Source organism: Domibacillus tundrae, from assembly GCF_000970675.1.
GTDB lineage: Bacteria > Bacillota > Bacilli > Bacillales > Domibacillaceae > Domibacillus > Domibacillus tundrae.
The window spans coordinates 1-54,848 of record NZ_LAJA01000016.1 but is presented as its reverse complement, the minus strand read 5'-3'; the positions used below and the strand labels follow the sequence as shown (position 1 = coordinate 54,848).

General features: G+C 45.1%; 69 protein-coding genes, 1 rRNA gene and 2 other annotated features. Of the genes, 69 read left to right on the top strand and 1 reads right to left on the bottom strand.

The genetic code is table 11. From position 1 onward, the window contains the following. The first annotated feature begins 65 nt into the window (after positions 1-65). The 69 genes from rrf to VQ00_RS13395 all read left to right on the top strand — a co-directional run bounded on the left by rrf (position 66) and on the right by VQ00_RS13395 (position 53,852). Positions 66-181: ribosomal RNA gene (gene rrf, locus VQ00_RS13740) — 5S ribosomal RNA — on the top strand. Between the two features lie 124 nt (positions 182-305). Continuing rightward, the gene (locus VQ00_RS13735) at positions 306-767 is read left to right on the top strand and encodes a CtsR family transcriptional regulator (protein WP_046180718.1); all 462 of its coding nucleotides are present in this window, start codon (positions 306-308) and stop codon (positions 765-767) included. Between the two features lie 5 nt (positions 768-772). After that, on the top strand, positions 773-1,315 hold the full coding sequence (gene mcsA, locus VQ00_RS13730; protein WP_309143155.1) for a protein-arginine kinase activator protein McsA: 543 nt from the start codon (positions 773-775) through the stop codon (positions 1,313-1,315). Continuing rightward, positions 1,315-2,370 carry a protein-arginine kinase McsB gene (gene mcsB / locus VQ00_RS13725; RefSeq protein ID WP_046180716.1) on the top strand — a complete coding sequence of 352 codons (1,056 nt, stop codon included), beginning with the start codon at positions 1,315-1,317 and terminating at the stop codon, positions 2,368-2,370. Before mcsA ends, mcsB begins: the two co-directional genes overlap by 1 nt. A gap of 18 nt (positions 2,371-2,388) precedes the next feature. Beyond that, positions 2,389-4,827 (top strand): ATP-dependent protease ATP-binding subunit ClpC, encoded by a 2,439-nt coding sequence (gene clpC / locus VQ00_RS13720; RefSeq protein WP_046180715.1) that lies wholly within the window; start codon positions 2,389-2,391, stop codon positions 4,825-4,827. 65 nt (positions 4,828-4,892) lie between these two features. Continuing rightward, complete coding sequence (gene radA / locus VQ00_RS13715) at positions 4,893-6,263, top strand: DNA repair protein RadA (RefSeq protein WP_046180719.1); 1,371 nt, start codon at positions 4,893-4,895, stop codon at positions 6,261-6,263. 90 nt (positions 6,264-6,353) lie between these two features. Beyond that, positions 6,354-7,436 (top strand): PIN/TRAM domain-containing protein, encoded by a 1,083-nt coding sequence (locus VQ00_RS13710; RefSeq protein WP_046180714.1) that lies wholly within the window; start codon positions 6,354-6,356, stop codon positions 7,434-7,436. 23 nt (positions 7,437-7,459) lie between these two features. Further along, positions 7,460-8,155, top strand: a complete 696-nt coding sequence (ispD, locus tag VQ00_RS13705; RefSeq protein ID WP_046180713.1) for a 2-C-methyl-D-erythritol 4-phosphate cytidylyltransferase — start codon at positions 7,460-7,462, stop codon at positions 8,153-8,155. A gap of 5 nt (positions 8,156-8,160) precedes the next feature. Next, entirely contained in the window at positions 8,161-8,643 is a 483-nt protein-coding gene (gene ispF / locus VQ00_RS13700) for a 2-C-methyl-D-erythritol 2,4-cyclodiphosphate synthase (RefSeq protein ID WP_046180712.1), read from the top strand. A 23-nt stretch (positions 8,644-8,666) separates the two neighbouring features. Then, positions 8,667-10,127: a glutamate--tRNA ligase gene (gene gltX, locus VQ00_RS13695; protein ID WP_046180711.1), complete on the top strand. Its 1,461-nt coding sequence runs from the start codon at positions 8,667-8,669 to the stop codon at positions 10,125-10,127. 32 nt (positions 10,128-10,159) lie between these two features. After that, positions 10,160-10,383: a binding site (T-box leader), on the top strand. Between the two features lie 20 nt (positions 10,384-10,403). After that, positions 10,404-11,096 carry a serine O-acetyltransferase gene (cysE, locus tag VQ00_RS13690; protein WP_256519998.1) on the top strand — a complete coding sequence of 231 codons (693 nt, stop codon included), beginning with the start codon at positions 10,404-10,406 and terminating at the stop codon, positions 11,094-11,096. Next, positions 11,086-12,483 (top strand): cysteine--tRNA ligase, encoded by a 1,398-nt coding sequence (gene cysS / locus VQ00_RS13685; RefSeq protein WP_046180709.1) that lies wholly within the window; start codon positions 11,086-11,088, stop codon positions 12,481-12,483. The genes cysE and cysS overlap by 11 nt, the downstream gene beginning before the upstream one ends. Further along, complete coding sequence (locus VQ00_RS13680) at positions 12,483-12,896, top strand: Mini-ribonuclease 3 (protein ID WP_281175935.1); 414 nt, start codon at positions 12,483-12,485, stop codon at positions 12,894-12,896. The genes cysS and VQ00_RS13680 overlap by 1 nt, the downstream gene beginning before the upstream one ends. Beyond that, a complete protein-coding gene (gene rlmB / locus VQ00_RS13675; RefSeq protein ID WP_046180707.1) occupies positions 12,893-13,648 on the top strand; it encodes a 23S rRNA (guanosine(2251)-2'-O)-methyltransferase RlmB in 756 nt (251 codons plus the stop codon). The genes VQ00_RS13680 and rlmB overlap by 4 nt, the downstream gene beginning before the upstream one ends. A 2-nt stretch (positions 13,649-13,650) precedes the next feature. Beyond that, positions 13,651-14,160: an NYN domain-containing protein gene (locus tag VQ00_RS13670; protein WP_046180706.1), complete on the top strand. Its 510-nt coding sequence runs from the start codon at positions 13,651-13,653 to the stop codon at positions 14,158-14,160. 72 nt (positions 14,161-14,232) lie between these two features. Continuing rightward, positions 14,233-14,880 (top strand): RNA polymerase sporulation sigma factor SigH, encoded by a 648-nt coding sequence (gene sigH / locus VQ00_RS13665; protein ID WP_082091575.1) that lies wholly within the window; start codon positions 14,233-14,235, stop codon positions 14,878-14,880. 62 nt (positions 14,881-14,942) lie between these two features. After that, on the top strand, positions 14,943-15,089 hold the full coding sequence (rpmG, locus tag VQ00_RS13660; RefSeq protein WP_046180704.1) for a 50S ribosomal protein L33: 147 nt from the start codon (positions 14,943-14,945) through the stop codon (positions 15,087-15,089). Between the two features lie 32 nt (positions 15,090-15,121). Further along, a complete protein-coding gene (gene secE / locus VQ00_RS13655; protein WP_046180703.1) occupies positions 15,122-15,307 on the top strand; it encodes a preprotein translocase subunit SecE in 186 nt (61 codons plus the stop codon). A 348-nt stretch (positions 15,308-15,655) separates the two neighbouring features. Then, positions 15,656-16,192 carry a transcription termination/antitermination protein NusG gene (gene nusG, locus VQ00_RS13645; RefSeq protein WP_046180701.1) on the top strand — a complete coding sequence of 179 codons (537 nt, stop codon included), beginning with the start codon at positions 15,656-15,658 and terminating at the stop codon, positions 16,190-16,192. A gap of 165 nt (positions 16,193-16,357) precedes the next feature. Beyond that, positions 16,358-16,783: a 50S ribosomal protein L11 gene (rplK, locus tag VQ00_RS13640; protein ID WP_046180700.1), complete on the top strand. Its 426-nt coding sequence runs from the start codon at positions 16,358-16,360 to the stop codon at positions 16,781-16,783. A 108-nt stretch (positions 16,784-16,891) separates the two neighbouring features. After that, the gene (gene rplA, locus VQ00_RS13635) at positions 16,892-17,596 is read left to right on the top strand and encodes a 50S ribosomal protein L1 (RefSeq protein WP_046180699.1); all 705 of its coding nucleotides are present in this window, start codon (positions 16,892-16,894) and stop codon (positions 17,594-17,596) included. Between the two features lie 94 nt (positions 17,597-17,690). Next, positions 17,691-17,832, top strand: a sequence feature (ribosomal protein L10 leader region). A gap of 101 nt (positions 17,833-17,933) precedes the next feature. Continuing rightward, a complete protein-coding gene (rplJ, locus tag VQ00_RS13630) occupies positions 17,934-18,434 on the top strand; it encodes a 50S ribosomal protein L10 (protein ID WP_046180698.1) in 501 nt (166 codons plus the stop codon). Between the two features lie 73 nt (positions 18,435-18,507). Then, the gene (gene rplL, locus VQ00_RS13625; RefSeq protein ID WP_046180697.1) at positions 18,508-18,870 is read left to right on the top strand and encodes a 50S ribosomal protein L7/L12; all 363 of its coding nucleotides are present in this window, start codon (positions 18,508-18,510) and stop codon (positions 18,868-18,870) included. A gap of 73 nt (positions 18,871-18,943) precedes the next feature. After that, positions 18,944-19,543, top strand: coding sequence for a class I SAM-dependent methyltransferase (locus tag VQ00_RS13620; RefSeq protein ID WP_046180696.1), 600 nt, complete (start codon positions 18,944-18,946; stop codon positions 19,541-19,543). A gap of 241 nt (positions 19,544-19,784) precedes the next feature. After that, on the top strand, positions 19,785-23,339 hold the full coding sequence (rpoB, locus tag VQ00_RS13615) for a DNA-directed RNA polymerase subunit beta (protein ID WP_046180695.1): 3,555 nt from the start codon (positions 19,785-19,787) through the stop codon (positions 23,337-23,339). Positions 23,340-23,435: 96 nt separating this feature from the next. Then, complete coding sequence (gene rpoC / locus VQ00_RS13610) at positions 23,436-27,026, top strand: DNA-directed RNA polymerase subunit beta' (RefSeq protein ID WP_046180694.1); 3,591 nt, start codon at positions 23,436-23,438, stop codon at positions 27,024-27,026. Positions 27,027-27,285: 259 nt separating this feature from the next. After that, positions 27,286-27,708 (top strand): 30S ribosomal protein S12, encoded by a 423-nt coding sequence (rpsL, locus tag VQ00_RS13605; protein ID WP_046180693.1) that lies wholly within the window; start codon positions 27,286-27,288, stop codon positions 27,706-27,708. A 38-nt stretch (positions 27,709-27,746) separates the two neighbouring features. Continuing rightward, a complete protein-coding gene (rpsG, locus tag VQ00_RS13600; RefSeq protein WP_046180692.1) occupies positions 27,747-28,217 on the top strand; it encodes a 30S ribosomal protein S7 in 471 nt (156 codons plus the stop codon). Positions 28,218-28,262: 45 nt separating this feature from the next. Next, entirely contained in the window at positions 28,263-30,341 is a 2,079-nt protein-coding gene (gene fusA, locus VQ00_RS13595) for an elongation factor G (protein WP_046180691.1), read from the top strand. 128 nt (positions 30,342-30,469) lie between these two features. Further along, complete coding sequence (gene tuf / locus VQ00_RS13590; protein ID WP_046180690.1) at positions 30,470-31,657, top strand: elongation factor Tu; 1,188 nt, start codon at positions 30,470-30,472, stop codon at positions 31,655-31,657. Between the two features lie 235 nt (positions 31,658-31,892). Then, complete coding sequence (gene rpsJ / locus VQ00_RS13585; protein ID WP_018395154.1) at positions 31,893-32,201, top strand: 30S ribosomal protein S10; 309 nt, start codon at positions 31,893-31,895, stop codon at positions 32,199-32,201. A 39-nt stretch (positions 32,202-32,240) separates the two neighbouring features. After that, positions 32,241-32,873 (top strand): 50S ribosomal protein L3, encoded by a 633-nt coding sequence (gene rplC / locus VQ00_RS13580; protein ID WP_046180689.1) that lies wholly within the window; start codon positions 32,241-32,243, stop codon positions 32,871-32,873. Between the two features lie 30 nt (positions 32,874-32,903). Then, a complete protein-coding gene (gene rplD / locus VQ00_RS13575) occupies positions 32,904-33,527 on the top strand; it encodes a 50S ribosomal protein L4 (protein WP_046180688.1) in 624 nt (207 codons plus the stop codon). Further along, the gene (gene rplW, locus VQ00_RS13570; protein WP_046180687.1) at positions 33,527-33,811 is read left to right on the top strand and encodes a 50S ribosomal protein L23; all 285 of its coding nucleotides are present in this window, start codon (positions 33,527-33,529) and stop codon (positions 33,809-33,811) included. Before rplD ends, rplW begins: the two co-directional genes overlap by 1 nt. 33 nt (positions 33,812-33,844) lie before the next feature. Continuing rightward, a complete protein-coding gene (rplB, locus tag VQ00_RS13565) occupies positions 33,845-34,675 on the top strand; it encodes a 50S ribosomal protein L2 (protein WP_046180686.1) in 831 nt (276 codons plus the stop codon). A 60-nt stretch (positions 34,676-34,735) separates the two neighbouring features. Next, the gene (gene rpsS / locus VQ00_RS13560; protein WP_018395159.1) at positions 34,736-35,014 is read left to right on the top strand and encodes a 30S ribosomal protein S19; all 279 of its coding nucleotides are present in this window, start codon (positions 34,736-34,738) and stop codon (positions 35,012-35,014) included. A 19-nt stretch (positions 35,015-35,033) separates the two neighbouring features. Continuing rightward, on the top strand, positions 35,034-35,375 hold the full coding sequence (gene rplV, locus VQ00_RS13555; protein WP_045851857.1) for a 50S ribosomal protein L22: 342 nt from the start codon (positions 35,034-35,036) through the stop codon (positions 35,373-35,375). A gap of 3 nt (positions 35,376-35,378) precedes the next feature. Continuing rightward, positions 35,379-36,035 carry a 30S ribosomal protein S3 gene (gene rpsC, locus VQ00_RS13550; RefSeq protein ID WP_046180685.1) on the top strand — a complete coding sequence of 219 codons (657 nt, stop codon included), beginning with the start codon at positions 35,379-35,381 and terminating at the stop codon, positions 36,033-36,035. A 1-nt stretch (position 36,036) separates the two neighbouring features. Then, on the top strand, positions 36,037-36,471 hold the full coding sequence (rplP, locus tag VQ00_RS13545; protein ID WP_046180684.1) for a 50S ribosomal protein L16: 435 nt from the start codon (positions 36,037-36,039) through the stop codon (positions 36,469-36,471). Further along, positions 36,461-36,658, top strand: a complete 198-nt coding sequence (gene rpmC, locus VQ00_RS13540; protein WP_045851860.1) for a 50S ribosomal protein L29 — start codon at positions 36,461-36,463, stop codon at positions 36,656-36,658. The genes rplP and rpmC overlap by 11 nt, the downstream gene beginning before the upstream one ends. Positions 36,659-36,677: 19 nt before the next feature. Then, a complete protein-coding gene (rpsQ, locus tag VQ00_RS13535; RefSeq protein ID WP_045851861.1) occupies positions 36,678-36,941 on the top strand; it encodes a 30S ribosomal protein S17 in 264 nt (87 codons plus the stop codon). Between the two features lie 44 nt (positions 36,942-36,985). Beyond that, complete coding sequence (gene rplN / locus VQ00_RS13530) at positions 36,986-37,354, top strand: 50S ribosomal protein L14 (protein ID WP_046180683.1); 369 nt, start codon at positions 36,986-36,988, stop codon at positions 37,352-37,354. Between the two features lie 42 nt (positions 37,355-37,396). Continuing rightward, positions 37,397-37,708 (top strand): 50S ribosomal protein L24, encoded by a 312-nt coding sequence (rplX, locus tag VQ00_RS13525; RefSeq protein ID WP_046180682.1) that lies wholly within the window; start codon positions 37,397-37,399, stop codon positions 37,706-37,708. 26 nt (positions 37,709-37,734) lie between these two features. Continuing rightward, positions 37,735-38,274: a 50S ribosomal protein L5 gene (rplE, locus tag VQ00_RS13520; protein WP_046180681.1), complete on the top strand. Its 540-nt coding sequence runs from the start codon at positions 37,735-37,737 to the stop codon at positions 38,272-38,274. A gap of 24 nt (positions 38,275-38,298) precedes the next feature. Next, the gene (locus VQ00_RS13515) at positions 38,299-38,484 is read left to right on the top strand and encodes a type Z 30S ribosomal protein S14 (protein ID WP_046180680.1); all 186 of its coding nucleotides are present in this window, start codon (positions 38,299-38,301) and stop codon (positions 38,482-38,484) included. A 30-nt stretch (positions 38,485-38,514) separates the two neighbouring features. After that, entirely contained in the window at positions 38,515-38,910 is a 396-nt protein-coding gene (gene rpsH, locus VQ00_RS13510) for a 30S ribosomal protein S8 (protein ID WP_046180679.1), read from the top strand. Positions 38,911-38,940: 30 nt separating this feature from the next. Continuing rightward, positions 38,941-39,477, top strand: a complete 537-nt coding sequence (gene rplF, locus VQ00_RS13505; RefSeq protein WP_046180678.1) for a 50S ribosomal protein L6 — start codon at positions 38,941-38,943, stop codon at positions 39,475-39,477. 34 nt (positions 39,478-39,511) lie between these two features. Continuing rightward, positions 39,512-39,874, top strand: coding sequence for a 50S ribosomal protein L18 (gene rplR / locus VQ00_RS13500; RefSeq protein ID WP_046180677.1), 363 nt, complete (start codon positions 39,512-39,514; stop codon positions 39,872-39,874). A 20-nt stretch (positions 39,875-39,894) separates the two neighbouring features. Then, positions 39,895-40,395, top strand: a complete 501-nt coding sequence (gene rpsE, locus VQ00_RS13495; protein WP_046180676.1) for a 30S ribosomal protein S5 — start codon at positions 39,895-39,897, stop codon at positions 40,393-40,395. Positions 40,396-40,408: 13 nt separating this feature from the next. After that, positions 40,409-40,591, top strand: a complete 183-nt coding sequence (gene rpmD, locus VQ00_RS13490; RefSeq protein WP_046180675.1) for a 50S ribosomal protein L30 — start codon at positions 40,409-40,411, stop codon at positions 40,589-40,591. 32 nt (positions 40,592-40,623) lie between these two features. After that, positions 40,624-41,064, top strand: coding sequence for a 50S ribosomal protein L15 (rplO, locus tag VQ00_RS13485; RefSeq protein WP_046180674.1), 441 nt, complete (start codon positions 40,624-40,626; stop codon positions 41,062-41,064). Then, entirely contained in the window at positions 41,064-42,365 is a 1,302-nt protein-coding gene (gene secY, locus VQ00_RS13480) for a preprotein translocase subunit SecY (RefSeq protein WP_046180673.1), read from the top strand. Before rplO ends, secY begins: the two co-directional genes overlap by 1 nt. Before the next feature lie 53 nt (positions 42,366-42,418). After that, complete coding sequence (locus VQ00_RS13475) at positions 42,419-43,072, top strand: adenylate kinase (protein ID WP_046180672.1); 654 nt, start codon at positions 42,419-42,421, stop codon at positions 43,070-43,072. Continuing rightward, entirely contained in the window at positions 43,072-43,818 is a 747-nt protein-coding gene (map, locus tag VQ00_RS13470; RefSeq protein ID WP_046180671.1) for a type I methionyl aminopeptidase, read from the top strand. The genes VQ00_RS13475 and map overlap by 1 nt, the downstream gene beginning before the upstream one ends. A gap of 42 nt (positions 43,819-43,860) precedes the next feature. After that, positions 43,861-44,079, top strand: coding sequence for a translation initiation factor IF-1 (gene infA / locus VQ00_RS13465; protein ID WP_046180670.1), 219 nt, complete (start codon positions 43,861-43,863; stop codon positions 44,077-44,079). Positions 44,080-44,117: 38 nt separating this feature from the next. Then, positions 44,118-44,231, top strand: a complete 114-nt coding sequence (gene rpmJ, locus VQ00_RS13460) for a 50S ribosomal protein L36 (RefSeq protein WP_000868344.1) — start codon at positions 44,118-44,120, stop codon at positions 44,229-44,231. Between the two features lie 23 nt (positions 44,232-44,254). Further along, positions 44,255-44,620, top strand: a complete 366-nt coding sequence (gene rpsM, locus VQ00_RS13455; RefSeq protein WP_046180669.1) for a 30S ribosomal protein S13 — start codon at positions 44,255-44,257, stop codon at positions 44,618-44,620. 25 nt (positions 44,621-44,645) lie between these two features. Next, entirely contained in the window at positions 44,646-45,035 is a 390-nt protein-coding gene (gene rpsK, locus VQ00_RS13450; protein ID WP_046180668.1) for a 30S ribosomal protein S11, read from the top strand. A 152-nt stretch (positions 45,036-45,187) separates the two neighbouring features. Next, positions 45,188-46,132, top strand: coding sequence for a DNA-directed RNA polymerase subunit alpha (locus VQ00_RS13445; RefSeq protein ID WP_046180667.1), 945 nt, complete (start codon positions 45,188-45,190; stop codon positions 46,130-46,132). A 35-nt stretch (positions 46,133-46,167) separates the two neighbouring features. Then, positions 46,168-46,560: a 50S ribosomal protein L17 gene (gene rplQ, locus VQ00_RS13440; protein ID WP_046180666.1), complete on the top strand. Its 393-nt coding sequence runs from the start codon at positions 46,168-46,170 to the stop codon at positions 46,558-46,560. 331 nt (positions 46,561-46,891) lie between these two features. Then, positions 46,892-47,731, top strand: coding sequence for an energy-coupling factor ABC transporter ATP-binding protein (locus VQ00_RS13435; RefSeq protein WP_046180665.1), 840 nt, complete (start codon positions 46,892-46,894; stop codon positions 47,729-47,731). Next, positions 47,707-48,570 (top strand): energy-coupling factor ABC transporter ATP-binding protein, encoded by an 864-nt coding sequence (locus tag VQ00_RS13430; protein WP_046180664.1) that lies wholly within the window; start codon positions 47,707-47,709, stop codon positions 48,568-48,570. The genes VQ00_RS13435 and VQ00_RS13430 overlap by 25 nt, the downstream gene beginning before the upstream one ends. Then, positions 48,567-49,364, top strand: coding sequence for an energy-coupling factor transporter transmembrane component T family protein (locus VQ00_RS13425; protein ID WP_046180663.1), 798 nt, complete (start codon positions 48,567-48,569; stop codon positions 49,362-49,364). The genes VQ00_RS13430 and VQ00_RS13425 overlap by 4 nt, the downstream gene beginning before the upstream one ends. A gap of 13 nt (positions 49,365-49,377) precedes the next feature. Next, the gene (gene truA / locus VQ00_RS13420; protein ID WP_046180662.1) at positions 49,378-50,118 is read left to right on the top strand and encodes a tRNA pseudouridine(38-40) synthase TruA; all 741 of its coding nucleotides are present in this window, start codon (positions 49,378-49,380) and stop codon (positions 50,116-50,118) included. Positions 50,119-50,358: 240 nt separating this feature from the next. Beyond that, on the top strand, positions 50,359-50,796 hold the full coding sequence (rplM, locus tag VQ00_RS13415; RefSeq protein ID WP_046180661.1) for a 50S ribosomal protein L13: 438 nt from the start codon (positions 50,359-50,361) through the stop codon (positions 50,794-50,796). A gap of 28 nt (positions 50,797-50,824) precedes the next feature. Continuing rightward, on the top strand, positions 50,825-51,217 hold the full coding sequence (gene rpsI / locus VQ00_RS13410; RefSeq protein WP_046180660.1) for a 30S ribosomal protein S9: 393 nt from the start codon (positions 50,825-50,827) through the stop codon (positions 51,215-51,217). A 96-nt stretch (positions 51,218-51,313) separates the two neighbouring features. Further along, positions 51,314-51,994: an N-acetylmuramoyl-L-alanine amidase CwlD gene (gene cwlD, locus VQ00_RS13405; protein ID WP_046180659.1), complete on the top strand. Its 681-nt coding sequence runs from the start codon at positions 51,314-51,316 to the stop codon at positions 51,992-51,994. 77 nt (positions 51,995-52,071) lie between these two features. Beyond that, positions 52,072-53,133, top strand: coding sequence for a P-loop NTPase (locus VQ00_RS13400; RefSeq protein ID WP_046180658.1), 1,062 nt, complete (start codon positions 52,072-52,074; stop codon positions 53,131-53,133). 116 nt (positions 53,134-53,249) lie between these two features. Then, the gene (locus VQ00_RS13395; RefSeq protein WP_046180657.1) at positions 53,250-53,852 is read left to right on the top strand and encodes a KinB-signaling pathway activation protein; all 603 of its coding nucleotides are present in this window, start codon (positions 53,250-53,252) and stop codon (positions 53,850-53,852) included. A 21-nt stretch (positions 53,853-53,873) separates the two neighbouring features. Here VQ00_RS13395 and VQ00_RS13390 read toward each other — a convergent pair whose 3' ends face one another. After that, positions 53,874-54,557 carry a polysaccharide deacetylase family protein gene (locus VQ00_RS13390; RefSeq protein ID WP_046180656.1) on the bottom strand — a complete coding sequence of 228 codons (684 nt, stop codon included), beginning with the start codon at positions 54,555-54,557 and terminating at the stop codon, positions 53,874-53,876. Between the last annotated feature and the right edge of the window lie 291 nt (positions 54,558-54,848).

Genomic DNA, 54,848 nt, shown 5'->3' with positions numbered 1-54,848 from the left:
TTTTATGCCCATACAATGAATGCTTCTATCCAGTTTTGAAAGAACACTTCTTTCGAACTTCATAGTCAGGTGGCTACAGCGAAGAGGTCACACCCGTTCCCATCCCGAACACGGCAGTTAAGCTCTTCAGCGCCGATGGTAGTTGGGGGTTTCCCCCTGTGAGAGCAGGACGCCGCCTGGCACGACAGGACAACTTGAATATTCAAGTTGTCTTTTTTGTGTTTAAAAGCAAAATCATTGCAATGAATACATACTTTCCTTTATAATTATCGTCAAATATAGTCAAGGTCAAGGTGGGGAAACCAATGAGAAACGTTTCTGATATTATTGAACAGTATTTGAAACAAGTACTCGAACTTAATGGAAGCGAAATCGTGGAAATTAAACGAAGCGAAATCGCTGATAAATTTCAATGTGTCCCTTCTCAAATCAATTATGTCATTAATACCCGCTTTACTATTGAACGTGGATATGTAGTTGAAAGCAAAAGGGGCGGCGGTGGCTACATCCGGATTATTAAAGTGACGGTCCATGAACAAAGTGACTTACTCGATCAGTTGCTGGCACTTGTAGGCACAAGGCTTTCACAAGCCAGCGCGGAAAATTTTGTTTATCGCCTTCTTGAAGAAGAGGTAATTTCTACTCGTGAAGCGAAGTTAATGGTAGGAGTAATGGAACGTTCTGTGCTCAATACTGAATTGCCTGAACGGGATGACTTGAGGGCGAGAATGATGAAGTCGTTTTTAGTATCACTTAAATATGTGTAAAGCAGGTGAGCAAGTTGATATGTCAAGAATGCCATGAGCGGCCGGCGGCCCTTCATTTCACCAAAACGGTGAATGGAAAAATGACGGAAGTTTACTTGTGCGAACATTGTGCACATGAAAAAGGAGAGCACTTATTTAGTGGTCATCCAGCTTTTTCTTTGAACAACTTACTAGGTGGATTATTTAATCCTGAGCCTCATTTTGCTACAAACCCTCCATTTCAGGAACAAGAAACGCATTGCGAAAAATGTCATATGACATTTCAGCAGTTTTTGCAAAGTGGCAAGTTTGGCTGTGCTCAATGTTACAAATCATTTGATTCAAAACTGGCATCTATTTTAAAACGTCTCCATGGTGGCAATACTGTCCATCAAGGAAAGATTCCGGCACGTATGGGCGGCGCTCTTCATTTACAAAAAGAGCTGCAGGAATTACGTGAAAAGCTTCAGGAAATGGTGACAAGCGAACATTTTGAACAAGCGGCAAATGTTCGCGATCAAATTCGTGCTCTAGAAAAGAAACAGCTGGATGAAGGAGGCGTTCAGTAATGTCTCTTGAGCGGTTTATAAATCAACAAACGAGTGCATGGATGAGCGGGACGGGTCCTGATTCGGATGTCGTGCTCAGTACTCGTGTGAGGCTGGCTCGCAATTTAAATAACGTTATGTTTCCAACAATCTTGCCGGTAGAAGAAGCGAAAGCAGTGGTGACGCAAATGGTTGAAGCTGCTGCTGATAAATTATCTCTTGAGCTTTTAAAAATGGAAGATTTATCTTCGCTTCAAAAAAGAGTCCTTGTGGAAAAGCATTTAATAAGCCCCTTTTTAGCGGAAACATCTTTTTACGGTGCAGCGCTTATTTCGGAACAAGAAGACGTGAGTATTATGGTGAATGAAGAAGACCACTTGCGTATTCAGTGTATGGCTTCAGGTTTGCAGTTACATGAGACGCTGGATAAGGCAAATCGGATCGACGATGTGATTGAACAACAAGTACAATATGCATTTGATGAAAAAAAAGGTTATTTAACGGCGTGCCCGACAAACGTTGGGACAGGGCTTCGCGCATCGGTGATGATCCACTTACCCGGTTTAGTGCTGACGCGTCAGATGAACCGGATTATCCCGGCAATTAGCCAATTGGGACTTGTTGTTAGAGGGATTTATGGGGAAGGCAGCGAAGCTTTAGGGAACATCTTTCAAATTTCAAACCAGCTGACACTTGGCAAATCTGAAGAAGATATTATTAATGATCTTGATAGTATCGTCCATGAGTTAATGTCTCGTGAGCAATCTGCTCGTGATGCATTAATGCAGACGTCCCCTACTCAGCTGGAAGACCGTATTTTTCGGTCGTATGGAATTTTGTCCAACAGCCGTGTTATCGAAACAAGTGAAGCATTTCAATGTTTGTCAAATGTTAGATTAGGGATTGATTTGGGGTATATTACTCATATATCAAAAAGCATTTTAAATGAGTTAATGTTTTTAACACAGCCGGGCTTTTTGCAGCAGTATGCAGGAGGGCCACTTAAGGCGGAAGATCGGGATATTCGCCGGGCAGCGTTAATTCGTGAACGGCTTGAATTGGAAGAAACGAATTGAGATAAGGGGGAAATGGATATGATGTTTGGACGTTTTACAGAGAGAGCACAAAAGGTATTGGCACTGGCGCAGGAAGAAGCAATTCGTCTCGGCCATAATAACATTGGAACAGAGCACATCTTACTCGGCCTCGTTCGTGAAGGCGAAGGAATCGCCGCCAAAGCACTGTATGGTTTAGGTCTTAGCGCAGAAAAGATCCAGGAAGAAGTGGAAGAACTGATTGGAAAAGGCGACGGTGCTTCTAAAACCGTTCATTATACACCGCGTGCGAAAAAAGTCATTGAGCTTTCAATGGATGAAGCGCGGAAATTAGGTCACTCTTATGTAGGTACAGAGCACATCTTGCTTGGTCTTATTCGTGAAGGCGAAGGTGTGGCGGCGCGGGTACTTGGCAATCTCGGTGTCAGTTTGAACAAAGCGCGCCAGCAAGTGCTGCAGCTGCTTGGAAGTAGTGAATCTGGCGGAAGCCAAGGAGGTCAGGCTTCGAATGTCAGCACACCGACACTCGATGGTCTTGCCCGTGATTTAACGGTCATTGCTCGTGAGGGAAGCCTTGATCCGGTCATTGGCCGCAGCAAAGAAATTCAGCGTGTCATTGAAGTATTAAGCCGCCGCACAAAAAACAATCCTGTTTTAATCGGTGAGCCGGGGGTCGGTAAAACAGCGATTGCTGAAGGTCTGGCCCAACAGATTATTAACAATGAAGTACCGGAAACACTTCGCAACAAACGAGTGATGACACTTGATATGGGAACAGTTGTAGCGGGAACGAAATATCGCGGTGAATTTGAAGACCGTCTTAAAAAAGTAATGGATGAAATTCGCCAGGCAGGCAACATTATTTTGTTCATTGATGAACTGCACACATTGATTGGTGCTGGTGGAGCAGAAGGCGCAATTGATGCGTCAAATATTTTAAAACCATCGCTTGCACGCGGGGAGCTTCAATGCATCGGGGCAACAACGCTCGATGAATATCGGAAATACATTGAAAAAGATGCCGCGCTGGAGCGCCGGTTCCAGCCGATTCAAGTGGATGAACCAACGCTTGACGAATCTATTCAAATTTTAAAAGGGCTGCGTGACCGCTACGAGGCGCATCACCGTGTAGCGATTTTAGACGAAGCGATTGAAGCAGCTGTTAAAATGTCTGACCGTTATATTTCTGACCGGTTTCTGCCGGATAAAGCGATCGATTTAATTGATGAAGCTGGCTCAAAAGTCCGTCTTCGCTCGTTTACAACACCGCCGAACTTAAAAGAGCTGGAAGTGAAGCTTGAAGCATTAAAGAATGAAAAAGATTCTGCGGTTCAAAGCCAGGAATTTGAAAAAGCAGCGTCGTTGCGTGATTCAGAGCAAAAACTTCGTGAAGAACTTGAGCAAACAAAAAATAGCTGGAAAGAAAAACAAGGCACAGAAAACAGTGAAGTGACAATGGAAGATATCGCGATGGTGGTCTCAAGCTGGACCGGAATTCCGGTCTCGAAGCTTGCGCAAACGGAAACCGACCGCTTGCTAAACTTGGAAGAAATTCTTCATTCCCGTCTAATTGGCCAAGAAGAAGCGGTCACGTCCATTTCAAAGGCAGTCCGCCGCGCACGTGCCGGACTCAAAGATCCAAAACGTCCAATTGGTTCCTTTATTTTCCTTGGACCTACAGGCGTCGGGAAAACGGAACTCGCTAAAGCGCTCGCTGAATCAATGTTTGGCGATGAAGATGCGATGATCCGTATTGATATGTCTGAGTATATGGAGAAACATTCAACGTCACGTTTAGTCGGCTCGCCTCCGGGTTATGTAGGATACGAAGAAGGCGGTCAGCTGACGGAGAAAATCCGCCGCAAGCCTTATTCAGTGGTGCTGCTTGATGAGATTGAAAAAGCACACCCGGATGTATTCAACATTTTGCTTCAAGTGCTTGAAGACGGCCGCTTAACAGATTCCAAAGGCCGGACCGTTGATTTCCGCAATACGGTGGTCATTATGACATCAAATGTTGGCGCGCAATCGCTGCAAAAAAATAAATATGTTGGCTTTAATATTCAAGACGCAACGCAGGATCATAAAGATATGAAAGGAAAAGTGATGGAGGAATTGAAACGCGCATTCCGCCCAGAATTCCTGAACCGTATCGATGAAATTATTGTGTTCCATGCGCTTGAAAAGAAACATTTAAAAGAAATCGTTACGCTTATGACAGATCAACTGACGTCACGCTTGAAAGAGCAGGACATCAATGTCGAGCTGACAAATAAAGCGAAAGAAAAGATTGCGGATGAGGGGTACGATCCGGAATACGGTGCACGTCCACTTCGCCGGGCGCTTCAAAAGCAAGTAGAAGACCGGTTATCAGAAGAATTGCTAAAGGGCAATGTGTTAACCGGGCAGCAAGTTGTCGTTGATATAGATGAGAAAGGTGAATTTATCGTTCGCACAGCAGCTGGCTCAGCTTCGTAATGTAAGACAAATGGTTCAGCGGGTCTATTATGGACCCGCTGTTTTTTATGGAAAGGAGCAGGAATTTGGCTAAAGCAAAAACGAAATTTGTCTGTGGGTCTTGTGGATATGAATCACCTAAATGGATGGGGAAATGCCCAGGCTGCGGTGAGTGGAATCAAATGGTCGAAGAAACAGAAATCACGGGGAAGCCGAAGCGGACCTTTATGCATTCAGACACTGTCATGTCCAAGCCATCCCGGCTGATTGACGTAGAAACGTCCCAGGAGCCGCGGGTGGAAACGGACTTAAAAGAATTAAACCGAGTACTGGGCGGCGGTGTTGTACCCGGCTCACTTGTTTTAATTGGCGGTGATCCGGGTATTGGAAAATCCACTCTTCTTTTGCAAGTTTCTTCTCAGCTTTCCTCAAAAGGAAGCAACGTGTTGTATATATCCGGTGAGGAGTCGGTAAAGCAAACAAAAATGCGGGCGTCCCGTATGGATATTAATGATAAGAGTTTATACATTTATGCGGAAACAAACTTACAGCTTATTCATTCAGCGATTGAGAACATGAAGCCGGAATTTGTTATCATTGATTCGATTCAAACCGTCCATCATCCGGAAGTAACGTCTGCACCGGGGAGTGTATCGCAAGTGCGTGAATGTACGGCCGAATTAATGCGCATCGCGAAAATGAATAACATTGCCATTTTCATTGTCGGGCACGTTACCAAAGAGGGAGCTATTGCCGGACCTCGTCTGTTGGAGCATATGGTCGACACAGTCCTTTATTTTGAAGGGGAGCGCCATCATACGTATCGTATTTTGCGGGCGGTGAAAAACCGGTTCGGCTCGACAAATGAAATGGGTATTTTTGAAATGAAAGAAGCCGGTCTTGAAGAAGTAGCGAATCCATCCGAAATTTTTTTAGAAGAACGGACGAAGGGCACATCTGGTTCAACAGTTGTAGCCTCTATGGAAGGAACACGGCCAGTGCTCGTGGAAATACAAGCGCTCATTTCGCCAACCGTATTCGGCAATCCGCGGCGGATGGCAACGGGCATTGATCATAACCGGGTGACGCTTATTATGGCGGTGCTTGAAAAGCGGGTGGGTCTTCTACTGCAAAATCAAGATGCTTATTTAAAGGTGGCAGGCGGTGTAAAACTTGATGAACCAGCGATTGACTTAGCTGTGGCGGTAAGTATTGCCTCCAGTTTTCGTGATGAGCCGACGGGTGCGTCCGACTGTTTAATCGGTGAAGTTGGCCTGACTGGTGAAGTGCGGCGCGTTTCACGGATTGAGCAGCGCGTGAATGAAGCAGCAAAACTTGGGTTTACCCGCATTATTGTCCCAGCCAATAATATCGGCGGCTGGATAGCACCCGCAGGCATAGAAATCATTGGTGTTTCAACGGTGAATGAAGCGCTAAAAACTGTGTTTGGCAAATAGAAACTGAAACAAAACGTATTCGAGTCTCGTATTAATAGCGCGAGACTCGAAACGTGTTTATAATAAAAAGAATAGGGAGGTGAAACAAACATGTTGAAGCGTCTTGTACAAGGTGGGTTCATTATTTTAGGCGGTACGCTTGGCGTATTTCTTCTTTCGGACTTATTCCTTTATCTTCATTTTGATTATCCATTTATTAATAACCCATATGTAACAGCGCTTTTAGGGGCACTCCTTTTCTACTTGCTTACCTTTTGGGCAGTAGACTACATCGTGGAGTTTATTAAGTGGATTGAAGATCGGATTGTAAATGCGCCGCTGACGGATATCGTCACAGGCGGCCTTGGTTTGTTGATCGGTCTTCTTGTAGCTATGCTGGTGGGCATCCCGCTCTCACAGCTCCAGCTGCCAATTGTCAATACAGTCGTTCCCATTCTGCTGACCATTGGCCTTGGATATCTGGGCTTTCAATTCGGGTTTAAGCGCCGGGATGAGCTGACGTCTCTTTTTTCATCCAGCAAAGCATCAAAGCGGAAAGAAGTTCAGACAGAAGAAGTATTGCCTGCGCTGCCAGCCAAGTCGTTTAAAATCTTGGATACAAGCGTCATTATTGACGGACGGATTGCTGATATTTGTGAGACAGGCTTTTTAGATGGAACGATTATCATCCCGCAATTTGTTCTAGAAGAATTACAGCATATCGCTGATTCTTCTGATACACTGAAGAGAACGAAAGGGCGCCGCGGCCTTGATATTTTAAACCGCATGCAAAAAGACGTCCCGATTGATGTGGAAATGACGGAAAAAGATTACGAAGACGTTCATGAAGTGGATTCAAAGCTTGTGAAGCTGGCAAAAGATATTGGCGGCATCGTCGTGACGAATGATTTTAATTTAAACAAAGTGTGTGAATTTCAAAAAGTGCAGGTGCTCAATATAAACGACCTTGCGAACGCGGTAAAACCGGTCGTGATTCCGGGAGAAGAAATGCACGTACTGGTCATTAAAGATGGAAAAGAGCAGCGTCAGGGCATTGCGTATCTTGATGATGGAACGATGATCGTCGTAGAAGACGGCCGTGATTTTATCGGCAAACAAATTGACGTAATTGTTACAAGTGTTCTGCAGACATCTGCCGGGCGAATGATTTTTGCCAAACCGAAGCATGCATGATGAGAAAGGAAAGGTTTAAACGAATGGACTATTATGTCGTGATCCCGGCAGCTGGAAAAGGAAAGCGCATGAAAGCAGGCATGAACAAAGTGCTGCTTGAGCTTGAAGGACGGCCGCTTATTATTCATACGCTCGCTGTGTTTGAACTGGACACTTCCTGCAAAGGAATCGTGTTGTCCGTTCATCCGGATGAACGGCTGGAATTTAAGCAGCTTTTGACTGCGCACCGAATTACAAAAGTATACGCATTCGCTGACGGCGGCAAGGAGCGTCAGCACAGTGTCTACAGCGGCTTAAAAGCGCTCCCGCCGGAATCAGACATCGTCCTCGTTCATGATGGGGCAAGGCCGTTTATTACAAAAGAAACGATCACCATGCTCGTCGACAGTGCCCAAAACACCGGGGCCGCTATCGCGGCTGTTCCGGTGAAAGATACGATTAAAAAAGCAGAAAGCGGCACAGTGTCTAAGACGGTGGACCGGGCGAGCCTCTGGTCTGTACAGACACCGCAAGCTTTTCAAAAAGAAGTTCTGCTTGCCGCACAGCGAAAAGCGGAAGAAGAAGAATTTTTAGGAACAGACGAATCATCGCTTGTTGAAAGGACAGGTTATCCTGTACAAATTGTTGAAAGCAATTATGACAATATTAAATTGACGACGCCGGAGGATTTATATTTTGCCCGGGCGATCATAGCGAAAAGAAACGAAAGTCAGGTGTGAATAAAATGTTTCGAATTGGACAAGGATTTGATGTACACCAGCTGACAGAAGGGCGGCCGCTTATTATTGGCGGTGTAACGATTCCTCATGAAAAAGGATTGCTCGGCCACTCGGATGCAGATGTACTCCTTCATACTGTAGCGGATGCCTGTCTCGGCGCGATTGGCGAAGGTGATATCGGCCGTCACTTTCCGGATACAGACGAAGCGTTCAAAGACGCGGATTCCGCAAAGCTGCTTGAGCATGTCTGGAAGCTCGTAAAAGAAAAAGGCTATGAGCTCGGTAATATTGACTGTACGATCATTGCCCAAAAGCCGAAAATGGCGCCTTACATTGGCTCGATGCAGGAACGGATTGCCGAGCTGCTTGAAGCACACACAGACCAAGTGAATGTAAAAGCAACAACGACCGAAAAACTTGGATTCCCGGGACGGGGCGAAGGTATTGCTTCGCAGGCCACTGTCCTATTGGTGAAAAAACAAAGGTAAAAAAGCATCGGAGGAAAAAAGCTATGACAAATAACGTGCGTGTTCGTTACGCGCCGAGCCCGACTGGTCATTTACATATCGGGAACGCGCGGACGGCGCTTTTTAATTATTTATATGCCCGTAATCTTGGGGGAACATTCATTATCCGTATTGAAGATACGGATCAAAAGAGGAATATTGAAGGCGGCGAAAAAAGCCAGCTGGACTATTTAAAATGGCTTGGTGTTGATTGGGATGAAGGCCCGGATGTTGGCGGCGATTATGGACCATACCGCCAATCGGAGCGTAACGATTTATATAAAAAATATTACGAACAGCTTTTAAAAGAAGGCAAAGCGTATAAATGCTACTGCACAGCGGAAGAGCTTGAAGCAGAGCGTGAGGCACAGCAGGAACGGAACGAAATTGCCGGCTACTCCGGAAAATGTCGTCATTTAACGAAAGAAGAGCAAGCTGCATTAGAAGCGGAAGGACGTCGTCCAAGCATCCGTTTCCTCGTTCCGTCAAGTGAAACCATTTCCTTTAACGATGTGGTCAAAGGGAACGTATCATTTGACTCTGATGGCATCGGCGGTGATTTTGTCATTGTAAAGCAGGATGGGATCCCGACGTATAACTTCGCAGTAGCGGTGGACGATCATTTAATGAAAATGACACATGTTCTTCGCGGCGATGATCACATTTCCAATACACCAAAGCAGCTGCTTATTTATAAAGCGCTTGGCTTTGAACCGCCAGTATTCGGCCATATGACGTTGATTGTCAATGAAAGCCGGAAGAAATTAAGCAAGCGTGACGAGTCGATTATTCAATTTATCGAACAATATAAAGAACTCGGTTATTTACCGGAAGCACTCTTGAATTTCATTACGCTGCTCGGCTGGTCGCCGAAAGAAGAAGAGGAAATTTACACGAAAGAGCAGTTTATCGAACAGTTTGACGCGGACCGCCTATCAAAATCGCCGGCATTCTTTGATAAACAAAAGCTTCTTTGGATGAACAATCAGTACATGAAAGAGCAGTCGGTAGAACGCGTCGTTGAGCTTGCCCGCCCGCACCTTTTAAAAGCAGGCTTGATTGAAGAAATCCTTTCTCCTGAGCAGGAAGAATGGGTAACAAACTTAATTACGCTATACCAGGAAAAAATGAGCTATGGTGCGGAAATTGTCGAATTGTCTACGCTGTTCTTTAAAGAAGATGTTTCTTATGAAGGCGAAGCGAAAGATGTTCTGGCAGAAGAGGAAGTACCGGAAGTTCTTCAGTCTTTTGCAGACAAAGCGGCTGTCCTTGAACCGTTTGAAGCAGACGGTGTGAAGAAAGCAATGAAGGACGTGCAAAAAGAGACTGGTCATAAAGGGAAAAAACTATTTATGCCGATTCGAGCTGCGGTCACCGGGCAAACGCACGGACCGGATCTTCCAAAAGCGATCGAACTGCTGGGCCGGGAAAAAGTACTGCAAAGACTAAATGCCGTTCTTGATTAAACGGCTGTTCGGTATATAATAGAGTATATATACAAAAAACGTTGAAGAGGAAAAGTAAGCGGGCAGATGCCTTTCAGAGAGAACCGCCACGGCTGCAAGCGGTTCAGGCCTCTCTGTCCGCAGAAGTGCCCCTCTGAGTCTGCGGCTGAACAAAAGTAAGCGGCAGCGGGTACATCCCGTTATCAATTTGGAGTTGGGAAAATGGCGCTGCCGTTTTTCAAACAGAGTGGAACCGCGTGTACAAAACGTCTCTGTCTTTCAGAGGCGTTTTTTTATATGTCTAAAAAAGGGTTTGAGAGGAGTGGCAAGGCAATGTTTAAGGTGTTAAAGCAAGATATTGATACAATTTTTGAGCAGGATCCGGCAGCGAGAAGCTACCTGGAAGTGATTTTAACGTATTCAGGCCTCCACGCTATTTGGTCGCACCGGCTTGCGCACGGATTTTACAAACGGAAATTTTATTTTATTGCCCGGGTCATTTCACAGATCAGCCGCTTTTTTACGGGCATCGAAATTCATCCCGGCGCCCGGATTGGCCGCGGTCTTTTTATTGACCATGGCATGGGTGTCGTTATTGGTGAAACATGTGAGATCGGTGATAATGTGACGCTGTATCAAGGGGTCACGCTTGGCGGAACTGGTAAAGAAAAAGGGAAACGCCACCCGACTGTTCTTGACGGGGCATTAATTGCAACGGGTGCTAAAGTACTTGGTTCAATTACCGTTGGAGAATGTGCTCGAATTGGCGCCGGATCAGTTGTTCTAAAAGATGTCCCGCCGAATTCAACGGTCGTTGGCATTCCGGGAAGAATCGTCGTACAAAATGGAAAAAAGGTGGAGCCAACCGTGAAAGACTTGAACCACAGCAACATGCCCGATCCGGTAGCCGACCGCTTGAAAAGCCTGGAAGCAGAAATTGTTCGATTAAAAGAAGAAATCAAGAGAGGGGAACACACAAATGTCCGTTAAATTGTACAATACGCTGACGCGCAGTAAAGAAGAATTTGTCCCAATTGAAAAGGGAAAAGTAAAAATGTATGTGTGTGGGCCAACCGTTTACAATTACATTCATATCGGCAATGCGCGGCCGGCGATCGTGTTTGATACGGTACGCCGCCACCTTCAATACCGGGGATATGACGTCACGTACGTATCGAATTTTACGGATGTCGATGACAAGCTGATCCGGGCAGCAAATGAACTTGGAGAAGAAGTTCCCACTGTTGCAGAACGATTCATCAATGCGTATTTTGAAGACACGCATGCGCTCGGCTGCCAAAAAGCGGACGTACATCCGCGCGTGACAGAAAATATTGAGCTGATCGTTGATTTTATTTCAGAACTGGTCAACAAAGGATTCGCATATGAGTCCGGCGGGGATGTTTATTACCGGACGCGTAAATTTAACGGCTACGGAAAGCTGTCCCACCAATCGGTTGACGAATTGAAAGTCGGCGCCCGCATTGGCGCCGGAGAAAAGAAAGATGATGCGCTCGATTTTGTTTTATGGAAAGCGGCAAAAGAAGGAGAGATTTCATGGAACAGCCCATGGGGGAAAGGACGCCCGGGCTGGCACATTGAATGCTCCGCGATGGCACGCAAATATCTTGGTGACTCTATCGATATTCATGCCGGCGGCCAGGATCTCACATTCCCGCATCATGAAAATGAAATCGCCCAATCAGAAGCACTGACAGGCAAGCCATTCGCCCGTTACTGGCTGCATAATGGATACATTAACATCGACAACGAAAAAATGTCGAAATCACTCGGCAACTTTGTCCTTGTACATGACATTATTAAAGAAATTGACCCGCAGGTGCTTCGTTTCTTCATGCTTTCTGTTCACTATCGCAATCCGGTTAATTACAACAAAGAATTACTCGACAGTGCGGCTGCGTCGCTTGACCGGCTGAAAATTGCCTATAAAAACTTGAAGCACCGGAAAGAATCAAGCACCAATTTAACAGAATATGACGATCAGTGGCTTCAAAAAACAGCGGCACATCATACCCGCTTTTTGCAGGAGATGGATGATGACTTTAATACGGCCAATGCTATTTCTGTTCTGTTCGATTTATCGAAAGACGCCAATGTGTATTTACTCCAATCGCATACGTCAGCTGTCGTTATTGATGCTTTTTTGTCGAAATTTGAAGATATGTTTTTTGTGCTCGGTTTGCAGGTGCAGCAGGAAGAATTGCTTGATGAGGAAATTGAAGCATTGATTGAACAGCGGAACGAGGCACGTAAAAATCGGGACTTTGCCCGCGCAGACAGCATTCGCGATCAGCTTAAAGACTTAAATATTATCCTTGAAGATACGGCGCAGGGAATTCGGTGGAGACGCGGATGATGAAACAATTAGCAGAACCGTTAAAAGACGCAAGACAGCTGAATGGGCTTGCACTTGCGTATATGGGAGATGCTGTATACGAAGTATATATACGCAAATTTTTGCTGGAATCAGGCCGGGTAAAACCGAATGACCTGCATCGGGCTTCGACAAAATTCGTATCAGCGAAAGCGCAGGCAGCTCAGCTTCACCGCTTGCGCGAAAATAATTTTTTAACCGAAGAAGAAGTAACGGTGGCAAAACGCGGCCGTAATGCAAAATCAGGTCATATTCCTAAAAACACCGATGTACTGACATACAATCACAGCACTGCGTTTGAAGCGGTCATCGGTTTTTTGTTTTTGACCGGTCAGCTTGAACGGATGGAAATTATCATATACGACATCTTAGAGAACGGAGGGACCAAAGGATGACACAGGAACAGGAACAGGAATGGATTGGGGGCCGAAACCCCGTCATGGAAGCGCTGCGTGCCGGTCGAGATATTAATAAGCTATGGGTGCAGGAAGGTGCGCAAAAAGGGTCGATTCAGCAAATTTTAACGAAAGCAAAAGAGCTGGGCATTCCGGTACAAGTTGTGCCAAAGCGGAAAATTGAGCAAATGGTGCCGGAAAATCATCAAGGGGTTGCAGCTTCAGTGGCGGCGTATCAATACGCAGAATTGGATGACTTGTTTGTAAAAGCGGAAGAAAGCGGCGAACTGCCATTTTTTCTTCTGCTGGATGAACTGGAAGATCCGCATAATCTCGGTTCGATTATGCGGACAGCTGATGCTGTGGGTGCGCACGGTATTATTATTCCGAAACGCCGGTCGGTCAGTTTAACCGCAACAGCTGCAAAAGCGTCTACGGGCGCAATTGAATACGTCCCGGTTGTGCGCGTGACAAATCTTGCCCGCACGATAGAAGAATTAAAAGAGCGGGGTGTTTGGATTGCTGGAACAGATGCCTCGGGGGCCGATGATTATCGCCGTTTTGATGGAACGATGCCGCTTTGTCTCGTTATTGGCAGCGAAGGCCGCGGTGTAAGCCGTCTCGTCAAAGAAAAATGTGATTTTCTCATTCAGCTGCCAATGAGTGGTCACGTTACGTCACTAAATGCTTCAGTGGCGGCGGCCTTGCTCATGTACGAGGTATACCGGAAGCGTCATCCGCTGGGGGACTGACGATGGATATTCTCCTCATCGACGGCTATAACATGATCGGTGCGTGGCCTGAGCTTCGCCAGTTGAAAGACACAGACTTTGCCGGCGCCCGTGACCGCCTTGTCACACTAATGGCAGAATATCAGGGCGTGCATGGCTGCCGGGTTATCATTGTGTTCGATGCGCATTTTGTTAAAGGAACGGAAAAAAAATACCGGGATGCCAAAGTGGAGGTCATTTTCACGCGCGAAAATGAAACGGCGGATGAACGAATCGAAAAAATGGCGATTGAATTAAATAACGTGCGTGATCAAGTGACGGTAGCCACATCTGACTTTACAGAGCAATGGGCTGTGTTCGGACAAGGGGCTCTTCGAGTCTCAGCGCGGGAACTTTTAACAGAGCTGTCGATCACACAAAAAGCGATTCGGAAAAACCTCGGTGAGATCAGTCATGTCAAGCCGCAGGCAAGAATTCCGCTCAGCAAGGAAACCGCAGAAACATTTGAGAAGTGGCGCAGAGGAAAAAAATGAAAGATTGACGAAGAAAAAAATGGTACTGTATACTAATCCTAGCGAAGATTGCCAGGCGGAGGGATGTGTAGCATGAACCGTTCGATAACTGCAGAGATGGATATGCTTATTCTTAGTGACGAACAAATAGTAGAGCTTGTGCACAACGGAAACAGTGAAGCCCTCGATTTTGTCATTCATAAATATAGGAATTTTGTCAGGGCAAAAGCCCGTTCTTATTTTTTAATTGGAGCCGATAAAGAAGATATTGTGCAAGAAGGCATGATCGGGTTGTATAAAGCCGTCCGCGATTTTAAAGGGGACAAGCTCAGCTCGTTCCGGGCTTTTGCAGAACTGTGCATTACCCGGCAGATTATTACCGCTATTAAAACGGCGACCCGCCAGAAACATATCCCGCTTAATTCCTACGTATCGCTCGATAAGCCGATTTATGATGAAGAATCAGACCGGACGCTTATGGACGTGCTCACGGGAACAAAAGTGAGCGACCCGCAGGAATTAATTATTAACCGCGAGCAATTTTCAAGCATTGAAGGAAAGGTGAACGAGCTTTTAAGCGATTTAGAGCGGCAAGTGCTCGCTCTTTACCTCGATGGCCGTTCGTACCAGGAAATTTCAGAAGAGTTGAACCGTCATGTGAAATCAATCGATAATGCCCTGCAGCGAGTAAAGCGAAAGCTGGAACGGTATTTGGAGTTTAAAGAAATTACCATCCAATGAAACTTGACGAAAGACCGCTTTCAATGATACGTTTTAAGAATTGAAATGGTAAGGTGATGAACATGGCGAAAAAAGTGCCGCTTGCGTGTTCTGTATGCGGATCACGCAATTACTCGACGACGGTGAATACAACCGGCGGCGAGCGCCTTGAAATAAAAAAATTTTGCGGTGTCTGCAATCAGCATACTGGGCATAAACAGACGAAATGACACCGGCGCATTTCTTTTGGAGGTTTCAGCAAATGTCACGCATTACGCAGTTTTTCCGTAACGTGCGCTCTGAAATGGCCAAGGTCAGCTGGCCGAAACGAAAAGAGCTTACGACATATACGATTACCGTCATTTCGACAGTAATTTTTCTTGCTCTTTTTTTCTCGGTCGTCGATCTTGGTATTTCAACGCTCGTCCGCTGGGTTTTAGAAATGTAACAGCTGTCTGAAAAATTACTTGAATACACAGTGTTTTTTCCGTGGTATAATGGATAATATGATTAAGAGGCTAGGAACGCCGCATCTTGCGGCAGTGCCTTTATGACCCGCATCATGCGGACCTGAAAAGCCCGTTTAACGGGTTTTTTCATTTGGTTTGAAAAATGTCTAGCTCCAGGTGCCATCAGCTCGAGGGCCCACACGATGTGGGTCACAAAGACGTTGCGGCACGATGCCGCGATCTTAGTCTTTGCTCTAAGACAGCTCGTCTTATGCTTGTCGCTGATAAACGGGCGCCTTGCGCTTTTCATTTAAATGAAAAGGAGGGAAGGACACAAGTCCCTTTCTATGGAAAAAAATTGGTATGTCGTTCACACGTATTCAGGATATGAGAATAAAGTAAAAGCAAATTTAGAAAAACGCGTTGAGTCGATGGCGATGCAGGATAAAATTTTTCGCGTCATCGTACCAGAAGAAGAAGAGCGCGATATAAAAAACGGGAAAGAAAAAATTACGAAACGTAAAGTGTTTCCCGGTTACGTGCTTGTTGAAATCGTCATGACGGACGATTCGTGGTATGTTGTCCGGAACACACCGGGTGTCACAGGCTTTGTAGGCTCATCCGGCCATGGTTCTAAACCGACCCCGCTTCTTCCGGATGAAGTAACATCCATCCTAAAACAAATGGGGATGGAAGAGCGCCGTCATGAAGCGGATTACGAGCTTGGCGAAACCGTCATCGTTAAAGACGGTCCATTTGCAGACTTTGAAGGCACTGTAGAAGAAATTGATCAGGATAAAGGCAAGCTGAAAGTGCTCGTCAATATGTTTGGCCGTGAAACGCCAGTAGAACTTGATTTTGATCAAGTGAATAAAATATCCTGAAAAACAGGTTGAAATCTTGCGTGAAAAGTGGTACTATTTTTTAGGTCAGTATGTATTGTACTGCCTAAGACTCATTTTATAATCATCTTTATTTAAATAAAGATAGACAGAGTGGGAGGGGCAAAGCCCCATGTACCACATCACGGACTTAAGGAGGTGTGTCTCGTGGCTAAAAAAGTAATTAAAGTTGTAAAACTGCAAATTCCTGCAGGTAAAGCAAACCCTGCGCCGCCGGTTGGTCCGGCACTCGGTCAAGCTGGTGTTAACATCATGGGATTCTGTAAAGAATTCAATGCGCGCACAGCAGATCAAGCAGGATTGATCATTCCGGTTGAAATCTCGGTTTTTGAAGACCGTTCATTTACATTCATCACAAAAACTCCGCCTGCAGCTGTTCTTTTGAAAAAAGCAGCTGGTATCGAATCAGGATCTGGAGAACCGAACCGCAATAAAGTTGCAACGGTTAAACGTGATAAAGTGCGTGAAATTGCTGAAACAAAAATGCCTGACTTAAATGCAGCTGACGTTGAATCGGCTATGCGTATGGTTGAAGGTACTGCCCGCAGCATGGGTATTGTGATCGAAGACTGATCAGTTGTCTGTTTTTTGGAGGTTGCGAGTGAAGTAGCGATACTTCATCCGCAGCCTTTATTCGTGGGAGGTAAATTCCGCTAAAACCACATAAGGAGGAAATAAAACATGGCTAAACAAGGTAAAAAGTTTCAAGATGCGACGAAACTCGTTGATCGCACGAAACAATATTCAGTAGAAGAAGCAATTGAACTTGTAAAACAAACAAGTACAGTGAAATTTGATGCAACAGTTGAGGCGGCATTCCGTCTTGGTGTTGACCCGAAAAAAGCGGATCAACAAATCCGCGGTGCGCTTGTTCTTCCAAATGGAACAGGTAAAACACAACGCGTTCTTGTATTTGCAAAAGGCGAAAAAGCAAAAGAAGCGGAAGCTGCGGGTGCAGACCACGTAGGCGACAGCGACTTCATCACTAAAATCCAACAAGGCTGGTTTGAATTTGATGTGATCGTGGCAACACCTGACATGATGGGTGAAGTTGGTAAATTAGGTCGTGTTCTCGGACCAAAAGGCTTGATGCCGAACCCGAAAACAGGAACAGTTACATTCGACGTTACAAAAGCCATTCAAGAAATCAAAGCAGGTAAAGTGGAATACCGTGTAGATAAAGCCGGTAACGTTCACGTACCAGTTGGTAAAGTTTCATTCGAAAGCAGCAAGCTGATCGAAAACTTTACAGCGATTTTTGATACAATGATGAAAGTAAAGCCTTCTGCAGCAAAAGGCATTTACATGAAAAACATTGCTATTACGTCAACAATGGGTCCTGGCGTAAAAGTAGATGCTTCATCTTTCGTAACAGTTAAAAACTAAGTTGACAACATAAAGATTTTCTGTTAAAGTAAAATTCGTTGAGCTTACGAAGGTGAGTAACAAGAGTTTTTAAGCTCTTGAACAACTTATTAACCACATATGTACATTTGTACCGTAGACAGCAGGGGCTCACGCTTAATCATCCTGCCGAGGACTTGCGAAATAGATTGCGCGGCGTTTCGTCCGCTTTTCTTGCCTCCATGTCTTTCGGGATATGGAGGCTTTTATGTTTCCTGGGGGGCCGCTGCAGGACGCGGCATAGTTAACCCTCGATCCTTTAACGGTATTAAATGATGAGCGAGTTCCGCTCGTACAAATTCTACAGGAGGTGTAGCAGATGAGCAGCGTTATCGAGAAAAAGCAAGCACTTGTTGGTGAAATCGCCGACAAACTAAAAAACAGCCCATCGACAGTTATCGTTGACTACCGCGGACTTTCCGTGGCACAAGTAACGGAACTTCGTAAGCAGCTTCGTGAAGCAGGCGTTGAGTTCAAAGTATACAAAAATACAATGACTCGCCGTGCAGCTGAGCAGGCAGGCATTGAAGGACTTCAAGAGTTCCTTACAGGTCCAAACGCAATCGCGTTCGGTGCTGAGGATGTTGTCGCTCCAGCGAAGATCTTGAATGAATTCGCGAAGAAAAACGAAGCGCTTGAAATCAAAGCGGGTGTTCTTGAAGGCAACTTCGTATCTGTTGAGGAAGTTAAAGCACTTGCAGAACTTCCATCACGCGAAGGACTTCTTTCGATGGTACTCAGCGTTCTTCAAGCGCCAATCCGCAACTTCGCTCTTGCAGCGAAAGCAGTGGCCGACCAAAAAGAAGAACAAGGCGCGTAATAGTAAGACAAGCCGCGTAGCGGTTTAACGAATAAAAAAACATTTTTAAAACACACTAAGGAGGAAACACAAAATGTCTAAAGAGCAAATCATTGAAGCAATCAAAGAAATGTCCGTTCTTGAATTGAACGACCTTGTAAAAGCAATCGAAGAAGAATTCGGCGTAACAGCAGCAGCACCAGTTGCAGCAGCAGGTGCTGGCGGCGGCGAAGCAGCAGCAGAACAAACTGAATTCGACCTTATCCTTAATGGAGCAGGCGACCAAAAAATCAAAGTTATCAAAGCAGTTCGCGAAATCACAGGCCTTGGCTTGAAAGAAGCGAAAGAGCTAGTTGACAACACACCAAAAGCGCTTAAAGAAGGTATCGCGAAAGAAGAAGCTGAAGAGCTGAAAGCGAAACTTGAAGAAGTTGGCGCTTCTGTAGAAGTGAAGTAATTCTTTGATACAATGACACAAAAGTCCGCTGGTTTTGCAGCGGGCTTTTGTTTATTGAAAGGGGAAATAGATCGTGGGAGACCATTATTTTTCCAAAAACCCTAACAGCGAGCATCGTCCGCAGCACTTCACATTTGCATTGCGTGGCAAATCATATACATTTGAAACAGATGCCGGTGTTTTCTCGAAATCAGAAGTGGACTTTGGTTCAAGGCTGCTTATTGAAACATTTGAATGGCCGGAAGTAGATGGACCAATATTGGATGCTGGCTGCGGTTATGGTCCAATCGGTCTTTCGATCGCATCCGAACAGCCGGATCGAATCATTCATATGATTGATGTGAATGACAGGGCACTGACGCTGGCGCGTGAAAATGCAAAGCGAAATAATGTTGACAATGTGCTCATTTACGAAAGTGATCGTCTGCAAAATGTGTCGGAAGAAGGTTTTGCGGCAGTGCTGACAAACCCGCCGATCCGCGCGGGCAAGCAAGTTGTTTTTGATATAGTACAAACCGGCTTTGCAAAACTTTCAGAAGGCGGCGAACTATGGGTTGTTATTCAGAAAAAACAGGGAGCGCCATCTGTCATAAAAGAAATCGAACGGCTGGCCGGTTCATGTGAAGTTGCAGCGAAAGCTAAAGGCTATTTTATTTTGCGTGCGAAAAAATAATTGACCCTAAAAAAACCGTATGCTATTATTGTAAAATGCCAATATAATATTTGTGCCCGTTTGTCAATGAGAATATTTTTTTGCCGAAATGGGAACAATGACAACAAAATAGGGCCAATCGTGATAAAAATAAGGTTTTCTTTGACAAAACCTTTTTCTTTTTGTCTTGTTGAGTATGAAAATACTCCGCTTAAAGATAAATTATAGGCAATAATAACGCTTGATTTGAGGGGTGAATCAGTTGACAGGTCAACTAGTTCAGTATGGACGACACCGCCAGCGCAGAAGCTATGCGCGCATTAGTGAAGTATTAGAGTTACCGAATTTGATTGAAATTCAAACAGCCTCCTATCAATGGTTTCTTGATGAGGGTCTGCGTGAAATGTTCCAGGACATTTCTCCGATTGAAGATTTCACAGGTAATCTGGCACTGGAATTTATTGATTACAGTTTGGCAGAACCAAAATATCCCGTGGATGAGTCGAAAGAGCGTGATGTTACATACTCTGCGCCGCTCCGTGTGAAAGTCCGTCTTTTAAACAAAGAAACGGGCGAAGTGAAAGATCAAGAAGTTTTCATGGGTGATTTCCCGCTTATGACTGAAACAGGAACATTCATTATTAACGGTGCAGAGCGCGTTATCGTTTCTCAGCTCGTTCGTTCTCCAAGTGTGTATTACAACGGAAAATTGGACAAAAATGGAAAGCGCGGCTTCACTGCGACTGTTATTCCAAACCGTGGTGCGTGGCTCGAATACGAAACAGATGCCAAAGATATCGTATATGTCCGTATCGACCGGACGCGTAAATTACCGATTACGGTTTTATTGCGTGCGCTCGGGTTTGGCACTGATCAAGAAATCATCGACTTGCTTGGTGATAACGAATATTTGCGCAATACGCTTGAAAAAGATAATACAGAAACAACGGAAAAAGCGCTGATTGAAATTTATGAGCGTCTTCGCCCGGGTGAACCGCCGACAGTTGACAACGCGAAAAGTCTTTTGGTTTCCCGTTTCTTTGACCCGAAACGGTACGATCTTGCCAGTGTAGGCCGTTATAAAATGAACAAAAAGCTTCACACGAAAAATCGTTTATTCGGACAGCGTCTGGCTGAACCGCTGGCAGATCCGGAAACAGGTGAAATTATTGCAGAAGCAGGTACGGTGCTAGACCGCCGCACACTCGATAAAGTCATTCCGCATCTTGAAAAGGGTGCTTCATTTAAATCATACCGTCAAACAGGCGGCGTGATTGAAGATGACATGACCGTTCAAACGATTAAAGTATACGCACCAAACAGCGAAGAAGAGCAGGTAATTAATCTTATCGGCAACGGCTTCCCAGAAATGAACGTGAAGAACATCACACCGGCAGATATTATCGCGTCAATAGGCTATTTCTTCAATCTTCTTTACGGGGTAGGCGACACAGACGATATTGATCATCTCGGCAACCGTCGTCTTCGTTCAGTTGGAGAACTTTTGCAAAACCAATTCCGTATTGGGTTGTCTCGTATGGAACGGGTTGTTCGCGAGCGTATGTCGATTCAAGACACGCAAACGATCACACCGCAGCAGCTTATTAACATCCGTCCGGTGATTGCATCAATTAAAGAGTTCTTTGGAAGCTCTCAGCTTTCGCAGTTTATGGATCAGACGAATCCGCTTGGCGAATTAACGCATAAACGCCGTCTGTCCGCACTCGGACCGGGTGGTTTAACACGTGAGCGCGCGGGCTTTGAAGTGCGTGACGTTCATTACTCCCACTATGGCCGTATGTGTCCGATTGAAACTCCTGAGGGACCAAACATCGGGCTGATCAACTCCTTGTCATCGTTTGCGAAAGTAAACCGTTTCGGCTTTATTGAAACACCGTATCGCCGTGTCGATCCGGATACAGGCTGTGTAACGACGCGCATCGATTATTTGACAGCCGATGAAGAAGATAACTACGTTGTCGCACAGGCGAATGTACCCCTGAACGATGACGGATCATTTGCGGAAGAAGAAGTCGTTGCCCGTTTCCGTGGTGAAAATACCGTGGTTAAACGTGAGCGTGTGGATTATATGGACGTATCGCCGAAACAGGTTGTATCGGCTGCGACAGCATGTATCCCATTCTTAGAAAACGATGACTCCAACCGTGCCCTCATGGGAGCGAACATGCAGCGTCAGGCTGTGCCGTTAATGCAGCCGGAAGCGCCAATTGTCGGAACAGGTATGGAATATGTATCTGCAAAGGACTCTGGGGCTGCTGTTATTTGCAAACACGAAGGAATTGTTGAACGAGTAGAAGCCCGCCAAATTTTTGTCCGCCGTATTCAAGAAGTAGATGGACAGGAAGTAAAAGGCGACCTTGATAAATATAAATTGCAAAAGTTTATTCGTTCTAACCAAGGAACGTGCTATAACCAGCGTCCAATCGTTGCAGTGGGCAACCGTGTGACAAAAGGCGAGATTTTAGCAGATGGCCCGTCAATGGAGCTCGGCGAACTTGCCCTTGGCCGTAACGTCCTTGTTGGGTTCATGACATGGGACGGCTACAACTATGAAGATGCAATTATTATGAGTGAGCGTCTTGTGAAAGATGACGTGTATACATCGATTCATATTGAAGAATACGAGTCAGAATCACGTGATACAAAGCTCGGACCGGAAGAAATTACGCGTGATATTCCAAACGTCGGTGAAGATGCACTTCGCAATCTTGATGATCGTGGGATTATTCGTGTCGGTGCTGAAGTAAAAGACGGTGATTTGCTTGTAGGGAAAGTAACGCCTAAAGGTGTAACAGAACTAACAGCAGAAGAACGTCTGCTTCATGCGATCTTCGGTGAAAAAGCACGCGAAGTTCGTGATACGTCATTACGTGTTCCTCACGGCGGAACCGGAATTGTCCTTGATGTAAAAGTCTTCAACCGTGAAGATGGAGACGAACTGCCGCCGGGTGTGAATCAGCTCGTACGTGTTTACATTGTTCAGAAGCGGAAGATTTCTGAAGGGGATAAAATGGCTGGTCGTCATGGTAATAAAGGGGTAATCTCCCGTATTTTGCCAGAGGAAGACATGCCGTTCCTGCCAGATGGCACACCGGTTGATATTATGCTTAACCCACTTGGCGTACCATCCCGTATGAACATCGGACAGGTGCTTGAGCTTCACTTAGGTATGGCTGCACGCTATCTTGGCATTCACGTTGCATCACCGGTATTTGATGGTGCATCCGAGGATGATGTGTGGGAAACAATTGAAGAAGCCGGCATGAGCCGTGATGCGAAAACTGTCTTGTATGATGGCCGCAGCGGCGAGCCATTCGACAACCGCGTATCTGTTGGAATCATGTACATGATCAAACTTGCGCATATGGTTGATGATAAACTTCACGCGCGTTCTACAGGTCCATACTCACTCGTTACGCAGCAGCCACTTGGCGGTAAAGCTCAGTTTGGCGGACAGCGTTTCGGTGAGATGGAAGTATGGGCACTTGAAGCATACGGTGCTGCTTATACGCTGCAGGAAATCTTAACTGTTAAATCCGATGACATTGTCGGTCGTGTAAAAACATACGAAGCAATCGTTAAAGGTGAAAATGTTCCAGAACCAGGTGTCCCTGAATCATTCAAAGTATTGATTAAAGAGCTTCAAAGCCTTGGTCTTGACGTGAAAATGATGTCAGGCGACGATAAGGAAATTGAATTGCGTGATCTTGAAGACGAAGAGGATGTGCAGCAGGCCGATACATTAAACATCGCTCCTGAAGCCGCTGGAATAGAACCAATCGGATCAAAAGACTGAACCATATTTACAAATAGCATTTCGTCCAAAAAGCGCTCTTAGCGCTTTTTGGGCGCTTTCAAGGAAATCGGTAAAAAGAAAAGGGAGGTAGGCCCCTTGCTGGATGTCAATAATTTTGAGTATATGAAGATTGGTCTTGCTTCACCTGATAAGATTCGTTCTTGGTCTTATGGAGAAGTCAAAAAACCTGAAACAATTAATTACCGTACACTCAAGCCAGAAAAAGACGGCTTGTTCTGCGAACGGATTTTTGGCCCTACGAAAGATTGGGAGTGCCATTGTGGCAAATATAAACGTGTCCGCTATAAAGGTGTCGTCTGTGACCGCTGTGGCGTTGAAGTAACAAAAGCGAAAGTACGCCGTGAACGTATGGGCCACATTGAGCTGGCAGCACCAGTTTCGCATATTTGGTATTTCAAAGGAATCCCAAGCCGCATGGGTCTCGTTTTGGACATGTCTCCGCGTGCTTTAGAAGAAATCATTTATTTCGCTTCATACGTGGTTACGGAGTCAGGTGATACAGCACTTGAGAAGAAGCAGCTTCTTTCTGAAAAAGAATTCCGCACGTACCGCGATAAATACGGTAATAAATTCCAGGCGGCTATGGGAGCAGAAGCGATCAAAAAGCTTCTCCAAGATATTGACCTTGATAAAGAAACAGAACAGCTAAAAGAAGAATTAAAATCAGCACAGGGACAGCGTCGGACACGTGCGATTAAACGTCTTGAAGTGATCGAAGCATTCCGTCATTCGGGCAACCATCCGGACTGGATGGTTTTAGATGTGCTGCCGGTCATTCCGCCAGAACTTCGCCCGATGGTACAGCTGGACGGCGGTCGTTTTGCAACATCTGATTTGAATGATTTGTATCGCCGTGTGATTAACCGGAACAACCGTTTAAAACGTCTTTTAGACCTTGGTGCCCCAAGCATTATCGTTCAAAATGAAAAACGGATGCTGCAAGAAGCCGTTGATGCATTGATTGATAACGGACGTCGCGGCCGCCCTGTTACAGGTCCGGGTAACCGTCCATTGAAATCACTTTCGCATATGCTGAAAGGAAAACAAGGCCGTTTCCGTCAAAACTTGCTCGGAAAACGGGTCGATTATTCTGGTCGTTCTGTAATCGTCGTCGGTCCAAACTTAAAAATGTATCAATGCGGTCTTCCAAAAGAAATGGCGCTTGAGCTTTTTAAGCCGTTCGTGATGAAAGAACTCGTTGAACGTGGTCTTGCACACAACATTAAAAGTGCAAAGCGTAAAATTGAGCGCGTGCAGTCCGATGTATGGGATGTACTTGAAGAAGTCATCCGTGAGCATCCTGTTTTATTGAACCGGGCACCGACGCTTCACCGTCTCGGTATCCAGGCATTTGAACCAACATTGGTTGAAGGACGCGCAATTCGTCTTCACCCGCTCGTATGTACAGCATACAATGCGGACTTTGATGGTGACCAAATGGCCGTTCACGTGCCGCTTTCTGCTGAAGCGCAAGCGGAAGCCCGCATGCTGATGCTGGCTGCACAAAACATTTTGAATCCGAAAGACGGAAAGCCAGTTGTTACACCGTCACAGGATATGGTTCTTGGAAACTATTACTTAACGCTTGAGCGTGAAGATTCAATAGGAGAAGGGGCTATCTTTAAAGATACAAATGAGGCGATTTTGGCTTATCAAAACGGATATGTTCACTTACACACACGTGTAGCAGTGGCGGCATCATCCCTTGAAAACCAAACATTCACAGAAAAACAAAATAAGCAGCTTCTTATCACAACGGTTGGCAAATTGATCTTTAATGAAATTTTGCCGGATACATTCCCGTACATCAACGAACCGACAAGCAGCAACCTTGAAGTGAAAACGCCAGAGAAATATTTTGTTGATGCGGGTGTGAACGTGCCTGAGCATATTGCTAAGCAGGAAGTTATCGAGCCGTTTAAAAAGAAAATTCTCGGTAACATTATCGCGGAAGTGTTTAAACGCTTTAAGATTACTGAAACATCTAAAATGCTTGACCGTATGAAAGACCTTGGCTTTAGACACTCGACAAAAGCGGGTATTACAGTAGGGGTTGCGGACATCGTCGTTTTAAGTGAAAAAGAAGGAATCCTAAAAGAAGCACAAGCAAAAGTGGACAATGTTATGAAGCAGTTCCGCCGCGGTTTAATTACCGAAGAAGAACGCTACGACCGTGTCATTTCTGTTTGGAGTGCGGCGAAAGATGTTATTCAAGGTAAATTGATGGCGTCTCTTGATAAACGCAACCCAATCTTTATGATGAGTGATTCAGGAGCCCGTGGTAATGCTTCCAACTTTACACAGCTTGCCGGTATGCGCGGACTCATGGCCAACCCGGCTGGGCGTATTATCGAACTTCCGATCAAGTCATCGTTCCGTGAAGGTCTGACGGTACTCGAGTACTTTATTTCAACACACGGTGCGCGTAAAGGTCTTGCCGATACGGCTCTGAAAACAGCCGATTCTGGTTACTTAACACGTCGTCTTGTTGACGTAGCGCAAGATGTCATCGTCCGCGAAGATGATTGTGGAACAGACCGCGGCCTGGAAATCGGCTCGATTAAAGACGGCACTGAAATTATTGAAGCGCTCGAAGAACGTCTTGTCGGCCGTTATTCACGCAAAGCAATCAAACATCCTGAAACAGGTGAAGTGATTCTCCGTGAAAACGAACAAATTGATGAAGACTTGGCGAAAATCATTGTAGAAGCGGGCGTGGAAACAGTTTGGATCCGCTCTGCCTTTACATGTAATACGCGCCACGGCGTATGTAAAAAATGCTATGGACGCAACTTGGCAACCGGCCAGGAAGTGGAAGTCGGTGAAGCAGTTGGTATTATCGCTGCCCAGTCGATCGGGGAACCAGGAACACAGCTTACAATGCGTACGTTCCATACAGGCGGCGTAGCTGGAGACGATATTACACAGGGTCTTCCGCGTATTCAGGAAATTTTCGAAGCGCGTAACCCGAAAGGTCAGGCAATTATCTCGGAAATCAACGGCACGATTACGTCGATTACAGAAGGCCGCGACCGTCAGCAGGAAATTACGATTCAAGGAGACGTGGAAACACGTTCTTACACAGCTCCATACACGGCTCGCTTGAAAGTAGCGGTTGGTGATCAAATTGAACGGGGTCAAGTATTAACAGAAGGTTCGATTGATCCGAAAGAATATTTGAAAATCAAAGACGTGGCCTCTGTACAGGAATATTTATTGCGCGAAGTGCAAAAAGTATACCGTATGCAAGGGGTAGAAATCGGCGATAAGCACGTCGAAGTAATGGTCCGCCAGATGCTTCGCAAAGTGCGCGTACTTGAAGCGGGAGACACTGATGTTCTTCCAGGCAGCCTGCTTGAAATTCATCAGTTCCGTGACGCAAACGAAAAAGCCCTTCTTGAAGGCGGAATCCCGGCAACGGGGCGTCCGATTCTTCTCGGTATTACAAAAGCATCGCTTGAAACGGATTCTTTCTTGTCTGCTGCATCCTTCCAGGAAACAACTCGTGTTCTGACGGATGCTGCAATCAAAGGAAAACGTGACGAATTGCTCGGTTTGAAAGAAAACGTCATTATCGGAAAACTCGTTCCAGCGGGTACCGGCATGCAGCGTTATCGCCAATCTGAAGCGAATTTGAAGCAGGAAGCACCTGTTACAGCCGAATAATCTTTTATCGGCGCCTTGATCGCAAGGGCGCCGATAAAATTTTTTTGAAAAGAACAGTTGACACTAAAAAACGAAAATGTTACTATGATCAAGGTGCTCCTATACGACCTTACCTTATGTCTGGATATAGGAACAAAACAATCATTGCCACTATTCGCAAAGGACGTTTTTGCAGGTTTTCTGCAAGAACTTTGTTTTTGCCCAAAAATGACCCACCTGGAAGTGTGGGCTTAGAAAAAAAGGAAGGGAGGATCTTTACATGCCTACAATTAATCAGTTAGTACGTAAGCCTCGTAAATCAAAGATCACTAAATCGAATTCTCCGGCGCTTAATAAAGGATTCAACAGCTTTAAGAAAGCCCAAACGAATGTACTTTCTCCGCAGAAACGCGGTGTTTGCACACGTGTTGGTACAATGACGCCGAAGAAACCAAACTCAGCGCTTCGTAAATATGCACGTGTGCGTTTGAGCAACGGTATTGAAGTAACAGCTTATATCCCAGGTATTGGCCATAACCTTCAAGAGCATAGTGTTGTTTTGATTCGCGGCGGACGTGTAAAAGACTTACCGGGAGTACGTTACCACATCGTTCGTGGTGCGCTTGATACTGCCGGCGTTGAAACTCGTCGCCAAGGCCGTTCTAAATACGGTACAAAACGCCCTAAAGCTCCTAAAGCATAAAAAACTTATAAACTCAATTTCCGAAAGGAGGAAAAAATATGCCACGTAAAGGCCCAGTAGCAAAAAGAGATGTATTGCCTGATCCGCTTTACAACTCAAAACTCGTTTCTCGTCTTATTAACAAAATGATGGTTGACGGTAAAAGAGGAAAATCCCAAGCAATTCTTTACGCAGCTTTTGAAACGATCCGTGAACGTACGGGTAATGATCCAATGGAAGTATTTGACCAGGCAATGAAAAACATCATGCCAGTACTAGAGGTGAAAGCACGCCGTGTCGGCGGTGCTAACTACCAGGTGCCAATTGAAGTTCGCCCGGAACGCCGTACAACACTCGGTCTCCGCTGGTTGGTGAATTATGCGCGTCTTCGCGGTGAAAAAACAATGGAAGAACGCCTTGCAGCGGAAATTATGGATGCTGCAAACAACAGCGGTGCTTCTGTGAAAAAACGCGAAGATACACACAAAATGGCGGAAGCAAACAAAGCATTTGCTCACTACCGCTGGTAATCTTTAAACTAAACCCAACCTCATTCAGGAAGGAGAAAGACATAGATGACAAGAGAGTTCTCCTTAAATAACACTCGTAACATCGGAATCATGGCTCATATCGATGCTGGTAAAACAACAACGACTGAGCGTATCCTGTATTACACAGGACGCATTCACAAAATTGGTGAAACGCATGAAGGTGCTTCTCAAATGGACTGGATGGAGCAGGAACAGGAGCGTGGTATTACAATCACGTCTGCTGCAACAACTGCTTCTTGGAAAGGCCATCGCGTTAACATCATCGATACACCAGGACACGTAGACTTCACCGTTGAAGTTGAACGTTCACTTCGCGTGCTTGATGGTGCTGTAACGGTTCTTGATGCTCAATCAGGCGTAGAGCCACAAACGGAAACAGTATGGCGTCAAGCGACAACATACGGTGTTCCCCGCGTCGTATTCGTTAACAAAATGGACAAATTGGGTGCTGACTTCCTTTACTCTGTTGGCACAATCCATGACCGTCTAATGGCGAATGCACACCCAATTCAATTGCCGATCGGTGCTGAAGACGATTTTTCAGGCATCATCGACTTAATTGAAATGAAAGCAACTGTGTACGGCAATGACCTCGGAACTGAAATCGATGTTGTTGACATTCCTGCAGACTATAAAGATCAAGCAGATGAGTACCGTGAGAAGCTAATTGAAGCTGTAGCGGAACTTGATGAAGAACTAATGGAGAAATACCTTGGCGGCGAAGAATTGACGAATGATGAAATCAAAGCTGCGATTCGTAAAGGTGTTATCAACGTAGAATTCTTCCCTGTAATGGTTGGTTCTGCATTTAAAAACAAAGGTGTTCAACTTATGTTGGATGCTGTTATCGACTACCTTCCAGCTCCAACGGATGTACCGGCAATTAAAGGTACGCTTCCAGACAGCGAAGAAGAAGTGGAACGTGCAGCAAGCGACGAAGCGCCGTTTTCGGCTCTTGCGTTCAAAGTTATGACGGATCCTTATGTCGGTAAATTAACATTCTTCCGCGTTTATTCGGGTGTTCTTCAGTCCGGTTCATACGTGCAAAACTCGACTAAAGGAAAACGCGAGCGTGTAGGACGTATTCTACAAATGCATGCCAATTCCCGCGAAGAGATTTCACAAGTCTACGCAGGCGATATTGCCGCTGCGGTTGGTTTGAAAGATACAACAACAGGCGATACACTTTGTGAAGAAAAAAATCTTGTTATTCTTGAGTCTATGGTCTTCCCTGATCCGGTTATTCATCTTTCTGTTGAACCGAAAACAAAAGCTGACCAAGATAAAATGACAAATGCGCTTCAAAAACTTCAAGAAGAAGATCCAACATTCCATGCGCATACTGATCCTGAAACGGGTGAAGTTATTATCGCAGGTATGGGTGAACTTCACTTGGATATTCTCGTCGACCGTATGCGCCGCGAGTTTAAAGTAGAAGCGAATGTGGGAGCACCACAGGTAGCTTACCGTGAAACATTCCGTGCAAGTGCACAGGTTGAGGGTAAATTTGCCCGTCAATCCGGTGGACGCGGGCAGTTTGGCCATGTTTGGATCGAGTTTTCTCCTAACGAAGAAGGAGCAGGCTTTGAGTTTATAAATGGCGTCGTCGGTGGTTCTGTGCCACGCGAATACATTCCAGCAGTTCAAGCAGGTCTTCAAGATGCTATGAAAAATGGTGTTCTTGCCGGCTATCAATTGATCGATGTTAAAGCCCGCCTTTTTGACGGTTCTTATCATGATGTCGATTCATCTGAGATGGCATTTAAAATTGCTGCGTCAATGGCGCTTAAAAACGCAGTTTCAAAATGTAACCCGGTACTTCTTGAGCCGCTTATGAAAGTGGAAGTTGTTATTCCTGACGAATATCTTGGTGATATCATGGGTGATATTACATCACGCCGTGGACGCGTAGAAGGTATGGAAGCACGCGGCAACGCACAAGTTGTTAAAGCGTTCGTTCCACTTTCACAAATGTTCGGTTACGCTACTAACTTGCGCTCTAACACGCAAGGACGCGGTAACTATTCTATGCACTTCGATCATTATGAAGAAGTGCCGAAAAGTGTTATGGAAGACATCATCAAAAAAAATAAAGGCGAATAATTGATTTATACCAGCTAATCAAGTATAAATACTATTGTAAGCTTTCCCTCTTTCCGCAAAAGAGTTTTTTGCGGAAGGAGAACCATAAAAACTACTACTAATTTCACTATTTTGAGGAGGACTTCCTAATGGGAAAAGCAAAATTCGACCGTTCAAAGCCGCATGTTAACATTGGCACAATTGGCCACGTTGACCATGGTAAAACAACTCTAACAGCTGCAATCACAACTGTTCTTGCAAAAACTGGTGGTGCGGAAGCACGTGCATACGATCAAATCGACGGTGCACCAGAAGAGCGCGAGCGTGGTATCACAATCTCAACTGCACACGTTGAGTACGAAACTGAAACTCGTCACTATGCACACGTTGACTGTCCAGGACATGCTGACTATGTTAAAAACATGATCACTGGTGCAGCACAAATGGACGGCGGTATCCTAGTAGTATCTGCTGCTGATGGCCCGATGCCACAAACACGTGAGCATATCCTTCTTTCACGTCAAGTAGGTGTTCCGTTCCTAGTAGTATTCATGAACAAATGTGATATGGTTGATGACGAAGAGCTTCTTGAACTTGTTGAAATGGAAGTTCGCGATCTTCTTTCTGATTATGACTTCCCTGGCGATGACATTCCTGTTATCAAAGGTTCTGCTCTTAAAGCACTTGAAGGCGATGCTGCATGGGAAGAAAAAATCCATGAGCTTATGGCTGCTGTGGATGAGTATATCCCAACACCAACACGCGATACTGATAAGCCATTTATGATGCCTGTTGAGGATGTTTTCTCAATCACTGGCCGTGGTACAGTGGCAACTGGACGCGTTGAGCGTGGACAAATCAAAGTTGGTGACACAATCGAAATCATCGGTTTCACTGAAGAGCCAAAAACAACAACGGTAACAGGTGTTGAAATGTTCCGTAAGCTTCTTGATTATGCTGAAGCTGGCGACAACATCGGCGCACTTCTTCGCGGTGTAGCTCGTGAAGATATCCAACGTGGTCAAGTATTGGCTAAACCAAGCACAATCACGCCACATACAACGTTCAAAGCGGAAGTTTACGTTCTTTCTAAAGAAGAGGGTGGACGTCACACTCCATTCTTCACAAACTACCGTCCACAGTTCTACTTCCGTACAACTGACGTAACGGGTATCTGCAACCTTCCTGAAGGCGTAGAAATGGTTATGCCTGGTGACAACGTAGAAATGTCAGTAGAATTGATTGCTCCAATCGCGATTGAAGAAGGTACTAAATTCTCAATCCGTGAAGGCGGCCGTACAGTAGGCGCTGGCGTTGTAGCATCAATCCAAAAATAAGTTTTCACCCCGAAACAGTCCGGTTCCGGCCGGGCTGTTTTTTGTTTGTAAAAAACTTTCTTTATGGTGTTGCATTCAAAGGAGAAAGCATGTATAATAATAAATGTTGGTTTTTGACAGCGTTGATGCGGAAGGTTGCTGACACACCCGGCCGCTTTGCCATGGCGGTGTCGTCAGGGAAAAATTTTCGCGGAGTATGTCTATTAGCTAAATAGGCGATAAAGGAGGGAAAATAATGGCAAAACAAAAAATTCGTATTCGTTTGAAAGCATATGATCATCGTATTCTTGATCAATCAGCGGAGAAAATCGTTGAGACAGCAAAACGTTCTGGTGCAAGTGTATCCGGTCCGATCCCGCTTCCAACTGAGAAATCTATCTACACGATTCTTCGTGCGGTTCATAAGTACAAGGATTCTCGTGAACAGTTCGAAATGCGTACTCATAAACGTTTAATCGATATCGTGAACCCAACTCCAAAAACAGTTGATTCATTGATGCGTTTAGACTTGCCGTCAGGCGTTGACATCGAAATTAAACTTTAATAAATAAATACATTAATAAAAAATCAGGAGGTGTAACTCATGACCAAAGGAATCTTAGGAAGAAAAATCGGTATGACGCAAGTGTTTGCTGAAAACGGTGAACTGATCCCAGTAACTGTAATCGAAGCAGCGCCGAACGTTGTACTTCAGAAAAAATCAGTCGAAAGCGACGGCTACTCAAGCGTTCAACTAGGTTTTGAAGACAAGCGTGAAAAGCTTGCAAACAAACCGTTACTTGGACACGTGAAAAAAGCAGGCGAAGGCATCGCACCTAAGCGCTTCATTCGTGAGTTTCGTAACATCGACATCGATCTTGAAATTGGTCAAGAAGTCAAAGTTGATATTTTTGCAGAAGGCGACATCGTCGACGTAACAGGGATTTCAAAAGGGAAAGGCTTCCAGGGTGCTATTAAGCGTCACGGACAAAGCCGCGGACCTATGTCCCATGGTTCCCGCTACCATCGTCGTCCAGGTTCAATGGGACCTGTAGCGCCAAACCGCGTATTTAAAAACAAACTACTCCCTGGCCGTATGGGTGGAGAGCAAGTAACAGTACAAAACCTACAAGTCGTAAAAGTGGACGCTGAGCGCAACGTTCTTCTTATTAAAGGTAACGTTCCAGGATCCAAAAAAGCCTTGATCCAGGTTAAAACTGCGGTTAAAGCAAACTAATCAACTTTTACAAGAAAGGAGGAAACAGAAATGGCTAAAGTTAAAGTATTAAACCAAACTGGTTCTGAAGTCGGCGATATCGAACTAAACGACGCTGTATTCGGAATCGAACCAAATGAACACGTCGTATTTGAAGCAGTGATTATGCAGCGCGCATCTTTGCGTCAAGGTAATCACAAAGTTAAAAATCGTTCGGAAGTTCGCGGCGGCGGTCGTAAGCCTTGGAAACAAAAAGGAACTGGACGTGCGCGTCAAGGTTCTATCCGTTCTCCACAATGGCGCGGCGGTGGTGTGGTCTTCGGTCCGACTCCACGCAGCTACAGCTACAAATTGCCGAAAAAGGTACGTCGTCTTGCATTGAAATCTGCTTTGTCATCAAAAGTACAAGAGCAAAACATTCTTGTGTTGGAAGCTTTGTCATTCGACGCGCCAAAAACAAAAGAATTCACTGCAGTGTTGAAAAACTTGTCTGTTGACTCAAAAGCATTGATCGTAACAGATACAGTAAATGAATTCGTTGCATTGTCAGCGCGCAACATCCCTGGTGTAACAGTGGTTGAAGCATCTGGCATCAACATCCTTGACCTGCTTGGACATGATAAACTTATCATTACTAAAGCGGCGGTTGAAAAAGTAGAGGAGGTGCTTGCATAATGGATGCACGCGATGTGATTAAGCGCCCCGTTATTACTGAACAATCTATGGCTGTAATGGCTGAGAAAAAATACACTTTCGAAGTGGACGTACGTGCGAACAAAACGCAAGTCAAGACTGCTGTTGAAGCGATCTTCGGCGTTAAAGTTAAAAACGTGAACGTCATGAACTACAAAGGTAAATTTAAGCGTATGGGACGTCATGCCGGCTATACAAACAAACGCCGTAAAGCAATCGTTACATTGACGCAAGACAGCAAAGAAATCGAACTTTTCGAAGCGTAATAAACGCATAAAATAGAAGAGGAGGGACACGAAATGGCGATTAAAAAGTACAAACCGACCACAAATGGTCGTCGTAACATGACGACTTTGGATTATGCTGAAATTACAACAAGCACACCTGAGAAATCATTGCTTGAGCCGTTGAAAAAGAAAGGCGGCCGTAATAACCAAGGTAAAATCACAGTCCGTCATAGAGGCGGCGGTCACAAGCGTCAATACCGTATTATCGACTTCAAACGTGATAAAGATGGCATTCCAGGACGCGTTGCTACGATCGAATATGATCCGAACCGTTCCGCTAACATTGCACTCGTGAACTACGTTGATGGAGAAAAACGCTATATCTTAGCACCAAAAAACCTCGTAGTTGGAACAGAAATCGTGTCTGGACCGGAAGCAGATATTAAAGTAGGAAACGCACTTCCTCTTGTTAATATTCCGGTTGGTACAGTGATTCACAACATTGAATTGAAACCAGGCAAAGGCGGACAGTTAGTTCGTTCTGCAGGAACTTCAGCTCAAGTACTTGGTAAAGAAGGCAAATATGTACTCGTTCGCTTGAACTCAGGTGAAGTGCGCATGATTCTTTCAACATGCCGTGCTACAATCGGTCAAGTTGGTAATGAGCAGCATGAACTTGTTAACATTGGTAAAGCAGGACGTTCACGCTGGTTGGGCAAACGCCCTACTGTTCGTGGTTCTGTAATGAATCCGAACGACCATCCACACGGTGGTGGTGAAGGACGCGCGCCAATCGGTCGTAAAGGCCCTGTTACACCTTGGGGCAAACCAGCTCTTGGGTACAAAACACGTAAAAAAGTTAACAAATCAGATAAATTTATCGTTCGTCGTCGCAAAAAATAACGTAATTGACCTACGGTTCCAAGTGCGAACCGTAGACCAATCACGAAGGGAGGTACACAAATGGGCCGCAGCTTGAAAAAAGGACCTTTTGTTGATGATCATTTATTCAATAAAGTTGAAAAACTGAATGAAACTGAAAAAAAACAAGTTATTAAAACTTGGTCACGCCGTTCTACGATTTTCCCGACATTCATCGGACACACAATCGCTGTATACGATGGTCGTAAACACGTACCTGTATACGTTACTGAAGACATGGTTGGTCATAAACTTGGTGAATTCGCGCCAACGCGTACGTATAAAGGACACGTTGCTGACGATAAGAAAACAAGACGTTAATTGAGAGGAGGATATCCCAATGGAAGCTAAAGCTGTCTTAAGAACAGTCCGCATTGCTCCTCGTAAGGTGCGTCTAGTGATTGACCTGATCCGAGGCAAGCAAGTGGGAGAAGCAGTGGCGATCTTGAAACACACGCCAAAAACGTCATCTCCTGTAATTGAAAAATTATTAAACTCTGCTATCGCAAATGCAGAACATAACTATGATCTTGATGTAAACAACCTTGTTGTTACACAAGCTTTTGTAGACGAAGGACCAACATTGAAACGTTTCCGTCCACGTGCAATGGGACGTGCAAGCGCAATTAACAAACGCACTAGCCACATCACAATCGTCGTGGCAGAAAAAAAGGAGGGATAATTCGTGGGTCAAAAAGTACATCCTCATGGACTGCGCGTCGGGATCATTCGCGACTGGGATTCTAAATGGTACGCTGAAAAAGACTACGCAAATCTTCTTCATGAAGATTTGAAAGTACGCGGATACATCGAAGAGCGCCTTAAAGATGCTTCTCTATCCCGTGTTGAAATTGAACGTGCTGCGAACCGTGTTAACGTTACTGTTCATACTGCTAAACCTGGTATGGTTATTGGTAAAGGCGGTTCTGAAGTAGAAGCACTTCGTAAAGCTTTAAATGAAATTACAGGCAAACGTGTTCACATTAACATCGTTGAAGTGAAACGTGCTGACCTTGATGCAAAACTAGTAGCGGAAAACATCGCTCGCCAGCTTGAAAACCGTGTATCATTCCGCCGCGCTCAAAAGCAGGCTATCCAACGGACAATCCGTTCTGGTGCAAAAGGGATTAAAACACAAGTTTCAGGACGTCTTGGCGGAGCTGAGATTGCCCGTGCTGAACATTACAGTGAAGGATCAGTTCCACTTCATACTCTTCGCGCCGACATCGACTATGCAAATGTTGAGGCAAATACAACATACGGCAAGCTTGGCGTAAAAGTATGGATCTACCGTGGAGAGGTTCTTCCAACGAAGAAGCAAACTCAGGAAGGAGGCAAATAATATGTTGTTGCCAAAACGCGTAAAATATCGTCGTGTACACCGCGGCAAGATGCGCGGTCAAGCGAAAGGCGGAACAGAAATAGCATTTGGTGAGTATGGTCTTCAAGCAGTTGAAGCTTCTTGGATCACAAATCGTCAAATCGAATCTGCCCGTGTCGCGATGACTCGTTACATGAAACGTGGCGGTAAAGTTTGGATTAAAATTTTCCCTCACAAACCATATACGAAAAAACCTCTTGAAGTACGGATGGGTTCCGGTAAAGGTGCTCCTGAAGGCTGGGTAGCGGTCGTGAAACCAGGCAAGATCATGTTTGAAATTGCCGGCGTTCCTGAAGATGTTGCACGTGAAGCACTACGCCTTGCAGCGCATAAGCTTCCTATTAAATGCAAGATCGTAAAACGTGAAGAAATTGGTGGTGAATCAAATGAAAGCTAATGAAATCCGTGAACTTACCACTGCTGAAATTGAACAACAAGTAAAGTCGCTCAAAGAAGAACTCTTCAACCTTCGCTTTCAATTGGCGACGGGACAGCTTGAGAATACTGCCCGTATTCGTGAAGTACGTAAAGCGATCGCCCGCATGAAAACCGTGATTCGTCAACGGGAAATTGATAATCGATAATTGAAAGGAGGTTTGCACGATGAGCGAACGCAATCAGCGCAAAGTTTACACGGGCCGTGTTGTTTCTGACAAAATGGATAAAACAGTAACGGTTCTTATTGAAACATATAAAACACACAAGCTTTATGGCAAACGCATAAAGTACACTAAAAAGTTTAAGGCTCATGATGAGAACAACGAAGCGAAAATCGGTGACGTAGTCCGCATCATGGAAACACGGCCGCTTTCTGCAACAAAACGTTTCCGCCTTCTCGAAGTAGTGGAAAAAGCAGTCATCATCTAATTTATGTTCGGATAAATGTTAAAGTCCGAAAGGAGGTAACCTAAATGATCCAGCAAGAATCACGTTTAAAAGTAGCTGACAATTCTGGTGCACGTGAAGTATTAACGATCAAAGTCCTCGGTGGTTCCGGTCGTAAGACAGCTAATGTCGGTGATGTAATCGTGTGTACAGTAAAACAAGCAACACCAGGTGGCGTTGTCAAAAAAGGTGAAGTGGTAAAAGCGGTTATCGTTCGTACAAAGCGTGGAGTCAGCCGTAATGACGGTTCCTACATCCGCTTCGACGAAAACGCGTGCGTTATCATTCGTGACGATAAGAGCCCGCGTGGCACACGTATTTTCGGCCCGGTTGCCCGCGAACTTCGCGACAGCAATTTCATGAAGATTGTTTCCCTAGCTCCGGAAGTAATCTAATTGAACTGAATAAATAAAAGGCCCATCAAGGAGGTGCGCAACATGCACGTGAAAAAAGGCGATAAAGTGATGGTCATCACAGGCAAAGATAAAGGCAAAACAGGCGTTATTCTTGCAGCTTTCCCTAAAAAAGACCGTGTGCTTGTTGAAGGTGTTAACATCGTGAAAAAACATGCGAAACCTTCACAATTAAATCCGCAGGGCGGCATCCTAAGCCAGGAAGCAGCTATTCACGTATCCAACGTAATGCTGTTGGATCCGAAAACAAATGAACCTACTCGTGTAGGTTACAAAGAAGTGGATGGCAAAAAAGTCCGCGTAGCAAAAAAATCCGGTGAAACTCTAGATAAATAAAAAGTTCAAGAAGGGAGGTATTCTAAGTGAACCGCCTTAAAGAAAAATATCAAAAAGAAATTACACCTGCTCTTGTGAGCAAGTTCAATTATACGTCAGTAATGCAAGTACCTAAAGTTGAAAAAATCGTCGTAAATATGGGTGTTGGTGAAGCAGTCCAAAACGCTAAAGTATTGGATACAGCTGTTGAAGAACTTACTCAAATCACTGGTCAAAAGCCAATGGTTACAAAAGCGAAAAATTCAATCGCAGGATTCCGTCTTCGTGAAGGTATGCCAATCGGTGCGAAAGTAACTCTTCGCGGCGAGCGCATGTACGAATTCCTTGATAAACTTGTTTCTATTTCACTTCCACGTGTACGTGACTTCCGCGGCGTTTCTAAAAAAGCGTTTGACGGTCGTGGCAACTACACTCTTGGTGTGAAGGAACAACTAATCTTCCCTGAGATTGATTACGATAAAGTATCAAAAGTACGCGGCATGGACATCGTTATCGTCACTACTGCCAACACGGACGAAGAAGCTCGTGAGTTGTTAACACAAATTGGAATGCCGTTCCAAAAGTAATCGCTATATAAGGGAGGCGAAAACGTGGCTAAAAAATCAATGATTGCGAAACAAAAGCGTACACAAAAGTTTCAAGTGCAAGAGTACACACGCTGCGAACGTTGCGGACGTCCACACTCTGTATTACGCAAATTTAAACTTTGCCGTATTTGTTTCCGTGAACTAGCTTATAAAGGTCAAATTCCTGGCGTTAAAAAAGCCAGCTGGTAATACACTGATTCCGGAAGGAGGTAATTATAAATGGTTATGACAGATCCGATTGCTGACTTGCTGACTCGCATCCGTAATGCGAACATGGTTCGTCATGAAAAACTGGAAGTACCTGCTTCCAAAATTAAACGTGAAATCGCTGAAATCTTGAAACGTGAAGGATTCGTCCGTGACGTTGAGTTCATCGAAGACGACAAACAAGGTGTTATCCGTATTTTCTTGAAATATAGCGGCAATGAGCGTGTAATCACAGGCTTGAAGCGTATTTCTAAACCAGGTCTTCGCGTATATGCGAAAGCTGATGAGGTACCACGTGTTCTTAACGGACTTGGTATTGCGATTCTTTCTACATCCACTGGTGTAGTAACTGATAAAGAAGCCCGCGCTAAGCAAGTAGGCGGCGAAGTACTCGCGTACGTTTGGTAATAATCTTTTAAAGAATGGAGGTGCGAAACTATGTCACGCGTAGGTAAAAAAGTAATCGAGCTTCCAGAAGGCGTTACGATTACAAACAATAATAATGAAGTGACTGTCAAAGGTCCTAAGGGAGAATTGACTCGTCAGTTTAATAAAGATTTATCAATTGAAATTGAAGGCAGCAATGTAACAGTCGTTCGTCCTTCAGATTCAAAAGAACACCGTACAATCCACGGAACAACTCGTGCGCTTCTTGCCAATATGGTAGAAGGCGTATCAAAAGGATTTGAACGTAACCTTGAGTTGGTTGGTGTCGGTTACCGTGCACAAAAACAAGGAACAAAACTTGTATTGAGTGTAGGTTTTTCACACCCAGTTGAATTCGAAGCAGAAAATGGCATTGAAATCGATGTTCCTGCAAATACAAAAATCAACATTAAAGGGATCGACAAAGAGCGCGTTGGAGCGATCGCTGCCAACATCCGCCAAGTTCGTCCTCCTGAGCCGTACAAAGGTAAAGGTATTCGTTATGAAGGCGAGCAAGTTCGCCGCAAAGAAGGTAAAACAGGTAAATAATGCCGCTTAGGCATCAGAAAGGAGTGACCTCGGGATGATCACAAAAGCTGATAAGAATAAAACGCGTAAAAGACGCCACGCCCGTGTACGTGCGAAAATCGCCGGTACAGCTGCGCGTCCTCGCTTGAACGTATTCCGTTCAAACAAGCACCTTTACGCTCAATTGATTGATGATGCAAATGGTGTTACACTTGCAAGTGCTTCAACTATTGAAAAAGATTTCGGTCTTGAATCAACAAGCAACCTGGAAGCTGCTGCGAAAGTTGGCGAATTACTCGCTAAACGCGCAACTGAAAAAGGTGTAGCTTCTGTTGTATTCGACCGTGGGGGCTACCTTTATCATGGCCGCGTTAAAGCTTTGGCTGACGCAGCACGTGAAAATGGCCTAGAATTCTAATAAAAGGAGGGACACATTTAATGCGTCGCATTGATCCAAACAAACTCGAACTTGAAGAACGTGTAGTAACGATCAACCGTGTTGCGAAAGTTGTAAAAGGTGGACGTCGTTTCCGCTTTACTGCACTCGTTGTCGTTGGCGATAAAAATGGTAATGTCGGTTTTGGAACTGGTAAAGCACAAGAAGTTCCAGACGCAATCCGTAAAGCAATTGATGATGCGAAGAAAAACCTTGTATTCGTACCGATGGTTGGCACAACATTGCCACACCAAGTAATCGGACACTTTGGTGCGGGTTCAGTCCTATTGAAACCTGCTTCTGAAGGTACAGGAGTTATCGCGGGCGGACCTGTCCGTGCGGTACTTGAACTTGCTGGTGTTGGTGACATTCTCTCCAAATCACTCGGTTCAAACACACCGATCAACATGGTTCGTGCTACAATTGAAGGCTTGAGAGAGCTAAAAACAGCTGAGCAAGTTGCAAAACTTCGCGGCAAATCTGTAGAAGAACTGTTAGGATAAGGGGGGAATCATAATGGCTGAGAAATTAAAAATTACCCTCACTCGCAGCTTGATCGGTCGTACACAAGATCAACGCGAGACTGTTAAGGCACTAGGTCTCCGCAAAATGCATCAAACGGTTGAGCAAAATGACAACACGGCAATTCGCGGTATGATTAAAAAAGTGTCTCATCTTGTGACTGTTACAGAAAAATAATTTTATTTTATAGAATAAGGAGGTGCAAGAGCATGAAACTTCATGAATTGAAACCAGCTGCAGGTTCCCGCAAAGAACGCAACCGTGTTGGACGCGGTACAGGTTCAGGTAACGGTAAAACTGCTGGTAGAGGTACTAAAGGTCAGAAATCACGTTCAGGCGGTGGTGTCCGTCTTGGATTTGAGGGTGGACAAACTCCTTTATTCCGTCGTCTTCCAAAACGCGGCTTTACAAACGTAAACCGTAAAGAATATGCAGTTGTAAACATCGATACATTGAATCGTTTCGAAGAAGGAACAGAAGTTACACCTGAACTTCTTATCGAAAGCGGCATCGTGAAAAGCGAAAAAGCAGGAATTAAAATTCTTGCGAACGGCAACGTAGAGAAAAAGCTTTCTGTTAAAGCGCACAAATTCTCTGCTGCTGCGAAAGAAGCAATTGAAGCGGCTGGCGGTAAGATTGAGGTGATCTAATGTTTCGCACAATCTCCAATTTTATGCGTGTGGGTGATATAAGAAACAAAATTATATTCACCCTCCTTATGTTAATCGTGTTCCGGATCGGCACATTCATTCCTGTTCCTTATGTTAATGCGGATGTTCTCCGCATGCAGGAGCAGGCTGGACTGATTGGATTCCTTAATACGTTCGGCGGAGGAGCGCTTCAAAACTTCTCGATTCTCGCGATGGGGATTATGCCTTACATTACAGCGTCCATTATCGTGCAGCTTTTGCAAATGGATGTTGTTCCTAAATTTACTGAATGGTCGAAGCAAGGTGACGTTGGACGGCGCAAACTGACTCAGTTTACCCGCTATTTCACAATCGTGCTCGGCCTCATTCAAGGTTTTGGAATGTCATATGGATTTAACCGTTTATATGGCGGATTACTTGTCGAAAACAGCAGCGTTGGCGGCTATATGCTTATTGCATTAGTGTTGACCGCGGGTACTGCTTTTCTTATGTGGCTTGGTGAACAAATCACAGCAAAAGGAGTCGGCAACGGAATTTCGATTATCATTTTCGCCGGAATTGTGGCGGCCATTCCAGGAGCAGTAAACCAAATTTACGCACAGCAAATTGAAGGGGCGGGCGATCAGCTCTTCCTGCGTATTGTTGTTCTTCTTTTGATTTTACTTGCGGTACTGGCGATTGTCGTTGGGGTTATTTTCTTCCAGCAGGCGCTGCGGAAAATCCCGATTCAATACGCGAAACGTGTTGGGGCAGGTGGCGGCATGGCACCGGTTGGCGGCCAGTCGACTCATCTTCCATTGAAAGTAAACGCAGCGGGTGTTATTCCGGTTATCTTTGCGATCTCGTTCTTGATCACACCGCAGACTATTGGTTCGTTTTTTGGTTCAAATGATGTGACGACAACCATTCAGAATATCTTTGACTATACGAAACCGGTCGGCATGGCGATCTACGTTGCATTGATTGTTGCGTTTACCTATTTCTATGCTTTCATTCAAGTAAACCCTGAACAAGTTGCTGATAACTTGAAAAAACAGGGTGGATATATTCCGGGCATTCGCCCCGGGAAGAACACACAGGATTATTTGACAAACGTGCTTTACCGTCTGACTTTTGTCGGTGCAATTTTCCTTTCAGCCGTTGCTGTGCTGCCTGTTTTCTTCATTCAATTCGCGGGTCTTCCACCAGCGGCACAAATCGGCGGTACTAGTCTTTTGATCGTCGTCGGTGTGGCACTTGAAACAATGAAGCAGCTTGAAGCACAACTTGTAAAGCGTCATTATAAAGGCTTTATGAAGTAAGCAAGGTGAGAAGTGTGATTCACTTCACTCAATCAGACTGAGGGGGTATATCGATGAATCTCGTGTTAATGGGATTGCCTGGTGCCGGTAAAGGGACTCAGGCAGAGAAAATTGTTGAAAAGTACGGCGTGCCGCACATTTCAACAGGGGACATGTTCCGTGCTGCAATGAAGGATGAAACAGAGCTTGGCTTAAAAGCAAAATCATTTATGGACAAAGGTGAACTCGTTCCGGATGAAGTGACGATTGGCATTGTCAACGAACGTCTTGCAAAAGCGGACTGTGCAGAAGGCTTTCTTTTAGACGGCTTCCCACGTACAGTAGCGCAGGCAGAAGCGCTCGAAGATATTCTTGCCGGCCTTAACCGTAAAATTGATTACGTCATTAATGTTGAGGTTGACCAAAACATTTTGATGGGCCGCTTAACAGGCCGCCGCATTTGCAAAAGCTGTGGTGCAACATATCATCTGGAATTCAATCCGCCATCTCAGGAAGATAAATGCGACCGTTGCGGCGGAGAATTATATCAACGTGCAGATGATAATGCGGAAACGGTTCAAAACCGCCTTGACGTGAATGTAAAACAAACAGCACCATTGCTTGCTTTCTATCGCGAAAAAGGTTATTTGAAAAACATTAACGGCCAGAAGGACATCAATATTGTTTTTGAAGACATTGAAGCACTCCTGAAAGGTCTTCGTAACTAATGATCATTTGTAAAACCCCTCGTGAACTGGAGATTATGAAAGAAGCGGGGCGTATTGTCGCGCTTACACATCAGGAACTGCAAAACCATATCTCTCCCGGGATAAGTACGATGGAGCTGGATGCTGTTGCGGAAACGTTCATTCGAAGCATGGAGGCAGCACCTTCTTTTAAAGGGTATAATGGTTTTCCCGGCAGCATTTGCGCTTCGGTTAATGAAGAGCTTGTGCACGGGATTCCCGGCAGCCGCACATTAAAAGAAGGCGACATTATCAGCATTGATATCGGCGCTTATTATAAAGGGTATCATGGCGACTCGGCCTGGACATACGCTGTCGGCCGGATTGCACCTGAGACGGAGAAGCTTCTCGACGTAACAGAGGAATCGCTTTACATCGGACTCAATGAAGCGAAACCGGATGAACGTCTTTCAACCATCTCCCATGCGATTCAAACGTATGTGGAATCGAATGGCTTTTCAATCGTTCGTGAGTATGTTGGGCATGGTGTCGGGCAGAACCTCCATGAGGCACCACAAATTCCTCATTACGGTCCGCCGGGAAAAGGACCGGTACTAAAACCCGGTATGGTGCTCGCGATCGAACCGATGGTCAATGCCGGTCGTCGTTACGTAAAAACACTTGAGGATAATTGGACTGTCGTTACACAGGATGGAAAAATGTGTGCTCATTTTGAACATACAATTGCGATAACCGAAACGGGCTTCGACATTTTGACGAAAGTCTAGGCATCCGCCAGACGGGATGAAAAGTGAAGGGAGACGAACTAAATGGCGAAAGACGATGTAATTGAAATTGAAGGTAAAGTCACTGAAACTTTGCCAAACGCCATGTTTAAGGTAGAATTGGAAAATGGGCATACTATTTTAGCGCATGTTTCAGGCAAAATCCGTATGCACTTTATCCGTATCTTGCCTGGTGATAAAGTAACAGTAGAACTTTCACCGTATGACTTAACACGCGGACGGATCACGTACCGTTACAAATAACATATATGGCGCTCCGGACTATGAAGGAGGTTGGAGAAATGAAAGTAAGACCATCAGTTAAGCCAATCTGTGAGAAATGCAAAGTCATTCGCAGACGCGGCAAAGTTATGGTTATTTGTGAAAACCCTAAGCATAAACAAAAACAAGGCTAATATTAAAGGGAGGTGCACATTTTATGGCACGTGTAGCAGGTGTTGATATTCCACGCGAAAAGCGTGTAGTTATCTCGTTAACTTATATTTTTGGAATTGGCAGACCAACTGCTGAACAAATTCTTGAAGAAGCAGGCGTTTCTCAAGACACTCGTGTACGCGATTTAACGGAAGATGAATTAAACAAAATCCGTGAAATCGTTGACCGCTTGAAAGTAGAGGGTGACCTTCGTCGTGAAGTATCTCTTAACATTAAACGTTTGATGGAAATCGGTTCATTCCGTGGTATCCGTCATCGCCGTGGACTTCCAGTACGTGGACAGAACACGAAAAATAACGCGCGTACTCGTAAAGGCCCGCGTAAAACTGTAGCGAACAAGAAAAAATAATTGGTAAAGGAGGCAGATTTAAGACATGGCTCGTAAACAACAAACTCGTAAGCGTCGTGTGAAAAAGAATATCGAATCTGGTATTGCTCACATCCGCTCAACGTTCAACAACACAATTGTCACTATTACAGACGTTCACGGTAACGCTCTATCTTGGTCAAGTGCAGGTTCCCTTGGTTTCAGAGGATCACGTAAATCCACTCCGTTTGCTGCTCAAATGGCTGCTGAAACAGCTGCTAAAGCATCAATCGAACATGGTATGAAAACTCTTGAAGTAACAGTAAAAGGTCCTGGTTCAGGCCGTGAAGCTGCTATTCGTGCGCTTCAAGCAGCAGGTTTGGAAGTTACTGCAATTAAAGATGTAACGCCTGTACCTCACAATGGCTGCCGTCCTCCAAAACGTCGTCGTGTTTAATCTTCCTGCATAAAGGAGAACTATTCCGGTTATAATGGAAAATTGACTGTTTTGATTCAGGAATTGACCACTTGCTTTGTAAAATCGGGAATGGTAAACATGGGGAATTTCGGGTTACCGGAATTTCGACGTATTCAAGGAGGGAAAATGGAATGATCGAAATTGAAAAGCCAAAAATCGAAACGGTTGAGATCAGCGATGATGCTACGTTTGGAAAGTTCGTCGTGGAACCACTTGAACGCGGATATGGTACAACTCTAGGGAACTCCTTGCGTCGTATTTTATTATCTTCACTTCCGGGTGCCGCAGTGACAGCCATTCAGATTGATGGTGTACTTCACGAATTCTCAACAATTGAAGGCGTCGTAGAAGATGTTACGTCGATCATTTTGAACATTAAAAAATTAGCGCTTAAGATTTATTCCGATGAGGAAAAAACGCTTGAAATTGATGTTCAAGGTCCAGGAACGGTAACGGCTGCCGACATTACTCATGACAGCGATGTGGAAATTTTAAATCCTGATCTGCATATTGCGACATTGGGCGAAAACGCCAATTTCCGTATGCGCTTGACGGCACAACGCGGCAGAGGGTACAACCGGGCTGATCACAACAAAAAAGAAGATCATCCAATCGGCGTCATTGCGATCGACTCCATCTATACACCTGTATCGCGTGTGAACTTCCAAGTGGAAAACACTCGTGTCGGGCAGCTTTCAAACTTTGATAAATTGTCACTGGACGTTTGGACAGATGGCAGCATCGGACCGAAAGAAGCGATTTCTTTAGGTGCGAAAATTTTAAATGAACATCTTAACATTTTCGTAGGATTAACAGATGAAGCACAGCATGCGGAAATTATGGTAGAAAAAGAAGAAGACCAGAAAGAAAAAGTACTTGAGATGACGATCGAAGAACTTGATCTATCTGTCCGTTCTTACAACTGCTTAAAACGCGCTGGTATTAATACTGTTCAAGAACTTGCGAACAAGAGCGAGGACGACATGATGAAAGTCCGCAACCTTGGCCGTAAATCACTTGAAGAAGTAAAAGCGAAACTGGACGAGCTTGGCCTCGGCTTACGAAAAGAAGATTGATTGACTAAACGACATCAATAAAGGAGGGTATCTTCATGGCTTACAGAAAGCTAGGACGTACAAGCGCTCAGCGCAAAGCAATGCTTCGTGATTTGACAACAGATCTTATCATCAGCGAACGCATTGAAACGACTGAAGCACGTGCAAAAGAATTGCGCTCAGTTGTAGAAAAAATGATTACACTCGGTAAACGTGGTGACTTGCATGCCCGCCGTCAGGCTGCTGCATTCATTCGTCACGAAGTCGCTTCTACTGTAGAAGTAGAGAAAAAAGGCAAAATGAAAGAGCAGCCTGTATACGCTCTTCAAAAATTGTTTGATGATGTAGCTCCACGCTATACAGAGCGTCAAGGTGGCTATACTCGTATTATGAAAGTCGGTCCACGCCGCGGCGATGGTGCACCAATGGTGATTATTGAGCTAGTATAAGCCAATAAGACCGCGAAATGGGCAGAACAAAACGAACGTTGCTTTGTTTTGCCCTTTTTTTATACTCAAATAAAGCGTATTTTTTGGGACATTGTCCAGCTTCAGGCAAGCCAGTCCCTCGACCATACGCGGTCCTGGGCGGCCGCCTTGCGCTTTTCTATCAACAAGCTTAGAGCGTTACGATGGGCGTACCTTTTTTACGCTTCACGTGCGTCCCGTCTAGCTCATGCACCCCCTGCCACGCTGCGGACAGCAGCAAGCAAGAAGAGAACGTTTCTTCGGCTCGGGGTGCGGGCTTTTTTTGTTTTTGCCGAAAATAGGAGGGGTCAGCTTGGGTGAAATGGTGATTTCCATTCAAGACGTATCATTTCAATATCCGGATCAAACAGCTTTTGCACTTCAAGACGTATCATTGCGTGTACAGCGCGGCGAATGGCTGGCAATCGTCGGTCATAATGGGTCAGGAAAGTCGACGCTGGCAAAGATGCTGAATGGACTTCACTATCCGCAAACAGGACAGGTTACAATTGGTGGATTGACACTCTCAGAAGATAACGTTTGGGCGATACGTGAAAAGCTCGGAATGGTTTTTCAAAATCCAGATAATCAATTCGTCGGCACAACGGTGCAGGATGATGTGGCTTTTGGGTTAGAAAACAACGGTGTTGAACAGACGAAGATGAAGGAACGTGTGCTGACGGCACTCCAAAAAGTCGGCATGACGGCCTTTCTGAATCAAGAGCCCCATCATCTTTCTGGCGGCCAAAAGCAGCGGGTGGCGATTGCGAGCGTGATCGCACTGCGCCCGGACATTATTTTGCTTGATGAAGCAACCTCGATGCTTGATCCGCTAGGACGTGATGAAGTAATGGACACGATTCGTGAACTAAAAGAAAAAGAAGGATTGACTGTGATTTCGATTACACATGATCTTGAAGAAGCGGCAAAAGCGGATCGGGTTGTTGTGCTGAACGAAGGCAGCGTATACACGGAAGGGACACCACAAGAGATTTTTCAGATGGACCAGGAATTGCTTCAACTTGGCCTTGGTGTGCCGTTTTCAGTTCGGATGAGTCAGCTGCTGGCGGATGAAGGACTGTTGCTGACGCAGCGACATTTTAATGAAGAAGAGCTGGTGAGAGATGTATGGACATTAAACTTCACGAAGTAGAATACCGGTATGCAGCGGGTACGCCGTTTGAACGGATGGCTATAACAGATGTTTCATTTCACATTCCGTCTGGTGAATATGTGGCGATTATCGGCCATACAGGCTCCGGCAAATCAACCGTCCTTCAGCATTTAAACGTACTGTTAAAACCGCTAAAAGGTGAAATAGATATTGGCAGCCGAACCATTGCTGCCGGCCGGAAAGAAAAAAACTTAAAAGAGATCCGACGCCGCGTTGGCATTGTTTTTCAATTCCCGGAGCATCAGCTGTTTGAAGAAACAGTTGAGAAAGATATTTGTTTTGGCCCGATGAATTTTGGTGTACAGGAAGAACAGGCGAAGCAGCGTGCCCGTGATGCTATTCGTCTCGTTGGACTGCCGGAGAATGTCCTGGAGCGGTCCCCCTTTGACCTGTCAGGCGGACAAATGAGACGTGTGGCGATCGCCGGCGTACTGGCGATGAAACCGGATGTGCTCGTGCTGGATGAGCCGACAGCAGGACTTGATCCTCGCGGCCGGTTAGACATGATGGAAATGTTCGCTTCACTTCAAAAGAAAAATGGACTGACGTGTGTTCTTGTCACGCACAGTATGGAAGACGCGGCCCGTTATGCGGATCGCATTGTCATGATGCATAAAGGGCGTGTGTATAAAACGGGCACACCCCGTGATATTTTCAGCGACCGTGACAGTTTAACAGCGATTGGACTCGATGTGCCGGAAACAATCCGCTTCCAGCATTTATTTGAAGAAAAACTGGGTTATCCACTGAAGCATCTTTGTTTGACTCCAGAAGAATTGGCACAAGAAATCCGCCGTCTGCGTGGTGATCGCCAATGATGGAGAAAATAATTTTAGGGCGCTATTTACCGGCGGATTCGGTTGTGCACCGGATGGACCCACGGGCAAAGCTGTTATTTATTTTCGGTTTTGTTTTAATTGTCTTTGTGGCTAACAACGTCGCAACATATGCGCTGCTGGGCGCTTTTACACTTTTAATTGTTTTTTTATCGAACGTAAAGCTCCGGTTTTTAATTGCCGGTTTAAAGCCGGTGATTCTGCTTATTTTGTTTACTTTTTTTCTGCATGTGTTTTTTACGAAAGAAGGAGAGATTCTGGCGCAGGTTGGCTTTTTAAGCATTTACGAAGGCGGCGTCATCAAAGGGGTTTTTATTTCATTACGGTTTTTCCTATTGATTCTGGTGACCTCTCTTTTGACGCTGACGACACCGCCCATCTCAGTCACAGATGGAATTGAGTCATTATTCGGTCCGCTTAAAAAAATCAAAGTGCCGGTCCATGAGCTTGCGCTGATGATGTCAATCTCACTTCGGTTCATTCCAACGCTTCTGGATGAAACGGATAAGATTATGAAAGCGCAAATGGCCCGTGGTGCTGATTTTACGAGCGGTTCGATAGCCAATCGGGTAAAGGCGGTTATTCCACTTTTAATTCCCCTTTTTGTCAGTGCGTTTAAGCGGGCGGAGGAGCTCGCGGTCGCAATGGAAGCCCGTGGTTATAAAGGCGGCGAGGGCCGGACGAAATACCGCGTTTTGGCGTGGCATGTGCGTGATACAGGGGCGCTGCTGCTTCTTGCTGTGCTGGCCGGCGCATTATTTATGCTGAGAAGCTGATAGGAGGATGAGCGTGAAACGAATTAAATGTGAGCTTATGTATGACGGATCGCGCTTCTCCGGCTATCAGTCGCAGCCGAAAGACCGGACTGTGCAACAGGAGTTAGAGAAGGCGCTCTGGAAGATTCATAAAAAAGTGCCGGTTAAAACGCATGCCTCTGGCCGGACAGACGCCGGTGTGCACGCGATGGGACAGGTCGTTCATTTTGATACACTCATTACGATGCCGGCGGAGCGGTGGGCCCGTGCATTGAACGGCGAGCTGCCAAGCGATATATCGGTTAAGCGGACGGAAGAAGTGCTTGATGAGTTTCATGCCCGTTATTCGGTTACGGGCAAGGAATATCGGTATCGTATTTACCGCACGCGCTACCGCGATCCATTCCGTACGGTATATGCACACCATTATCCGCACCAGCTTGAGGTAGAGCGGATGAAAAAAGCAGCTGTTCACTTACTGGGAGAGCATGATTTTACGTCTTTTTGCTCCACGAAAAGCGATAAAGAAAACAAAGTACGAACTGTCACAGATATTTCATTTTTCGAACAGGGTGACGATCTTGAAATTCGGTTCAAAGGCACGGGTTTTTTATACAATATGGTTCGGATCATGGTTGGAACACTTATTAAAGTGGGCAACGGCCGGCTGGAGCCGGAAGACGTCGCACGTATTTTAACGGAGCGTGACCGGAACTGTGCTCCCCAGACCGCACCTGCCGAAGGGCTTTATCTTTGGGAAGTATTCTATGAATAATCACTTTACGGATTTGCCGGCAGGCAGCATGAGAGAATGTCTTTTTAACGCCAAAAGTTGTTTCTCTTAGAACTTCTTCGTGACAACTTCACCAAGTGTTGCATTTTGTCTTGACATTGACTAGCAGGCGGTATATTATAGCATATGGTATGTTATTTGACCCCACGATCAGCCCCGGAAAGTTAATCGTGATATAAATACATGGAACCGTAAAACATAAACAAATCAGGAGGGTAAATAATGCGTACGACTTATATGGCTAAAGCAAGCGAAATCGAGCGTAAATGGTTCGTGATCGATGCTGAAGGCAAAACATTGGGCCGGCTTTCAAGCGAAGTAGCATCTATTTTGCGCGGCAAACATAAACCAACTTTCACACCACACGTTGACACTGGCGATAACGTTATTATTCTTAATGCGTCTAAAATCGAATTAACAGGCAACAAACTTCAAGGGAAAATTTACTACCGTCACAGCATGTATCCAGGTGGTTTGAAAACAACTACTGCAGGTCAAATGCGTGATAAAAACCCTGAAAGAATGCTTGAGCTTGCTATTAAAGGCATGCTTCCAAAAGGTTCTTTAGGCCGTCAAATGTTCAAAAAACTTCACGTTTACGCTGGAGCAGAACATAAACATGAAGCACAACAACCAGAAGTTTACGAACTTCGCGGATAATTTTAATTATTAAAAGGAGGAAATGACATTGTCACAAGTTCAATACTTAGGCACAGGACGCCGTAAAAGTTCAGTAGCCCGCGTACGTCTCTTACCAGGCGAAGGTAAAATCATCATCAACGGCCGTACTGCTGAAGATTATATCCCATTCGAAGCGCTGCGCACTGTGATCAACCAGCCGCTCGTTGCGACTGAAACAGTAAACAGCTATGATGTACACGTAAATGTAAACGGAGGCGGCTACACAGGCCAGGCAGGAGCGATCCGTCACGGTATCGCCCGCGCTCTTCTGCAAGCTGATCCGGAATTCCGTTCAACACTTAAACGTGCTGGCTACCTTACTCGTGATGCACGTGCGAAAGAACGTAAAAAATACGGTCTTAAAGGCGCTCGTCGCGCACCTCAGTTCTCAAAACGTTAATAGTACGTTTGAAAATCCTTTCTCCATTTGGAGAGAGGATTTTTTTCATTTGTGGAGCTGTTCACTCATATAGTGGTTGTGACAGGAGGCGAGACGATGAAAAAGATCTTGTTCATTGTCATACTCGCGGCAATTGCCGCTTTTGTATATAACGATGTGAAGCCGGCTTTTAATGCGTGGCGTCCGCCGCTTGCCGGCATGACGATTATGATTGATCCGGGGCACGGGGGCATAGATGGGGGTGCAGGAAGTGAACCGGCGCTTGAAAAAGATATCGCGCTATCCGTATCAGAAAAGCTGCGGGAGTTTTTAAACGGGCAGGGGGCAGTCGTGTTAATGACGAGGGAAGAAGATAAAGATTTGGCACAGGACGAAACGAAAATCATTCGGACCCGCAAAACAGAAGATTTGAAAAAAAGAAAGCAGCTCATTAATGATTCGGATGCAGATTTATTTATCAGCATCCATCTAAATGCGATTCCGACAGAACAGTGGCGGGGTGCGCAAACCTTTTATTCTCCCCATCTGCCGGATAATAAACAGATTGCGGTGGATATACAAAAAGAACTAACCGGCAATTTGGAAAACACAGACCGGCAGCCGGCTGAGATCGGCCACGTTTATATTTTAAAAGAAGCAGATGTGCCAGGTGTACTTGTTGAGATCGGCTTTTTATCTAATCCCGCTGAACGTCGGCTGTTAGAAAGTGCAGACTATCAGGAGAAAACAGCAGCCTCCATTTCTCGTGGAATCCTGCGCTATTTAACCCGGGAGTAACCGTTTTCCATCCTTCTCTGAAATGAGTATGTTATACTAAATAACGAGAATAATACAGACGAAGGATGGTGCTCCCCATGATTACAGAAGCGCAAGTACGCGAAATCGTGAATGCCCTTGAAGACCCATTTTTACATAAAAAACTTGCGGAAACGGGCGGCATTGAAGAAGTATCAATCAAAGAAGAAAAAAACCATGTTAGTGTGAAAATTGCCATCGCGCAAACAGGCACGCCGGAACAGCTCCAGCTGCAAATGCGCATTGTCAATTCGCTAAAAGAAGCGGGTGTAGATACAGTTGGAATCCGTTTTAAAGAGCTGTCTGAAGAAGCGGTTGCTAAATTTCGTGGGGCAGATGCTGCAGGAAATGACAAAGGTCTTCTGTCGCCAAACAGCGAAACGACCTTTTTGGCGATTGCGAGCGGAAAAGGCGGCGTTGGTAAATCAACCGTATCGGTCAACCTCGCCGTATCTCTTGCGCGTCTTGGCAAAAAAGTCGGACTTGTCGATGCCGATATTTATGGGTTTAGCGTGCCAGACATGATGGGCATTACAACGCGTCCTGTTGTACGCGGTGAAAAGATTTTTCCAGTTGACCGCTTTGGTGTCAAAGTCATTTCAATGGGCTTTTTCGTTGATGATAACGCACCGGTCGTTTGGCGTGGTCCAATGCTTGGCAAAATGCTGAATAACTTTTTCTCAGAAGTAGAGTGGGGTGATCTGGACTATTTGCTTCTTGATTTGCCTCCAGGCACAGGTGATGTGGCACTTGATGTACATACGATGCTGCCGCATTGTAAAGAAGTCATTGTGTCAACGCCGCATCCGACTGCCGCCTTTGTTGCAGCCCGTGCCGGTGCAATGGCGCTTCAAACAGACCATGAAGTTGTTGGTGTCATTGAAAACATGGCGTACTTCGAAAGCAAAACAACAGGAGAAAAAGAATATATTTTTGGACGCGGGGGCGGTGACAAGCTGGCCGATGAACTGCGTACGGAGGTACTCGGCCGGCTGCCGCTTCAGCAGCCAGACTGGAACGAAGAAGACTTTGCTCCATCGGTTTATGCAGAAGATCATCCACTCGGGACTATTTATCAGGATATAGCAAAAAAACTGGATGAAAAAATTTCATCGAACTAAAAGCTCCCGGGCAGCAGCCCGGAAGCTTTTTTCATGAATGTACAAAAAATGTCCATAGCACATGAAAGTGCGTATTGGTACAATCGAAACAGAAGAATATACAGGGGGATTTTTGCGTGGGTATACGAAATTGGATCCGCTTTTTTACACATACATTGCTGATTGGCGGAGCAGTGACCGGCATTTTAGGCTTTATCATCCGCTGGAATGAATTTTCTCCACTGTTTGCGAATGGGGAATGGAAAGAAGTATTATCTGTTCTAACCTGGCTCATTGGAGTGGGGTTTACATTTAGTGTCATCAGCCAGATGGGCTTTTTTGCGTATTTGACGATTCATCAATTTGGTCTTGGCTTATTCCGGTCTTATTGGACCTTTATCCAGCTCGCACTAATCGTCGTTGTTTTGTTCGATCTTGTTTATTTCCGCTTTAAGGTATTCAGTAATGGAGAAGACCTCGGCTCATACTTAATGCTAGCTGCGATTTTACTTGTTTTCGGATTTTTAACAGCCTACATAAAAGCGAAAAGAAAAAGCAAAAACATCTTTATCGCTGCTCTTTTCTTTATGGTCGTCGTGACAACACTAGAGTGGCTTCCTGTCCTGCAGGCAAATGAAAAAAGCTGGCTGTACTTAATGCTTTTCACACTGCTGCCTTGCAACGCCTTCCAGCTGCTCATGCTTCCTAAATACAATCAAAAAACCTCGAAAGCAGGGTAACTTCCTGTTTTTGAGGTTTTTTCATGGAATGTACTCAATTCGTGTCTCTCCACCTGCCATTTCCGATAAGCTGACTGCTTCTTCCTTTTTTATTAAAAGAGACAGCCATTTCTCTGTAATGCGCAAATCTTCTTTCGGATTTAGCAGCACGATATCTCCTTTTTCAACGTGACGGATAAAATCAGTGGGAGTCCGCTTTGCTAAATCAACACTCCATTGGACTGTCAAATAGCCACGTGAAGCAGTAACTTCCGATAATTCCCCGTCATTCTCAGCCGCCCGTATATAAAGATTTCCTTCTTTATGATAAGCACCGAGTATTTTTTGGACAGAAGCAATTTCCTTTTCAACCGCTTTGTCGTCCGAAACATCCGTCAGCAGGACACCGATATCAAATGCCCGGTCAACAAGAAGCTTGGTTGTTTTAGGGTGTTTCTCAAGCCAGGAAGAGGTCACAAAAAAAGAAGCAGTTACCTTGTGCTTAATGAATAGTTTCGCGAGTTTCGCTGCATTCTTTTGAGAATCATCTGCATTTACAGTTAGCGCGATATGCTTGTCCCCTTTGTAAATAGCGGCAGGACGATCAACAAATGAAACAACTGGCTGTTCAGCAGAAGGAGGAATCATCATTAAAAAAAAGATTGCGGAGCAAAGGAAAAGAGCGGTCCATTTCAACTGTTTTATTCGAATAAATAACCAAGGCATCAGGGCTTCAGCCTCCGTTTTAAAGTGGTTTGAAAAAGTATATGAAAAAAAATAAAAAAAAGAAGAAAAAGTATTGACCTTTTGTTCTAATGCATGGTAAATTAAATCTTGCCCGTTACGAGAAGTACACGAATGAAAACATTTTGAAAAGATGTTGACATTCATAACGGCGAATGGTATTATATAAGAGTTGCCGCTGAGCAACGAATTGAACATTGAAAACTGAACAAAATCAATAAAAACGTCAACGTTTTAAGCAAGAAACTTCTATTATAAGATGCTTGTCATCTT

Excerpts from the sequence above, each read along its gene's own strand:
- VQ00_RS13670 (WP_046180706.1), top strand. The coding sequence starts at position 13,651 with ATGGATATTCTCCTCATCGACGGCTATAACATGATCGGTGCGTGGCCT.
- map (WP_046180671.1), top strand. The coding sequence starts at position 43,072 with ATGATCATTTGTAAAACCCCTCGTGAACTGGAGATTATGAAAGAAGCG.
- rplO (WP_046180674.1), top strand. The coding sequence starts at position 40,624 with ATGAAACTTCATGAATTGAAACCAGCTGCAGGTTCCCGCAAAGAACGC.
- gltX (WP_046180711.1), top strand. The coding sequence starts at position 8,667 with ATGACAAATAACGTGCGTGTTCGTTACGCGCCGAGCCCGACTGGTCAT.
- rplA (WP_046180699.1), top strand. The coding sequence starts at position 16,892 with ATGGCTAAACAAGGTAAAAAGTTTCAAGATGCGACGAAACTCGTTGAT.
- rpsH (WP_046180679.1), top strand. The coding sequence starts at position 38,515 with ATGGTTATGACAGATCCGATTGCTGACTTGCTGACTCGCATCCGTAAT.
- rplJ (WP_046180698.1), top strand. The coding sequence starts at position 17,934 with ATGAGCAGCGTTATCGAGAAAAAGCAAGCACTTGTTGGTGAAATCGCC.
- rplP (WP_046180684.1), top strand. The coding sequence starts at position 36,037 with ATGTTGTTGCCAAAACGCGTAAAATATCGTCGTGTACACCGCGGCAAG.
- ispF (WP_046180712.1), top strand. The coding sequence starts at position 8,161 with ATGTTTCGAATTGGACAAGGATTTGATGTACACCAGCTGACAGAAGGG.
- fusA (WP_046180691.1), top strand. The coding sequence starts at position 28,263 with ATGACAAGAGAGTTCTCCTTAAATAACACTCGTAACATCGGAATCATG.
- rplV (WP_045851857.1), top strand. The coding sequence starts at position 35,034 with ATGGAAGCTAAAGCTGTCTTAAGAACAGTCCGCATTGCTCCTCGTAAG.
- rplX (WP_046180682.1), top strand. The coding sequence starts at position 37,397 with ATGCACGTGAAAAAAGGCGATAAAGTGATGGTCATCACAGGCAAAGAT.
- VQ00_RS13430 (WP_046180664.1), top strand. The coding sequence starts at position 47,707 with ATGGACATTAAACTTCACGAAGTAGAATACCGGTATGCAGCGGGTACG.
- rpsK (WP_046180668.1), top strand. The coding sequence starts at position 44,646 with ATGGCTCGTAAACAACAAACTCGTAAGCGTCGTGTGAAAAAGAATATC.
- rplL (WP_046180697.1), top strand. The coding sequence starts at position 18,508 with ATGTCTAAAGAGCAAATCATTGAAGCAATCAAAGAAATGTCCGTTCTT.
- mcsB (WP_046180716.1), top strand. The coding sequence starts at position 1,315 with ATGTCTCTTGAGCGGTTTATAAATCAACAAACGAGTGCATGGATGAGC.
- tuf (WP_046180690.1), top strand. The coding sequence starts at position 30,470 with ATGGGAAAAGCAAAATTCGACCGTTCAAAGCCGCATGTTAACATTGGC.
- rpmD (WP_046180675.1), top strand. The coding sequence starts at position 40,409 with ATGGCTGAGAAATTAAAAATTACCCTCACTCGCAGCTTGATCGGTCGT.
- rplQ (WP_046180666.1), top strand. The coding sequence starts at position 46,168 with ATGGCTTACAGAAAGCTAGGACGTACAAGCGCTCAGCGCAAAGCAATG.
- VQ00_RS13735 (WP_046180718.1), top strand. The coding sequence starts at position 306 with ATGAGAAACGTTTCTGATATTATTGAACAGTATTTGAAACAAGTACTC.
- rpsE (WP_046180676.1), top strand. The coding sequence starts at position 39,895 with ATGCGTCGCATTGATCCAAACAAACTCGAACTTGAAGAACGTGTAGTA.
- rplB (WP_046180686.1), top strand. The coding sequence starts at position 33,845 with ATGGCGATTAAAAAGTACAAACCGACCACAAATGGTCGTCGTAACATG.
- VQ00_RS13475 (WP_046180672.1), top strand. The coding sequence starts at position 42,419 with ATGAATCTCGTGTTAATGGGATTGCCTGGTGCCGGTAAAGGGACTCAG.
- cysE (WP_256519998.1), top strand. The coding sequence starts at position 10,404 with ATGTCTAAAAAAGGGTTTGAGAGGAGTGGCAAGGCAATGTTTAAGGTG.
- secY (WP_046180673.1), top strand. The coding sequence starts at position 41,064 with ATGTTTCGCACAATCTCCAATTTTATGCGTGTGGGTGATATAAGAAAC.
- cwlD (WP_046180659.1), top strand. The coding sequence starts at position 51,314 with ATGAAAAAGATCTTGTTCATTGTCATACTCGCGGCAATTGCCGCTTTT.
- rpmC (WP_045851860.1), top strand. The coding sequence starts at position 36,461 with ATGAAAGCTAATGAAATCCGTGAACTTACCACTGCTGAAATTGAACAA.
- VQ00_RS13400 (WP_046180658.1), top strand. The coding sequence starts at position 52,072 with ATGATTACAGAAGCGCAAGTACGCGAAATCGTGAATGCCCTTGAAGAC.
- infA (WP_046180670.1), top strand. The coding sequence starts at position 43,861 with ATGGCGAAAGACGATGTAATTGAAATTGAAGGTAAAGTCACTGAAACT.
- rplC (WP_046180689.1), top strand. The coding sequence starts at position 32,241 with ATGACCAAAGGAATCTTAGGAAGAAAAATCGGTATGACGCAAGTGTTT.
- VQ00_RS13390 (WP_046180656.1), bottom strand. The coding sequence starts at position 54,557 with ATGCCTTGGTTATTTATTCGAATAAAACAGTTGAAATGGACCGCTCTT.
- rplW (WP_046180687.1), top strand. The coding sequence starts at position 33,527 with ATGGATGCACGCGATGTGATTAAGCGCCCCGTTATTACTGAACAATCT.
- clpC (WP_046180715.1), top strand. The coding sequence starts at position 2,389 with ATGATGTTTGGACGTTTTACAGAGAGAGCACAAAAGGTATTGGCACTG.
- rplR (WP_046180677.1), top strand. The coding sequence starts at position 39,512 with ATGATCACAAAAGCTGATAAGAATAAAACGCGTAAAAGACGCCACGCC.
- rplM (WP_046180661.1), top strand. The coding sequence starts at position 50,359 with ATGCGTACGACTTATATGGCTAAAGCAAGCGAAATCGAGCGTAAATGG.
- VQ00_RS13445 (WP_046180667.1), top strand. The coding sequence starts at position 45,188 with ATGATCGAAATTGAAAAGCCAAAAATCGAAACGGTTGAGATCAGCGAT.
- ispD (WP_046180713.1), top strand. The coding sequence starts at position 7,460 with ATGGACTATTATGTCGTGATCCCGGCAGCTGGAAAAGGAAAGCGCATG.
- cysS (WP_046180709.1), top strand. The coding sequence starts at position 11,086 with ATGTCCGTTAAATTGTACAATACGCTGACGCGCAGTAAAGAAGAATTT.
- rpsQ (WP_045851861.1), top strand. The coding sequence starts at position 36,678 with ATGAGCGAACGCAATCAGCGCAAAGTTTACACGGGCCGTGTTGTTTCT.
- VQ00_RS13425 (WP_046180663.1), top strand. The coding sequence starts at position 48,567 with ATGATGGAGAAAATAATTTTAGGGCGCTATTTACCGGCGGATTCGGTT.
- rpsM (WP_046180669.1), top strand. The coding sequence starts at position 44,255 with ATGGCACGTGTAGCAGGTGTTGATATTCCACGCGAAAAGCGTGTAGTT.
- rplF (WP_046180678.1), top strand. The coding sequence starts at position 38,941 with ATGTCACGCGTAGGTAAAAAAGTAATCGAGCTTCCAGAAGGCGTTACG.
- rpsJ (WP_018395154.1), top strand. The coding sequence starts at position 31,893 with ATGGCAAAACAAAAAATTCGTATTCGTTTGAAAGCATATGATCATCGT.
- sigH (WP_082091575.1), top strand. The coding sequence starts at position 14,233 with ATGAACCGTTCGATAACTGCAGAGATGGATATGCTTATTCTTAGTGAC.
- VQ00_RS13710 (WP_046180714.1), top strand. The coding sequence starts at position 6,354 with ATGTTGAAGCGTCTTGTACAAGGTGGGTTCATTATTTTAGGCGGTACG.
- rpsL (WP_046180693.1), top strand. The coding sequence starts at position 27,286 with ATGCCTACAATTAATCAGTTAGTACGTAAGCCTCGTAAATCAAAGATC.
- VQ00_RS13680 (WP_281175935.1), top strand. The coding sequence starts at position 12,483 with ATGAAACAATTAGCAGAACCGTTAAAAGACGCAAGACAGCTGAATGGG.
- rplD (WP_046180688.1), top strand. The coding sequence starts at position 32,904 with ATGGCTAAAGTTAAAGTATTAAACCAAACTGGTTCTGAAGTCGGCGAT.
- rlmB (WP_046180707.1), top strand. The coding sequence starts at position 12,893 with ATGACACAGGAACAGGAACAGGAATGGATTGGGGGCCGAAACCCCGTC.
- rpmJ (WP_000868344.1), top strand. The coding sequence starts at position 44,118 with ATGAAAGTAAGACCATCAGTTAAGCCAATCTGTGAGAAATGCAAAGTC.
- rpsS (WP_018395159.1), top strand. The coding sequence starts at position 34,736 with ATGGGCCGCAGCTTGAAAAAAGGACCTTTTGTTGATGATCATTTATTC.
- nusG (WP_046180701.1), top strand. The coding sequence starts at position 15,656 with ATGGAAAAAAATTGGTATGTCGTTCACACGTATTCAGGATATGAGAAT.
- rplN (WP_046180683.1), top strand. The coding sequence starts at position 36,986 with ATGATCCAGCAAGAATCACGTTTAAAAGTAGCTGACAATTCTGGTGCA.
- rpmG (WP_046180704.1), top strand. The coding sequence starts at position 14,943 with ATGGCGAAAAAAGTGCCGCTTGCGTGTTCTGTATGCGGATCACGCAAT.
- rpsG (WP_046180692.1), top strand. The coding sequence starts at position 27,747 with ATGCCACGTAAAGGCCCAGTAGCAAAAAGAGATGTATTGCCTGATCCG.
- secE (WP_046180703.1), top strand. The coding sequence starts at position 15,122 with ATGTCACGCATTACGCAGTTTTTCCGTAACGTGCGCTCTGAAATGGCC.